Below are 57,671 nucleotides of genomic sequence, written 5' to 3'. Positions count from 1 at the left end.
CATTACTTGATCAATTGCAACGCACCAACTACACCACGATTATTTTTGATCCAACTGGTGAGTATTCAAAACTACCTAATTCAGTAACCTATAAATTAGGTGAAAATGCTTATCTTGAGGCTGGACAGTTAAGTGCTCATCAATTACGGGAAGCTCTTCAAATATCGGGATCACCGTTGTTGAATGCTAAACTATCGCAGGCTGTCAATGCATTACGGATCCAACAGAACCTTGTTCAAAGCAATCAGCCATATGTTAAAATTGGGGTTCCGATTGCAGATTATCAAAAACAATTGGCAAGGCTCAGTAACTGGTCTCGTTCATTTGCACCCCAGCAGTTAGCTGAACAATTAATTGAGGAGTTCGTAATCCCGTATCCTGATGAACGAGCTGATTATTCATTGCTGGGGCAACAGTATGATCGGCCGACAATTAATCGAGAATGGAATGCAATTGCGACAATTCGTCAACGCCTTGTCAGCGATGCCTTTCGGGTACTATTTGATCCGGAGCCACATCCAGGAGTTTTTAAGACAGAATTAAATTTTGTCATTAAAATGTTTTTGGAACACCGGAGCAGTCACCGAACATTAGTAATTGATCTTTCAAAATTGAAGCAATATGAGGAAAGTCAACGAGTAGTGATCTCATTGCTGCTAAAGAATCTTTTAGCTGCTCGCCTGCAAGCGCCTAATAATTTTCCGATTAATATTGTTCTTGATGAAGCTCACCGATACTTGCCACAGGATGAACAGCAGCTTGCGGATAACGGCATTTTCCAGGTCCTACGTGAAGGACGCAAGGTCGGTTTGTCAATGACATTGACCACTCAATCACCATTAGATTTGCCGGCCCGCTTGCGATCACAATTTGCTAACCTCTTACTTCATCATTTGACAAGTCCGGAAGAACTTTCTAGTTTAGCGATTACTGACGGGATTGATTTACGTGAGATTAGTCGGTTATCAACTGGAGAGGCAATTTTGTTGCTAGCAAATACACCACAACGAAAAATTAAGGTTAACCTGCCAAAATGGTGGGAGAATAATCATGATGGGAATGAAGAGAATGGAGACTGAAGGACAAACAACCGCTGTGCCATTTGTAAAATGGGTTGGGGGTAAACGACAATTACTAACCGAATTGGCATCCTATTACCCGAAAAAATTTAATCGTTATTTTGAACCATTTATCGGGGGCGGGGCTAATTTACTTAACCTTCTCCCGAAGAAGGCAACGATTAATGACTTTAATGAGGAATTAATTAATGCTTGGCAAGTGGTTAGAGAACAGCCTGAGAAGCTAATTAGCCTGGTTAGCGAACATGCAGATAATGATAGTAAAGAATATTATTTGGATATTCGGTTAGCTGATCGTGACGGTCGTTTGTCAAAAATGTCCGCAGTTGAACGGGCAGCGCGCTTTATTTATTTGAATAAGGCCGGCTTCAATGGCCTTTGGCGCGTTAATTCGAAGGGACAGAATAACGTTCCCTATGGTGCTCACAAGAAGGTTAATGTTCCGGTCAATGCGATTCGAAATGATCATCATTATCTAGCTACTCATGATATTGAAATCCTTCAGGGTGACTACCGGAACGCAGTAGCAAGTGCCGGACAAGATGATTTTGTTTATTTTGATCCGCCGTATATTCCCGTAAATCAAACAGCTGCATTTACCAGTTATACCAAGGACGGCTTTGGTTTAGTCCAGCAAGAGGAACTGCGTGATTTAGCGATCCAGTTGGCCGATCGTGGGGTTAAGGTAATGTTGTCTAATTCCGATGTACCGCTAATTGAGCAACTCTATGCTGATCAGCACTTCCGTATCCATCACGTACAAGCGCGCCGAAGTGTTAATTCAAAGGGAAATAAGCGGGGCAAAGTTGGCGAAGTAATCATTACGACTTATGGAGATTAAATATGATTGAGAATGGTACAGGTGGCGCAAATACTAATTTAAATGGCCTTGCTTTTGAACGACAAACAGATTTAGCCCATCACTTAGCAAATGATTTTAACGGAAGATATGAGTTAACAGAATATCTGATCAAAAAAGAAAATTTGGTAAAAAGCGGGGCTAAAGATCGGCATTATCTAGTCCATGATCGGATTAATAATGAAGATATTGGTGTCGTGACCAAGCAGTTTCAGTTTTACAATGTCTTGAAACAAGTTTATGGAATTAAGAATATTCATCATAAATTCTGGAAACCTGATGAAGCCTTTTTTAACTTTAAACGCCGGACAGTTTTTATTGTTGAAAAGAAGTATCAAAATGGTTCTGGATCTGTTGATGAAAAGTTATTCGGCTTTAATGCTAAGCGAGTTCTCTATCAGGAATTGTTTAATCGCCAGATGAAAGAGCCGGTTGTTCCAGTAGAATTCATTGCGATGTTTAATCGTTCATGGTGGCTAGATGGTCAAACATTAGATAAAACCACGGGCAAACTAAAGAAAACCCAATCGGTTGATTATCACGATTATTTTGACAGTCTCCGAAATAATGGAGTCCGAATTATGTTTGATCATTATGAAGACTGGTATCTTGGACTAGCCGACTAGAGTGATTAATTCGTAATTGAAAAGATAACGGGACAAAATTTATATTTTATGGTATAACTAGTTATGGATTATTTTATACAATTAATTACTTTGAATCACAAAAAGGGCGACGGTATTATACCGTTGCCTTTTTTGTCGGAAATTGTTAATGTGATCAGAAGTTAATGTTAAGATAGAAAGCATACTAGGTGAATTAGGCGGTGGTCGTTAATGATCGAGATTTTTAACCATAAATATTCCTTTCCCAAGATACTAACTTGGGGCTTTTTAGCGATCATTTTTCTCGGGACGATTTTATTATCATTGCCGATTGCAACGCGTTCTGGGCATAGTGATGATATTATGACCGCTTTTTTTACTTCCACTAGTGCGACCTGTGTTACTGGACTAACGTTGGTACCGACAGCAACTTACTGGTCTTTCTTTGGCCAAGTGGTGATTGCAATCCTAATGGAAGTTGGTGGATTAGGTTTTATGACCTTTGCGGTAATGATGTCCTTACTAATTCACCAACGAATGCGGATGTCGACACGATTATTAACCCAAGAGGCCCTTAACCTTGATCACCTTTCTCAGTTAAATGTGGTTAACTTGATTATTCGCCTGTCGATTATTATCCAACTTGCGGGAATGGGATTGCTTTTTATTGACTTTTATCCTCGTTATGGGTTGAAAAAGGGCCTGTGGTTTAGCGCTTTTCATTCGATCTCAGCATTTTGCAATGCCGGATTTGATTTGACCGGGAACAGCCTTGAAGATTACGCAAAGGATCCTTATATGTTAACGGTAATGGCGGTGTTAATCATTACCGGTTCCTTTGGCTTTCTGGTTTGGCAGGACCTGCTCCAATTTCCTAAACGTCACCACTTGTCGCTCCATACGCATTTAGTCCTCCGTACTGGAGCAGTCATCTTTGTTATTTCAGCGCTGGTTTACTTTTTGACTGAACATAATTTAAGTCAGTTTAGTAGGGAGCTAACCTACCCGCAGCGACTGTTTAACACGATTTTCATGGCCATTACTCCCCGGACAGCAGGACTCGTTACTGTTCCGTATACAAAATTGAGTGCTGCCGGAATCAGTACAACAATTATTCTAATGTTTATTGGTGGTGCACCGGGATCGACCGCTGGGGGGATTAAAACCACAACAATTGGGTTATTAACGCTCCAAAGTATTGCAACCTTACGTGGACGACGGGATACGGTTTTTGCCCATCGCCGGTTTACGGATGAGAATGTCTTTCGGGCATTGACACTGCTGTTTGTTGCGTTTGCGATTCTGATGATTTCAATTTTGATATTAGTCGAAACTCAAGCACTCCCGCGACATGATTCTCTAACATACGTTACTTTTGAGGCTACAGCAGCCTTTGGAACAACGGGAATTTCTCTTGGAATTACACCAAGTCTAAACTTTATTGGTAAATTAATTATTATGTTTTTGATGTTTATTGGCCGGGTTGGGATCTATACGGTCATGTATTCAATTCTCAATGCTCAGCCAAAACAACGGGAATACCGGTATCCAAAGGAAGGTGTCTTAATTGGTTAAACGAGAAAGCTATGCTGTCATTGGTTTAGGACAATTTGGTTCATCTATTTGTGATGCGCTTGTTCAAGCGGGGCAAGAGGTCCTTGCGATTGACAGTAATGAAGAGGTAATTAATGAATACGCCGACTCTGTTATGCGAGCGGTAATTGCTGATGCTCAGGATGAGGACGCCCTCTGTGATCTTGATATTGGAAGCTTCGATCATGTTTATGTTTCTATCGGAAAAAATGTTGAGGCTAGCATTATGGTGACGTTAATTGCTAAAGAGTTAGGGGCAAAAGATGTCATCTGTCGGGCGGAGAACGCTAACCATGCTCGAGTTCTTGAGAAAATCGGGGCCGATCAGGTTGTGCGGCCAGAACATGATTTAGCAAAGCGGCTTGTCTTTCAACAGTTGAATCCAGGGGTAATTGATTACGTCCAACTCAGTAAGAAAGTAACGTTAGCTGAGGTTAATATTAATAACCCAAAGTTCTTTGGCAAGACTTTAGACGAGCTTGATTTTCGGAATCGGTTTAACGTTAACGTCATTATTATCGTAAATGCTGATGATGAGGTTAACCAGATGCCGCAAGCTAGTGATGTGATTAAGCCACATGATAAAATTACAGTAGTGGGCGACTTAAAAGACATTAAGAAGCTTAATAGTATTGTTGCTTGACCGAAAAGAGGGTAAATCATGAAGGTATTATTAGTGATTATTATTATCTTAATCTTGTTAGTGGTAGGAATTTATTGCAATACACTATTTCGGGGACGAAATTTAATTTGGGGACAAATTCTTCGGGAACTAAAGATGCCTGAGAATGCTCAGGTTGCAATTTTAGGGCTAAACTATGCTGGACTATTTATCGACGTAGCAAAGCGATTAAAGGCTCCAGGAAAGGTAACCGGAGTCAACATTGGTAATGAAAATGTGACAAAGCAGGAAAGTGAGCGAATTAAGGAAAATCGGGTTGCTGATCGGGCAAAACTGGTTGATGGTAGCTTACTGAACCTTCCGTTAGAGAGTCGGCACTATGACTATGTCCTTTCAACATTTACTTTCCATAGTGTTTCTCCCGCGATTAACCGGGGACGGGCAATTCAGGAAGCCGTTCGGGTAATGAAGCCTAATGGCACCCTAATCATTGTTGATTTTGGTAACCTTCAACAATACCGCCCACTTCTTAACAACCTTGGTTTTCAAGACGTAAGAGTAGTTCCAACCGGTATCAATGGTTGGTGGGGCGGTCCATGGTTAAAGACCAGTGTCCTAATGGCAAGAAGATAAAGAGAAAGCCTTTAGTATTCGGCTAATACCGAGTGCTAAAGGCTTTATAAGTTTAAAGTAATCTTTTAGAAGAAGAGCCGACTCATAATGATCATAAAGATCAGTAAGCAGGTTGAACTGATGACAGCAGCGCCAAAGACAGCACCGCCGCGTTTGAAGATAACGCGGAAATTAACTGAGATTCCAAGAGCTGCCATTGCCATTCCTAAAAAGATGTAAGCTGCTTGAACAAGACCATCAAGGAGTCCAGCAGGAAGTGGCAGAAATGTGCCAAGAATACTGGTAAGGATGAAACCACCCAGGAACCACGGAATCGGTAATTTCTTTGGAGCTTGTTCGTGTTCTTCAATGCTTTCACGGATGAGCCGTCGTTGGTACCAGTAACCGACAATTAAAGCTACTGGTGCAAGGAGAAGAACCCGAGAAAGCTTCATGATTAACGCATTATCTAGGCTGGCTTCACCAAAGGCCCCTCCAGCAGCGACTGCGTGAGCAATTTCATGAAGCGATCCGCCGGCAACAATTCCGAATTGTGGATCGGTTAAGCCAAGGATCGGTTTAAGACCAATTTCAATCAGGGTGAAGACGGTTCCCATAACACAAACAACCGCTACCGCAAGGACCTCATTTTCTCGTTTTCGTTCTTCATCGGTAGTTTCGATTTGTGGTGAAACCCCCATAACGGCAGCGGCACCACAAATTCCGCAACCACAAGCTGATAAGATTGCTAACTCATCTTCAGCACCGAATTTACGACTGAGCCAGTAAGTTAAACAAATCGTTCCGGTAACTCCGACCATCGCAACTAAGATCGTTTTTACTCCAGCTTGAGCCAGTGATTCGAGATTTAACCGAAAACCAAGAAGGATAATCCCGAGGCGTAAAAACTTGTTCGAAATGAAGCCCATTCCAGATTTTGCATCAGTCTGCAATTTACTTGGTGTCAGCTGCATTGCAATCCCAAGAAGCAACGCAATTACTAAGGCTCCAATTAGGTTAACGTACGGTAGTTTTGCTAGAAGAACTCCCGCAACTGCGCAGATGAAGGTCATTACAGCTGCTAGCCAGAAGCTTTTTGTTTTAATAATTGACATTATTTAATAATTCCCCTCTCTTTAATCCTGTATAACTTTAGCAGATCCATGGGCATAAACAAGGGGATTTGTTAAGAAAATTAAATGTAAACGGTTGCCTCAGTCATTCTGCTTGAAGTCGTCTTCAAAAAGCATGAAAATAAAGGTGTCAGAAAATGGAGGGATATTAATGGATATTCAAAATGTTTCACTATTTCAGTCTTTTTCTTCGTTAGATATTTATCATAGTAATAGTGATAAGCCGCTACCAGGAATCGTAATTATCCCCGGAGGCAGTTACAATGAGATTATGGAGCGTGATTCTGAACGAGTGGCAATTACCTTTGCTAGTCATGCTTTTCAGGCATTTGTGGTTCGTTATCCGGTAGTTGAACACAAGGATTACCAAGCAGCCAAATCAGCAGTTGCTCAGGCATTTGACCATATTGTTGCCCATGCTGACGAATTAAACGTTGATCCCAACCGCTTAGGAATTATCGGCTTTTCTGCTGGCGGGCAATTAGCGGCCGCGTACAGTAATATTGCCCACACGAAGGCAAAGTTCGTTGGTCTTGGCTATCCGGTAATTAAACCGACAATTGATGATCGAATGGGTGTAGTAACTGAGGATGTTACTCAACTTGTTAACGATCATACTCCAGCAACATTCATTTGGGGCTCGTTTAATGACCAAGTAACACCATTCAATGATCATATTTTGCCATACGTTCAAACATTAAGAGCCCATGATGTTTCCGTCGAACTTCATGAATTTAGCACTGGTAACCACGGACTAGCACTTGCTAATAAGTATACGGGAATCGTTAATAATGACCGGACAGATGAACACATGAGCGAATGGTTTAACCTCTTTCTTAACTGGCTGAAAACATTGAATTAGGACAGTTTACTTATCCCTATTCAATTGAATAATCTTTGAACTTACCTGCTCAATAAAGTGGTGATCGTGTTCCACAAAGAGTAGTGGCGGTTGATATGCTTGGATTAAGTCAATTAGCTGTTCCTGGTTATACGTGTCAAGGTAATTTAACGGTTCATCCCAGATATAGAGGTGGGCGGGAGTAGCTAGTGATCGTGCAAGTTCAACCTTCTTTTGCTGCCCCATGCTCATCGTTTCGATTCGGTTATCGAAGACTGAACGGGGGACCCCTAATTTCCGAAGAATATTGAGGAACGTTTCTGGTTCTAGTCGGTTTGCTTTTGCAAATTCGGTTAGACTTCCTGAATTATCTGAATAGTCTTGCCGAACCGTACTAACTGTAATATTGCTGGCAAGCTCAATTGTGCCGTTAATATTCCCGGGAAATTGCTGACAGATTGCCTGGATTAAGCTGGACTTTCCAGTACCGTTCCTGCCGCTGAGAGCAACCTGTTCATTTCGCTTAACGGTAAAATTCAGCGGGGCAAAGAGCTGCCGGCCAGGGAATGAGAGCGTCACATCCTTAACCGTTAATAAAGTTTGGTGATGATCTTGCTGAAGATTAAGCGAGAGTGGTGTGATGGAATCGATGTTATTAAGTAATCCTTGCTTATCATTGATTGCTTGCTCAATTCGGTTATTAATGGTCACCGATTTCTTCATCATTTTTGCGGCCTTAGCGCCAAGGAATCCCTTATCAGCGTGGGAATTATTCTTTTTCTCACCTTCAGCTCGCTTGGCCCATTGCTGGCGTTGCTGTTGGCTCCGTTTACGCTTTTTAATGTCAGCCTTTAGCTGCTGGTTAGTCGTGACTGCTTCTTGGTCACGACGCTTTTTTTGTTTAAAGTAGGTTGAATAATTTCCGCGCTCTAAAACTAGTTGGGATTTTTCGATTACTAAGGTATGGTCAATAATTTGATCAAGAAATTCTCGATCGTGACTGGTAATGATGAAACCAGTATTTTTTTGGCGGAGATAGTTAGCAACTTGTTTACGACCAACCTGGTCAAGATGGTTTGTTGGTTCATCGAGAAGAAGATAATCGTAATCACTGGCAAAGAGGGCTGCTAACTGGAGCTTTGTCCGTTCGCCACCGCTTAACGTTGAGTAAGGCTGCCACAAAATTTCAGGATTAGTTGCCATCAAATTTAGTTCTCGCTCTAATTGCCAAGGCTCAAGAAACGAGTTTGGAACTGCCTCAATCACCGCGTCTCCAGCAAGAGAAGCCGGATCCTTAATAGTTAGCGGGAAATATTGGGGCTTTAGATTAGTAATGATTGAACCCTGATAGTTGACAAGACCACGGAGAATCTTCATTAAGGTGGTTTTCCCGCGACCGTTTCGACCAAGCAAACCTAATTTCCAATCACCATCAAGGTCTAAATTACAGTGATCGAAAAGGAGAGCTTGTCCTGGATAAGCAAATGAGAGGTTTCTGATTGTTAAGTTTTCCATTAAACTTGTCACGTCCTTTCGGGGACGCAAAAAAGGCCTACCACACGGGCAGACCTTTAAAATGGTATTCTCCTACCATTTAAATTTTATGATCTTCACATTGAAATAATAATTCTACCCGTGAGCAACTCTTCTGCGTCATAGATCCAGATTAGTTGCAATAAATTGTGTAGAATTAAAACTTCAATGGATGATCCCTCCTTAAAATTGTTAATCAGAGCATATCAATTTTAGGAGGGGTTGTCAACTGATGATTTTGCTGCGATGGAGTGGAAATGTGTTCGCCCTAACCTTCCTCGAGCTAACGACCTCCACCTCCGACGACAAGACGTCGTTCGGTGGAGAAATCGTTAGCCACCGGAAGGTTTTAACGGGCTCACACTCTAATTAAAATCTGTCCGCCGTGACCGCAACTTCCGCCTAGCTATCCCGTCCTTGATTGCAAGCCAATCATCGTCCGGGATTTTCTAGTGCTCAGTTGCTAATTCGTCACGGCACACACTCTAATTTAATTCCCCATCCGCGATTTTGTCTAATAGGGGACGGGAAGGGATAAAGAAGAGCTGACCGGAGAGAATATCGGAGAATGAAAGGAGATAATCATTCTTCTTGAGCATGTTTTCAAGCATTGTCTTAGTAACTTTCCAGTAACGGGAATAACCAATGAAGTAAGTTCCTGTATTTCCGGCAACAGGATCGGAATATGGAACGTTCATCCGGACGATTTTTTGTTCTACACCGTTAATTGTCGCTTGTGAGGCAACGTTATGGGCATTGGCAAACTTTTCGTGATCTTCAAGTTCAAGGTCGCTAAACTTCTTTCGACCAACAGCCTTTTCTTGATCTTCAGTAGTTAATTGATTCCAGATGTCCATGTGGTGACGCCATTTTTGAGCAAAAGCATATGAGCCGTTTTCAAAGAATGGGTCTTCGTCGCCAATGATTGCGTAATGGGCAGCGTCTTCAACTTGTGGGGCCTCAGTACCATCAATAAAGCCGATAATTGCCCGTCCCTCAAAGTAGCGGAACCCCTTTGTTTCGTCGACAACGGTAGTAAAGTCCTTCAAGAAAAGACGACACTGACGAAGAAGCTCGTATACAACAGCCTCATCATTTGCCCGAATATGAAGGAAGAGATCCCCCTTAGTGGCTGGCATTGTGTATTTTTCACCGGAAAGGGTTTGGTATGGTTCAAGTTCCTTTGGCTTTGGAGCATTTGGAAAGAGGTAATCCCAAGCATCACTGCTAAAGCCTAATGAGGTTTTTAGATTACCGCCATTATCGCGGATTCGTAGTGATCTGATAATTGCCTGATAACGATCCACAAATTCTTGAATTGCCTCTTGTTCCTTTGCTTGATCTTTGCGGTTGAGTTCAAGAACCGTAAACTGAACGTGCTCTCCTGCGTCTTTCCAGACATCTTGAGCTTTACTTGGATTCATGACCATTTAAATTACTCCCTTCACAAAAGACCGATTAAATACTATTAATTTCACTTTTATTGTATCATTTAATCTTCGCGGGAACCTGGTAGAGGTATAATAAAGTTAAATAATAATAAATTTATTATATGGGGATAAGTATATGATAATAATTGCATTTACGTTAAAATAGATATGCGATTTATTTTGAGAGTTTAAATAAGAAATTTGAAAATTTGTTTATCAAGCGAATGTTATTTCAACCTTATTAGCATAACTTTTCACAAAATGATCTTGCTAGCAGGGGAGAGTAACGACTGAGAATAGAAGATGAATTATACTGTTACGATCAATAATCGGGGAATAATTTTATAATTAGTGGTTGTAACAGGCTGGTCAATAAGGCAAAGTGACGGTGAGACAATGAATATTAATGAGCAAAATCAACCAATAGATCCAAGTCAACTGACTGCTGCTAATGAATACTTTGATGAAGGTGAGCAGGGACACTATGGATCCGTTGTTTTACATAGTTTAGATCGAGCATTAAAGCAAGAAAAATTACGGTCAATCCCATACACCCAGAACGAGGATGGCTCATTTAAGAAGATTCATATCCCCGTCGAAGGTGGCTATGCTTCGGTATTGAACGATGGTAACGTTGTAACAACGTTTGATCCGGCAACTTTAGATGATCCTACTAAGGATACGGATATCTATTACATTGTTTACTACAGTTTAGTTGGACAAAAAACGGCTAACCTTTCTAACCAGCCACAAAGTATTGAGCTGGATAACTTCTATAGTGTTAGTACGTCAGGGGATGAAATGTGGCCCGCTACATTTGGTCCCATTACGCTAACTAATAATTTAAACCAGATTTTTGGTAAGAATACCTCTATTTGGGTTGAGGGAAACTACATTGATACTGGGCGAAATTCTATTAAGATGGCTGCTCAAAAGATGGACGAAAATGGTGATCCAGTTCCAGATACCAATATTGGGACGTACACGTTAACCTCTAAGGGTGCTCACCGGGGGGCTGAGGTTAGTTTTGAATTAACCGACAGTACTTATAATGGTCCAGTTGCTCCGGCTTACGTAATCTTATCAGACAGTAATTTTGAATATATTGGTTTTGTTCGGTTCCAACCACAAATTATTCGTGGTGAGGTTTCTAACCCATCAACTGTTGGGTGGCAAGGTAAGGAACAACATGCCAAAATTTCAATTAAAAATAATCTGCCAGTGATTACCCAAAACGATAATCCATCAACTGATCTGTTCTATCAACGGACTAATCCTGAAAAGAAGATTGAAGAGAAAAAACCATCAAATATTGATGTAAGGGACATTAAGTTCTGGATTAATGGAAGTGCAACCGGCGCCCAATCACTTGATGCAATCTTGAACGATGAAAAGATTGGTGTTTACCGAATTGATCGGGGAAAGAATGAAATTATTTACCAGCCAAGCGGCACGTTTGTTGGTCGTCCGCAACCAATAGAATTTATTGCTTATGGTTCAGATGGACATAGTTATCTTGGTAATTTCAGTCAGACTGTTTTAGGAATTCAGTTGCAAAATACTCATGATATCCAAGGGGTTACCCAGACTTCACAGATTACAATCATTTCTAGTCCTAATGTACCAGGGAAGCCGCTTGATCCTAATTGGCCAATTGACTTTATTAGTAATGGTCAAGCAAGTAAGCAGCTGAGCGCAACCAAGAATGGTCAGACTGTCGGTCTCTACCAAATTGACCCTAATACAGGAACGGTATCATTTGCGCCAGATAAAAACTTTATTGGTCAACCAGATAAAGTAACTATTCGGGTAACTTCTGCTAGTGGTGAGCGGACCAATCTCCAGTACCAACCAACAGTTGATGCTGTTCGGCCGAGTGCGCGGATTGCGCCAACAATTGGTGAACAAGGTCAGAGTCAAACTTCTAAGGTTCGGATTACTAGTGGTAGTGATCAAGTGATGGCACGGATTGATGCTAACCACCCGGCACGATTTATCATTAATGGTCAGGTAAGTAATGCTGAAAAGATTTCCATCTCGGGAATTGGTAGTTATATTTTGGAACCAAGTACCGGATTAGTGACCTTCTCGCCTGATTTTGAATACTTTGGTAAACCAAAGGGCATTAATATTCAAGTGACCGATGACAACAATACACCGGCAATTGCTACTTATAATGTTACTGTTTTACGTCATCAGGCTGCACAACAACCTTCACCAGTTGCTAATAGTAGCGACCAAGGGGTAATTGAAGAATCGCCTGCTGGGGAAGCAGTTATTCAACAACCGGCTAGTCAACAGCAATCACCGGTTCAACAACCGCAATCGCAGCCACAACAGACTGCACCTCAACAAAAAGTTGTTGTTCATCAGCAAACACAGCCAACTACTCCACAGTCACAGGAAGTAGTAGTTCAGTTAGCACCGCAGGGACAATCAACGGCACCACAGCAACAACCACAATCAGTTGTTCAACAGCCGCAGCCTACTGATAATCCACAGGAAGTTGTGGTTCAAGAGCCAGCTTCACAAGTTACTGTTCAACCGCAACAGCCGGTTCAGCAACAATCACAACCAGTTCAACAACAAACTCAGCCGCAGTCAGCTCCACAGCCAGCGCCGGCACCACAACAACCAGTTCAGAATGTTGCTGAGCAAGTTCCTAGTGATGATGCTACCGAGTTGCCAATGCTAGATGATACCAATGCTTGGTACATGATGGCAATCGCTCTTCTTGGCGCATTGTCTGAAGAACAGGAACAATAAATAAAAAAAGATGAAGCTGGGAATTAACTTTCTCGGAGGGACGGTTGACTAACCTAGAACGATGAATGATGATGAAATCATCAGAGTCGTTCGTAGCCGAATAGGCTTGCTTCGCTGCGTTAGGCTCGAGTCCCTCAGTTAATTTCCGCGATTAGACTCTCTAAGTTCTGAGATCACTAAGTATATAAGAGGGTGGAAAAAACTTAACGTTTTTTCCACCCTCATCTTTTTGCTATTTCATCGCTATTGAATTATTTTTTGAGGAAATCAGGATCTTCAAACTCCGGGTTAGGGTAGTGATAGAATCCTTGACCTGATTCTTGCCCAACGTGTCCGGCATCAATCATTGCCTTTAACTTTTTCGCAATCGTTTGGTGAATTTCATCCTTGGTAGTTTGATAGGCATTAAGTTCCATTTGATAAGGAGTTCGTAAACCAACCATATCCAAGATCATAAATGGTCCCATTGGTGAATTAGTAGAAATCATCCAATCCTTATCAATTGTTTGCGGGTCAGAAACGTCATTTGCCCATAATTGCATTGCGGAGGCAAGGAGAGGCATTAAGACAGCGTTAAGAACATAGCCATGTTGTTCCTTATGAACTTCGATTGGTACCATTTTAATTTCACGAGCAAAGTCAACCACTTCTTGGTAAACTGCTGGATCAGTTTGTTCAGTTCCCATAATTTCCGCAACGTTAAATCGCCAAATTTTATTAGCAAAGTGCATGTGCAGGAACTTTGCTGGTCGATCAACAAACTTCACCAGTTGACTGGGAATAAATGATGAAGAATTACTTGCAAAGATTGTTTTAGCAGGAGCGGCCTGTGAAAGTTCAGCGTAAAACTTTTCCTTAAGTTTTAATGACTCAGGGAGAGCTTCGATGACGTAATCAGCATCCTTAACGGCTTCTTTGAGATCGGTCGTAATTGTGGTGATATTATCTAACCCAGCTTGGAATTCTTGATCAGTTAAATTGAGATCGCGCTGGTAATCTGCTTTTAACGCGTTAATTCGACTTTCAGCGGTATCAATGTGATGGTTATAAACGGTAACATTAAAACCATTAAGTGCAATTTGGTAGGCAATCTGACTTCCTAAAACGCCAGCCCCCGCAACAGTAATGTTTTTAAATGGCATAATTACGTGCTCCCTTCTACTTCTTAAGAAAATCTGGGTCCGCAAATTCTGGGTTAGGGTAGTGGTAGAAACCTTGACCTGATTCTAGTCCTTCGTGACCAGCATCAATCATTTCTTTAAGCCGATCGGCAATTACCTTGAAAACTTCTTGCTGACGAGATTCATAGAGGTTAGTGACAATATTCCAAACTGTCCGTAAACCAACATCATCGAGCATCATAAATGGACCAACAGGTGAACCGGTAGAGATCATCCAGTCCTTATCAACCGTTTGGGGATCGGCAACTCCCTTTACCCAAAGAGCCATTGCACTAATCACAAATGGGATCAAGAGTGAATTAAGGACGTATCCTGGTTGTTCTTTATGAAGTGGAATTGGCACCATCTTAATTGCGTGAGCAAAGTCAACCACTTCTTGAAAAACGGCTGGATCAGTTTGCTCAGTTCCCATAATTTCGGCAACATTGCACTTCCAAATCTTATTGGCAAAGTGCATGTGTAGGTATTTGGTCGGTCGATCGACAAACTTTACCAGTTGACTTGGAACCATGGTTGAGGAGTTACTTGCAAAAATAGTCTTTGCCGGAGCAAGTTTTGATAATTGCTTGTAGAACTCTTCCTTAATGTCCAGATTTTCTGGTAAGGCTTCAATTACATAATCAGCGTCTTTAACTGCTTCTGCAAGGTCAGCGGTAAAGTTAATTCGATTAAGACCAGCATTAAATTCTGCGTCACTTAGTCCCAAATCGTTTTGGTAACTTGCCTTTAATCCAGTAACCCGTTTCTTGGCAGTGTCTGGATTACGATCATATGCCGTAACGTTGAAGCCATTTAATGCCGTTTGATATGCAATTTGACTTCCGAGTACACCCGTTCCAGCAATTGTTACATTTTGAAATGCCATTATAATCAGCCTCCTGTAACAAACCTAGTTAAATCATACAACTCTAAGATAATCGTACCATAAAAACGCTTACAATAAATGTGATTACAAAAAATAGGTCACTAATATCCAAAAATCCTGGAATATTAGTGACCTAATTAAGTTTAAAATATTGGTAATTCTAGTTATTTAACCGGACTTATTAATTGGAAAGGGTTTATGATCAGTCGGTTAATTTAATGAATTACTTTTGTTCCATAACCTTTTCACCGTTAGCAGTGATTGTAAAGGTCTTGTTAGCAGCATCGGCATTGAGGACAGCAACGTTCTTACCATCCTTGTCCTTCCGAGTAATCTTAATTGTAGTCTCGCTTGGGGTTTCGACTTCAATTGAACCGTCAAGGTCAAAGACAGCAAACTTGTTCCGCCATGAGAGTAACTTCAGGAGATTTGCAACTACTGGACGTTGAACTTCCTTAGCAACTTCATCCTTAGTGTAGTAGTGACGGTTAATGTTCCGACCTTCCTTAGTCTTTTCAAGTAATTCAAGGTCATTTGAGCCAGCAAGTAAACCAACATAGTAAACCATTGGAATACCAGGAGCAAAGACTTGGATAGAAGGTAGGCGTCATCGTTGTCACCTAGTGCTGAGTAGTAAGTGGAGTTGATTTGGTAAATATCAAGGTTGTGGTATTCAGCACTTGAGTATTTCCGCTTAACGTTTGCACCAACCTTGTATAATTCGTTTGATGCGTATTCGATTTCGTCATCAGTTAAGATGTCCTTAGCATCAACAACACCGATTCCATCGTGAGTATCAAGGGTAGTGAATTGCTTCATTGGTGACATCTTAAGCCACTTAGCAAGGCGGTTAGTCTTACCAGAGTAGAGAGTGTAAAGGGTGGTCATTGGTAATGCAAAGTCGTAAACAAAGTAACCGTGGTCAGAAATCTTTTCTGGAATAGTGTAGTGTTCGTGAATTTCTGGCAAGATATCAGCCTTGTAAGGGGCAAGAATATCGCGAACTTCATTTAAGAGGTCCCAAATTTCTGGTTCAACAAAGAAGTCGTTAGTGTCAACCTTCTTAACAGCGTAAGCAAAGGCATCAAGACGGATTAAGTCTGCACCGTGATTAACCATGTCAGTTAATGTTTGCTTGAAGAATTCTTGGGCGACCTTGCTCTTAACGTTGATGTCAATTTGTTCTTCACCAAAGGTATTCCAGAGGTGTTCCTTAGAACCATCAGCAAAGTCGATTTCTTGTTCAGGAGCCTTATCCTTCCGCTTGTAAATAAGGTCAATATCTTTTTGAGTAGGACGGCCCTTACCAGCTGCTTCCCAGAATTTCTCCCAACGAATGAAGAAATCATTGTACTTGGAATCGTCATGCTTTTCCTTGAAGTCTTGGTACATTACTGACTTCTTGGAGATGTGGTTGATCATGAAGTCAAACATTAAGTAGTAGTCTTCACCTAATGCTTCAACATCATCCCAGTCACCAAATGCAGAATCAACAACATCGTAACGGTATGGTGCAAAACCACGGTCACCAGTTGAAGGGAAGAATGGTAGTAAGTGAACACCACCAATAGCGTCACCAATGTAGTTCTTCAATACTTCATGGGTTTCCTTAATGTTCTTTCCCATTGAGTCAGAGTAGGTAATTAACATTGCTTTATTTTGAATAGGCATAATTAAAATCCTCCTAAATAATTCTGATTAAGCTTTGTGCGCGTGGCGACTTGCAAAGAAAATAATGATTCCGATTAGAATCAGGACAATACCGTAAACCGGGAATGGTGCTGCAAGACCGAGGCCGCTTAATGGTTGGCCAAGCAAGTTGTTTGTCCATTGACCGATAGTTGGTGAGAAAAATGAACCAAAGTTAAATCCAATTAAGCAAAGGGATGTTACTAATGGTTGTCGCTTAGCAGGAGCCAAGTCTGGAAGTAAGTTGAAAATTAATGGTGAAACTAATTGAAGAGGGAAACCGATTAATAATAAACCGATAACCATGACAACAAAGTTATGACCGGCAAACCCGAACAAGAAGTTTGAAAGGGCCATTAAGCCAAGACCAAGGTAAACAGTTCCAAAGCCAAGTCGTTTATTAATTGGACCATAGCAGATTCCACCAAGGGTTGCCCCAATCAACATTAAGGAAAGGAACATTGATGAACCGGTGTATTGTTCACCGTTGATGGCAACAGAGAGGCCAGGGAACCGATTTTCCATTCCAACGTAGTCCACAACTAGAAGAAATGCAAACAAGACAAGAAGATAAACAACGGGGCTAATCTTGGTAATATCTTGCGGCTTTTCGTTAGTTAGTTCCTCAGCGAGATCATCTTCAGCAACGCTATCGTCTTGAGCTTTACTGTCATCGGGAACTCGCATTGCAAAGAAGAAGAGGACAACGAATGCAAAGGCATAAACAAGGAATGAAGCATGCCAGCCAGCATAGTTGAGTAAGAGACCAGCAACTGCAAGGGTACATGCTTGACCAATTTGTTCGGCAGCTGCACGCCAACCAAGCATTTGCGCTCGGGTTTCGCCTTGATACCAAACAGAAATCAGGGAAATAGCTTGGGAGTTATATAACCCATAACCGGCACCCAGAATTAGTCGGGAAATCAAGATAATAGTGTAGTTACTAATAAACATTGGAACCAACCCGGCAAGTCCAACGATGGTAACACCAGCCATAATAATCTTCTTGTCAGAAATGTTGAACCATTCTTGAAGTAATGGTGAAAGGACAACGAAGATCATTACCGCAAATGAAGGAGTAGTAACCAGATACTCCGATTGTGGCTGACTGATTCCTAATGCAGCCTTTAATTGTGGTAGTGAACCTTGAATGGCATATGCACTAGTAACCATGAAGGAAACGGATAAGAAAGCGAGTTTGGTAACCATTGAATTCTTGTTATTCATAGTTCAAATTACTCTCCAAATATTAATTTGATAAACGCTTATCATTTGCTTGTGTGAATAATATGCAATGACTATTTTTAAATGTCAAACGTCTATCAATTAAAATTGCAATCATTTTCATTGCTATTAAATTAGTATCTTATGAAAATAAAAATGAAAGCTTGTAGGAATGCGAAATGGAACGAATTAACAATGAAAGTGAAAAGGTGAATAAGCAGAAAAATATTTTTTGGATCAATCTTGTGTTATCTTGAGACCAAGAGAAATGGAGGGTAAGAAATGAAAAAATATGATTATATTTTAATTGGCTCTGGTCCAGCTGCCTACAAGCTATCTAATTTATTAGCTAAAACATCCCGGAAAGTTTTAGTGGTTGATGGGGATGAATTTGGCAGGACCTGCCCAAATTATGGCTGTGAGCCGAAAATTTTCCTTGAAGGAGCAACTAGAGTAGTTTTACAGAGTCAGCAACTCCAAGGAAGAGGAATTAAACAAACAGCAACAATCGATTGGCAGAAGTTAATGGCTACTAAGTTAGACCGGTTTAATCCATGGCCAGAAGAGACTAAGGCGATCATTGCTAAAAGCCATGATGTTGAATCAGGGTACGCCCATTTTGTGGATGAGAATACAATTGAAGTTAATGGCCACCAATACCAAGGTAAGCGAATTGTAATTGCTACAGGGCAACGTTCTCATCGGTTAGCAATTCCTGGTGACCAATATACGCATACTAGTAGGGATGTCCTATCACTTCCACACTTACCACAGCATGTTACCTTTATTGGCGGCGGTTATGTTGCTATGGAATTAGCAACTGTGCTTGGTGCTGCAGGAGCTGCAGTTACGATCATTGACCATTCCTCCCGTCCATTAAAAGCTTTTCCTGCATCAAAGGTTCAAGTGGTAACGGAAGCAATGGAAAAGCGTGGCGTCGAATTCTTGATGGATACCAGCGTTCAAGGGGTCCGTCAACAAGATGAAGGATTCATTGTCCAGACCGATCAAGGGGAAATCCCGACTGATTATGTGGTCGACGCAAGTGGTCGCCAACCCAATATTGATTGGTTAGCATTAGAAGCGGCTAACATTGATAGTGATCGGGGCGGCATTATTGTGAATAAACACCTGCAAACGAGTAATCCTAATGTGTACGCAATTGGCGATGTTATCAGTCGACCGCAGCCTAAGCTGACACCGGTTGCTGAATTTGAAGGAGAATACCTCTTTAACTACCTAGAAGAGAAAACAACGGCAGCAATTAAATACCCAACGATTGGAACCGCTGCGTTTACGTTTCCGGAGATTGCCGAAGCTGGTGTGAAGGAAGAAGCAGCAAGGGAAAATAGTCAATATCAGACAAAGACCCTTAATCTCAAATATTCTAGTCTTGCAGCTGGGCAAAATGATCAAACTGGAAGGTTAACGCTAATATTTGAGGGGGATACCTTAGCTGGTGTCAGTGCCGTTGGTGATTATGCAGCTGATGATGTTAATAACTTCCTCCCAATAATTGGTTTAAAGGTTACTGGCGAAAAATACCGCCAAGCAATTATCGCAATTTACCCTGCATTAGCGGATAAGGTTGCTGGAGATTTAATTTGATTAATAAAGGGGCTTGAGAAAAAACATTTTTTCTCAAGCCCTTACTATTACCAGTAATTTCTGGAATTACCGAGTCTAATTGCGGGAATCAAGCAGATCCCTAGTGTCTAGTCACGAACGGAGAACGGTTCTGATCAAACCAACCTCCGTTTTCGACTAGCCATACGGACTCTTAAAAAGCTTGATTCCCAGCTTCTGCTAATATTGATGATTGTATTCGTAAGTCAATTCGGGTTCCCGACCGGTTCGAGCGTATTGATTAAGACCATCAATTGTCTTCATTTCTTCAGGAGATAGGCTAAAATCGTAAATATCCGCATTTTGCTGAATTCGCTCAGGATGAACGGACTTCGGAATAAATGAAACCCCGTTTTGCAAATGCCAACGTAAAATGATTTGAGCAGTTGACTTGCCGTGCTTTTCAGCAATTGTTTCTAATTCAGGAATGTTAAGGACTGCTCCACGGCCAAGCGGGCTCCATGCTTGGGTAACAATGTGGTGTTCTTCGTTATATTTAAGCAGTGGCTTTTGGGTTAAACGTGGATGAAGCTCAACTTGATTAACAACAGGCATTTCATTAGCTTTAGTTGCTAAATATTGAAGGTGAATAATTTGGAAGTTGCTAACACCAATTGATTTAGCAAGTCCCTCCTTTTTTAATTCCTCAAAAGCACGCCAAGTATCAAAAAAGGCTCGCTGAATAGGCCAATGAACAAGTAAGAGGTCGACATAGTCCATCTGAAGCTTCTTTAAGGATTCTTTTACGGAATCGATTGCACTTTGGTATCCCTGGTTAGCCTCAGAGACCTTGGTGGTTACAAAAATATTTTCCCGGGAAATATTTAAATCTTTAAATGCCTGACCGACTTCTGCTTCATTACCGTAAAGCTGAGCGGTATCGAAAAGACGGTAACCATCTTCATAGGCTGCGCGAACTGCGTTATTCATCGTTTCTTGATCGTCAACTTTGTAAAGGCCAAATCCTTCTTGTGGCATTTGGTTACCATCAGCAAGGGTTAACATGTTTGATTGAATTTCCATTTTGTTCACTCCCACTTAAAAAATCAGAGAATACTGACTTAAATTTTCTGAAATTAGTTTATTACTAATCAAAAGTTTAGCTTTATTATAGATCCATCTTGACCGGAATTGTTATTCAACGGGGTGTCTATCCACTAGTAATTAATTTTTTTGCATTCTAGTAGTAAAAGGATTAATACAGGTTATGGAGGTGGGTAATATATGAACCAAAATATGCAACCACAAATTGAATTGAATAATGGCGTAAAGATTCCTCAATTAGGACTGGGAGTTTGGAAGTCCACAATTGAGGATGCGGCGAATGCTGTTCATGCGGCCTTGCGGAATGGTTATGTTCTAATTGATACAGCTAAACAGTACGGAAATGAAGCAGGTGTTGGTAAAGGAATTCAAGCTGCCATTAAGGAAGATGGGATTAAGCGTGATGATGTTTTCCTAACTACTAAGATCTTTAATGGCGATCAGGGAGATTATGATCATGTTCGGCAAGCCTTTGAAGAGCAGTTAAAGGCTTTGCAGACTGATCACGTGGATCTTTTATTAGAGCACTGGCCAGTAGATGGAAAATATAACGAAACCTGGCGAGCAATGGAGGCAATTTTAAAGGATGGTCAAGCACGGGCAATTGGTGTCTCTAATTTTAATAATGAAAGGCTGACTGATTTAATGGATCATGGGACAATAATTCCGGCGGTAAATCAGATTGAGTTCAATCCCCATATCCATCAACAGGCAATTGTGGACTTTGACCGTTCACACGGAATAAAGCTGGAGGCATGGTCACCGCTAGGAAGCGGAACATTATTAAGGAACCCAGTTGTTAATAAAATTGCTGAAGCACACAATAAGAGTGCGGCTCAAGTTGAACTTCGGTGGGGATTGCAACATGGAATGATCGAACTAGCAAAGACGATCCATGAGCAACGGATGAAAGAGAATATGGAGATCTTTGATTTCACTCTTTCTGCTGCTGAAATGAAAGAAATTGATGAACTAGATCAAGAAAAGCATTCACTCTGGTATCACGATTTCCAGTGGAATGGTAATCCTGATGGAATCGGTGATTATGTTGCAACGCCAGATAAGTGGTGAATTTTTAGACTGAAAAAACAAGAAGCTAGGAATTAACTTTCTCGGAGGGACGGTTGACTAACCTAGAACGATGAATGATGATGAAATCATCAGAGTCGTTCGTAGCCAAATAGGCTTGCTTCGCTGCGTTAGGCTCGAGTCCCTCAGTTACGATACGAAGTGAGCCTATTTGGATTCCCGCGATTAGACTCTCTAAGTTCGGAGATCACTAAGTATATATAGAGGGGTGGAAAAAACGCTAAGTTTTTTCCACCCCTCTATTTTTTCATTATTTAATTTAAAATCGGCTTTGTAACGCGGGCAAGCTGGTTGAGAACCTCTTCTCCGGTCTGCATCGACTGGTTCTTATCACTGTACATGGCGATGGTATAGGAAGTACCGTTACTGTTCTTAACATAGCCAATGCTGTTAATGATCCATTTTTCGTTACCATTTTCGAGCCAGCCGTTCTTTAAGGCAAAATTATCGCTTGAAGCTGAGACACCCCAGATTTGATCACTTTCAACATTACTCATTAGACTGCTAATGTATTGTTGAGAATCTGCGGATAAAAGGTTCGATTTGTAGAAGATGTTATTAAGAAGTTTAATCTGGTCTTTAGCCGTTGTGGTACTCAATCCCCAAGATGAATCCGCCGTTGAATCCTTCATCCCAAATTGATTAAACGTGAATTGAAGGCCTTCCTGTCCGCCAAGATTATCGAATAATTCACTTGTTGAGTTATTGTCACTTGCTTCAATCATTTGTTTAGCTAATGAACGCTGGTGTGAGGATAAGGCACCATCTTGCTTAACCATCAGGCCAGCAAGAATGCTGACCTTGACCGTACTTGCCATATGAAATTTATGGTTTGGGACGTTAGATGATGAGTATGTTCGGTGAGTTTTCGGTGAATAAACGGCAATAGCAACGTTATTGTTTGAGGTGAAAATAATCTTATTCCAGGCTGACTTTAAGCGGGGACTGGTTGCGGTAAAATGGTGTATTCCCCAGAAAGCAGCAAGAATGATAAGAATAAACAAGACAACTTTACGACGGTTTAGCCGACGATGAGATGCACCCATAGTGAAAACTCTCCTTTAATTTGATAACATTAGATAATCATACCAGTAATTGAGGGAAAAAGGAGGAATTTTCATCTAATTATTAGGAGAATTTTAATAACTAGGAAAATGTTTCATAAAAGTTATTAAAAAGTCATCCTCTTAACACCTGAATGCGATATTATTGAGTTTGATATTTTTGAGAGAGGGAAAACGATAGTGTGATGAAAAAATTAAAAAGGACGTTAATTGCGTTTCTAATTGCCATTTTAACTGTAAATGTAGTTAGTTTAGGGGTCATTAATACAGTTTCAGCGGATACAACAACGTTAAATTTAAATGCGCGGGCAGCTTACGCGATTGATGTGGAAACAGGGCAAGTTCTATACCAAAAGAATGCCAATAAAACTTACCCGGTTGCATCCTTGACTAAGGTATTAACGCTAGCCGTAATCGAGCAGGATGTAAAGAACCACCATTTGAGTTGGAACCAGAAAGTTAAGATTACACCAGCCGTTGCTAAGGTTGCAAATGATTGGCACTTCTCTAATGTGCCACTGAATGCGGGTGAGAGCTACACTATTCGTCAGTTAACCGAGTCAATGATGATCGTATCGGCTGATGGCAGCGCAGAAGCTCTGGCATTGGCAGACGCAGGGAGTACGGCAGCCTTTAATCAAAAAATGCAGGCAGTCGCGAAAAAAGCAGGTGTTACCGATGCTAAAATTTATAATATGATTGGTTTAGCAAATGGTGATTTAGGAAAGAACAGTCTAAAAGGGGTAAAAAAGACGGCAGAAAATCAATTTTCAGCTAAGGATATGGCACTGATTTCAAAGTACCTGATTGAAACTTATCCTGATTCGCTTAAGATTACCAAAACAAAAATGGCTAACTTCCGGGTTAGTGCAAACCAGGAATATCAGATGGTAAATATTAATTCGTTGTTACCAGAAAATGGTTTTGCACCTAAAAACGGGACGATTGATGGACTAAAGACTGGTAACACTGATACTGCCGGAAAATGCATTATTTCAACAGGGATGTTTGCTGGTCGGCGAGTGATCGTTGTTGCCCTCCATACTAAGGGCGATTGGAATGCTCAGTCAAAGGATGCTCAGAAATTCTATGAGAAATTGACTGAGCTTTATCAGCCAGTTCAGCTAACTTCTTTACGTCAGCTATCAAAGAGTGTTCAGGATGCCCATGTTGTTCATGCTAAAGACAAACATAGTACCGGACTTGAGATAACCAAGTCAACAACGATCTGGCTTCCTAAAGACGCAACGCTTAATCAGGTTGGAGCAAAATTGAAAATTTATCAGGCAGATCGGTCAATGACTCACCAGCTAAAAGCTCCGGTTAAGAAGGGGCAACATGTTGGTTACGTTACCCTTAAACCAACGGGGATGACTCCAATTCAACTTCCTGTTAAGGCCACTGATAATGTCAAAAAGAATGGCTGGTTTTAAAGGAAAAAGCTGGGGATCAAGTTCCTTGCAATTAGACTATGTGTACTTAGTAAATCATTGAGAATGAGAAGAGAGCATGATAGAAATCATTGATGACTTCTATCATGCTCTCTTCTCGTTCTTTAGGGATCTATAAAATCTAGTATTCTACGTGCCACTTAATTGTATATTCCTTTTCTTCACCTGGATGGAGAGTAATGTCGCCGAATCCGGGATGATGGACTGCATCTGAAAGAGTTTGTGCTTCCATTGCAAGTCCTAAGTGTGGGTGAACTTCACCGTGGTTATAAACCGCTGGATCATCAGAATTCATGGTGTACATGATTAAGGCATTCCGATCTGAGTAAAGGGTCATCTTACGACCGCTTTCGGGATCTTCAAGGGTAGCCACCGGTTCAGTAAGACTTGGTTCAACTTCCCAAATATCATCAAACCCGTTTTCTTTAGTTGATGCCATTTCTTCGAGGGCATCACCAAGACGAGTTGGGGTACTAAAGTCAAATGGTGTTCCTTCGTTTGCCAGTTTTTCTCCAGTTGGGATCTTGCCATCGTCAACGGCTAAGTGGTTCTTGGAATTGACATAGAGTTTTAATTGGTCAACCGTCTTGGCACTTGCCTTAGCCATGTTCCAATAAGTGTGGTTAGTTGGGTTAAACAAAGTGTCTGCATCAGAGGTAGCGCCAAACTTCAAGGTCAGGTTATCGTCATTATCTAGTGTGTAGGTTGCGGTAACATGAATCTTTCCAGGGAAAGTATCCATTTCTTCGGTAAGGGTGAGACTTAAAGTAATGGATGCTTCATTATCAGTGACGTTAGTAGAATCAACATTCCAAATGTAGTTGTAGAAACCATTTGTCCCACCATGAAGCGTGTTCTTTCCTTCATTTTGTTCAAGTTGGTATTCTTTGCCATCAATTTCAAAGTGACCATCAGCAATTCTTCCGGCAACCCGGCCAATTAAACGGTTAGTGCAAAAACCATTGTTAGTAAATTCATCAAGGTTTTCACTAGTTAAGATCATATCAGCCTTACCGCCATCTTTTGTTGGCACCTTAAATGACTGTAACAGTCCAGCAAAGTCCAAGATTCCCGCTTGGACACCGTAATCATTTGTCAAAATATACTTTGTAACTGGTTTGTCTTGGTAAGTTCCAAACGGTACTTTAGTAATATTCATAATTTTATTTGCCTCCTTGAAGTAAGCGCTTCAATATTTACAAATTCCATTTTACCAAATATTTATAAGGAGGTGGTGCAAACGTTTGCACCACCTCCTTATAAACCATTATTTTGTTATTAGTACGTTATTATCCTGCAAGCTATTCCGAAAATCATCATAATCGATGGCTACTTGTTTGGCATAGGCGTTTGTCCATTCGACGAGACCGTCGTCTAATACCTTCTGCCCTCTTAGGTAACCACGGATCATTGGGGCAGTTGGACTTTGAAAATGGGCCATTGCTAACAGCGAGCTACAGATCTGACAGTAGAGGTTAAAACTTTCATAATCAAGCTTGCTGACGTTAATTGATTCTTTCATGTCACGGAACTGACGAACATAGTAACTCCGCCCGCCAAATGATGTGCTACCAAGAAATGGGTCAGAAGAAGCTTGGAGGGTTCGCTGCGCGGTCACGATTCTGCGGCCTGCCAGTACACCGTTTTTGATTGCTTCTGCAGTCGGTAAACGGAGTAGGTTATAACGAAGGGGCATTGCTTCTTTAATCTGAAGAACTAGGTGGCTACCTTCATTCCCGGTGAGGAGGAGCAAGTAGCAACGAGTTCCAAAACTACCAACACCAACGCTGTAGCGAATAATATCGGTAATACTGAAATTACCAAGGAAGACGCGAATATCTTGACGAACATTATCTCGATAGCGGTTAAATCCCTGAAGAATTTCGGCATATTTTTCTGCATTAATGTGTTTGGCACGGGGAGCATTTTCATTAAATCGTAACTGGCCGTTTTCGTTAACTCTCGTCATTTTTTTAACAATTTGCTCAGAGTTGCTTCGACTGCTTTTTTTGACAATCTTATTGAGGATTTCGTTCATTTGACTTGTGCTGCTATGTAAAGTGTCAATTGCAGTGATCATATCGTGGATTTCGTATGAAGAGTATAACCGTTGAAAGAGGCTTAACTTATTATTGTGCTTAATACTATGACGGTAGGTCTTAGTGATTAGGTGGAGGACGTCATTTAGATGGTGGTTACTAAAACCGTTCTCTTCACCGGCTAAGCGAGCACTAACCAGAAGACGTTTAAGATCACTTTCCCAATTGCCAATTCGCGATTCATCAAAATCATTCAGGCCGAAAATTAATTGGCGCTCTGGCGAGGCATAGAAACCATAATTATTGACGTGAGCATCCCCGCAAATAATTAACGGAATATGGCTTTGGTACTGATCTTTAAGATCTTGTTCCATTAGTTCTGCTGTTCCCCGGAAAAAAGCAAACTTGCTAGCCAGCATTCGTTCATGACGAAGGGGCAGCAGTTCCTGAACCATTTTAGATTCTGTTTTCTTAATCGCAGCAATAGGATCTCGGTGGACGGGAATAAATTCGGCTAACTTTTCGCAGCTTACCTTAGCCCGCTTTTCTTTTCCTGCCTCTTCTAACTCTTTTGCCGTTCGATTAATTTTGATTTTTTTGAGATCAAAAATATCTAATTTACCAGAATTAATCATTTTGGTTACTCCTTTTAATATTTCACGTTTTCTTAATTATTGTAGTAGTTTTGTCTTGATTGTCTAGAATATTTGTTTTCATTTAGCCATTCTGTCACAATGGAGATAAAGGAAACGGAAGAGATTAAAGAGGGGTTCCTAGATTTTCTGGAGAGACGCTAAAGAATTAAAGTAACCCCGTTTAGAAGAAGGAGTGATGATGGTGTTAATTGCTGTTGAAAATAATGTTGCTCAGCATCTCCACGCAAATACAAGGTTAGCTGATGAACAACGGTTAATGCGCACCGATGCCTGATCGATTAGGGTAACCGGCGACTTTATGATTGTAATGAATAATCTTCTATCGTTACCGGTAATTGTCCGTCACCCTCAGCAATTTAGCGATCCGCGAGCATTTATGTCAACATTTAAACGTGAACTAATTCGGTTATTAGAAGTTCTTCCAGTACCGCGAGTTAAAATTCGCATGATTCGTGATGCCCAATTGAAACAGGTTGAGTTTGTTCGACCAGTTGTTCCTGCACTTCAACAGCGATTACAGATTTTTCAAAACCTGTTAACGCGGCCTGATATTGTGCAGTGGGATGATGATCCCAGCAATCCAGCAATTTCCCTTGCGTTGATGAAAAACTTAAAGTTGCAGGATGTAAAAACAAACGAGGTTCAAACAGCAACGGAACTTTTTGAGAATTACGTAATTAATAAATTTGCTATTCCTGCACATCCTAAGCTTAATGAGCATAATCGACGATATCTTTACCATTCTGAATCACTCAATGATGTCATGAACGAGTCAGAAGTTAGCGAAGAGATTATTCAGGATTATCGTTCATCGCTGGAACAAATGGGGAAGAGTGATCAAATTATCGATCGGGATACTGATTACGCAACGGACTACTTATCTTACCTTGCAGAAAGCGGGAAGACAATTCTGGATGATGTTTCGATAATTTACTATTACGTTTATGATTACGGCAAACGCAATAGTGAACGATTAACTACTTCAAAGTATCGGGGGATGGGAGCAGCCTTTCGGGAATTCGGTCGGTTCCTTAAGCGGCAAGATTTATTTGCTGATGTTGACTTTGATCAGTCTAGTCAGGCATTGAATCAAGCAATTGATAACGCTACACCCGCTAAGGAAGGCTACCGGCTAGAAAGGATGCTGCATAGCGTGGAATCCGAGCTTGCCCGGCGTCGTTCTTCGTTAAAACACGCTCACCATTACCGAAAAACAGAATATCAAATAAAGGTTGAATTAACTGATTACCAACCGACAATGTGGCGCCGACTTCAGTTTAGTGGCGAAACCCGGTTTGATGATCTTTGCTACTTCATTATGGCTAGTTTTGGTGCAACCGGATCACACCTGTATAACCTTCAACTAAACAAGAAGAATTATCAATTACCGTACCTTGATGGCGGAGAGAATATCACGCTCCACTGGTTAGGGGAGGCTCATCAGGGCGATCAGTTAACACTTGAATACGACTTTGGTGATTCTTGGCAATTCAATATTCTAATTGAGAAAACGACACCGATCAGACGCTATCGACTAAGTCCAACTGAACCCAAAGTCTTAGATGGCAGCGGTAAGGGGATTGTAGATGATATTGGCGGAACTGCTGGTTTAGAATTAGCTGCTCAGGACGATCAAACAATCAATAGCGGCTTTAATGCTAATCGGTTACAAAAACAATGGATTGCCTTAACAGCAGAAATTGCTAAACAGTATCAATAATTTTATTGTTTGCTAATTCACAAATGTTCAAAAAGGACTACAATAGTTTACAGAAAGCTAATCAAAAGAGGTCTTGAAGATGAGTAATCAAGTTGAGATTCCAAAAACAATGCGGGCTTGGGAAGTAACGACTCCCGGTCCAATTGATGGTGAAAACGCTCCACTAAAGCTTGTTACTAAGCCAGTTCCACAGCCACAACGCGGGGAGGTCTTGGTAAAAGTCCTTACTTGTGGTGTTTGTCATACCGATTTGCATGTGGCAGAAGGTGATTTGCCAGTTCATCATGAGCACGTTACTCCAGGACATGAAATTGTCGGTAAAGTGGTTGCCTTTGGACCAGAAACACAACGGTTTGAACTAGGGGAGCGGATTGGGATTCCATGGTTCCGTCATGCGTGCGGTGTTTGCAAATTCTGTCGTTCTGGTCATGAAAACCTCTGCCCGCATTCAGTTTATACCGGCTGGGATCATGATGGGGGCTACGCTGAGTATGTTACTGTACCAGAAGGATTTGCTTACCGAATCCCCGAAAAATTCAACGACTTGGAAGCAGCGCCATTGTTATGTGCCGGAATAATTGGTTACCGAGCTTATGAGCGGGCAAATGTACCTGCAGGTGGTCGCCTTGGGTTATACGGCTTTGGTGGTTCTGCACACATAACAGCACAGATTGCATTGGCTCAAGGAGTAGAAGTACATGTCTTTACTCGAGGAGCTGATGCCCGAAAGTTTGCCCTTCAACTTGGCTGTGTTTCTGCTAAGGGAGCATATGATCTTTCAGATGTTCCGTTAGATTCGTCAATTATATTTGCTCCAGTAGGTGATATCGTTTTACCAGCTTTAGAGAGCCTGATTCCAGGAGGAACATTAGCGATGGCAGGAATCCACATGTCAGACGTTCCATCCCTAAACTACCAGAAGCACCTTTTCCATGAAAAAACATTAACAAGTGTTGAAAGTAATACGCGTCGTGATGGAGAAGAGTTTTTAACGTTGGCTGATCGTCTTAATATTCATCCTGAGGTTACCGAATACCCGCTTGAAAAGGCGCTTGATGCATTGAAGTATGTTAAACGTGGTGACATTAAGGGTGCTTGTGTGCTAAGAATAAGTCATGAATAAAAATTAAGGAGGAAGCAAGATGCAATATCCGCAACTAAATCTTGAGGCCGTAAAGGGGCCACAAGCGACAATCAAAACGAATCTTGGTGAAATTAAGGTTCAGTTATTTAAAGAGCAGGCACCAAAAACGGTTGATAATTTTGTTCAACTAGCGGAAAAGGGTTACTACAATGGAGTGATCTTCCATCGGGTTATTCCTGATTTTATGATCCAGGGTGGCGACCCAACTGGAACTGGTCGTGGCGGTAAGAGTATTTATGGAAAAGCTTTTGAGGATGAATTCTCCGATGAATTGTTTAACTTTAACGGAGCGGTTTCAATGGCTAATGCTGGTCCCAACACGAATGGCAGCCAGTTTTTCATTGTTTCTAATGAACACGTTCCAGCTAATATGATTGAACAAATGAAAGCAGTTGGTTATCCGCAAGAAATTATCGATCATTACGCAGAGGTGGGCGGTACTCCGTGGTTGGATCATCGTCATACCGTATTTGGCCAGGTAATTACCGGAATGGATGTAGTAAAAAAGATTAGTCAGGCTAAGCGTGATAGTATGGATAAGCCGAAGAAAGACGTTATCATGGAAAAGGTAACGATTGATAATGAAAACTAATGCTAAAATTAGGCTATTCTGTCTAATAACTTTGTGATTTTAATCTTAATAGCAATAAAAATCTAGTTACTTCTTTGAGAAATTAACAAGATTTTTTTGTGTGGTTTGCTTGTGAAATTTATTCAACGATTAATGCTGAACTCAATAATTATCAGTGATCAGGAAGATGCCATAAGTGAATTTTATAACATGTTGAAAGTTTGACTATGGATATTATACCGCGTTAGGATAGTAGTGTAATTGATGTGTATTTTTTCACAAACAGACGATTTATTTAGACAATGGAGGCTTTTACAATGACAAAATACCGTACTGAAGAAGATACTCTTGGCCCAGTTCAAATTCCTGCAGATGCATTATGGGGACCACAAACAGAACGGAGTCGCAATAACTTCCCAACTGGTCAGTATATGCCATTAGCCATTATTCGTGCTTTGTTGAACATTAAGAAGGCAGCTGCCCAAGCAAACATGGAAACAAAGGCTATTTCTGAAGAAAAGGGTAACTTGATTGTTCAATCAATTGATGAACTCTTAGCTTTGAGCGATGAAGAATTACGTAAAGACTTCCCATTGAAGGTTTACCAAACTGGTTCTGGTACACAAACTAACATGAACACCAATGAAGTTGTTGCTCATAAGGCCCACCAACTTAACCCTGACATCGAAATCTTACCAAACGATGATGTTAACAAGGGTCAAAGTTCTAACGATACCTTCCCAACAGCAATGAATGTTGTTGCTTTGGAAGCTCTTGATAAGTTGAAGCCAGCTGTTCAACACTTGATTGATGAATTGAAGGCCAAGCAAGAAAAGTACATGCACACCGTTAAGGTTGGTCGGACTCACTTACAAGATGCCGTTCCGTTGACTTTCGGTCAAGAATTATCCGGTTACGTGGCTTCTCTTGAACATGATCTTGACTACATTAAGACCCTTGAACCAACCTTAAATGAATTGGCAATTGGTGGAACTGCAGTTGGTACTGGATTAAACGCTGCTGAAGGGATGCCAGAAAAGATTGCTGAAAAGCTTAGCGAAGTATATGGCTTAAACTTAACAGCTGACTCAAACAAGTTCTACGGCTTAGCTAACCACTCCGGCTTAGACGTTGTTCACGGCGCATTGAAGAGTTTAGCTGCCGATATGTTCAAGATCGCTCAAGATATTCGTTTCTTGGGTTCTGGCCCACGTGCTGGTTACGGTGAATTAAACATCCCAGCTAACGAACCTGGTTCATCAATTATGCCTGGTAAGGTTAACCCAACTCAAGCTGAAGCCGTAACAATGGCCGCTTTGCGGGTATTCGGTAATGATACTGTTGTAACAATGGCATCATCACAAGGTAACTTTGAAATGAACGTCTACAAGCCAGTGTTAATTGATGCGTTCCTTGAATCAGCCGACTTGATGACTGGAACAATCATGGGCTTTGCTGACAAGATGATCCATGGCATGACTGTTAATGAAGACCGGATGGCAGAATTAGTTGATAACTCACTGATGACTGTTACGGCATTATCACCACACATTGGTTACCACGACAGCGCTAAGATTGCTCAAGCTGCTGATAAGGCAGGAAGTACCTTGAAGGAAGCTGCTTTGAAGTCTGGTAAGGTAACTGAAGAACAATACGATGAGTGGATGGACATGTTAAAGATGACCAACGTTGATCGTAAGGACTAGATTTAAAGCTAACAAATATTGAAAGGAAGAACTACGTAATGGCAAAATTTCAACCAACATCTGTTGGCAAGTTAGAAAATGACTATGACGTTGTAATTATTGGTTCTGGTGGGACTGGCCTTTCAGCCGCTATTCAAGCAAATGAATTAGGGATGAAGGTTGCGGTACTAGAAAAGGAAGAGGAACTTGGTGGGAATACTAACCGGGCCTCTTCTGGAATGAACGCTGCTGAAACCAATGTTCAACTTCACCATGGTGTGATCGATAACGTTGCTGACTTTTACCATGAAACATATAAGGATGGTGGTCGGCTCAACGATAAAGATATGTTAGGCTACTTTGTTTACCATACTGCCCCAGCAATTGATTGGTTAGCTGATCATGACATTAAACTGGATGATATTACCATTACCGGGGGAATGTCTAAAAAGCGGACCCACCGTCCAGCAAGTATGGCGCCAATCGGTGGTTTCTTGGTCAAGAGTTTATTGGAAGTTGTTGCCCAAGAAGATATTCCTGTGTTTAACAAGACTAAGGTTACTAAATTGCGGCGGGCTGACGATGGTCGAGTTAATGGTGTTGAGGTTGACGCTGATGGAATCACTAAGGTTATTAATGCGAAAGCTGTTATCCTTGCTACTGGTGGTTTCGGTGCTTCAAAAGAATACATTAAGCGGTTCCGCCCAGATCTTGAAAGCTACAAAACAACTAACCAACCGGGAGCTACTGGTGATGGGTTGAAATTGGCTGAAAACGTTGGGGCTGAATTGATGCAAATGAATTTAGTTCAGGTTCACCCAACCGTTCAACAAGACAACCCTCACGTTTACCTGATCGGTGAAGCAGTTCGTGGTGAAGGAGCCATTATGGTTAATGGTGAAGGAAAACGGTTCGTTAATGAGCTAAATACGCGGAAGATTTGTGCAAATGCAATTACTGCGTTACCTGAGCACAGTGCTTATTTAATCTTTGATCAAGGAATTCGCGATCACGTTAAGGCAATTGAATTCTATGACAAGGTTGGTTTAGTTGTTCATGGTGAAACGATTGAAGATCTTGCTAAGCAGATTAATGTGGATCCAGACAACTTGAAGCAAACGGTTACTACTTGGAATCAAGCAGTTGAAAACCATGACGATGCTGAATTCGGTCGGACAACGGGGATGGATCGTGGTATTACTAAGCCAGGATTCTTCGCTATCCACATTGCACCTGCTATTCACTACACAATGGGAGGAATCCACATCACACCAAAGACCCAAGTACTTGATGGCAATGGTGACATCATTAAGGGACTCTTCGCTGCCGGTGAAGTAGCTGGTGGGCTTCATGGTAACAACCGTGTTGGTGGTAACTCCATTGCTGAAACGATCGTCTTTGGTCGTCAAGCAGGTCAACAAGTTGCTCTTTACGCACGGAGTTTGTAAAAAATAGCAAAAGTTGGTGGTGAAATACCACCGAAAGCAATTATTACTATTTATTAAGGGACGGAAAGATGAAAAAATTAGAAAGTGTAAATTATAAGGGGTTCATTTGGCCTGTTATTGTTGGTCTAATCTTATGGTTTATGACCCCAATTAAGCCAGCTGCAGTTCCAGTTGCCGGTTGGCATATGTTTGCCTTATTCGTTGCAACGATTATTGCATGTATCACTCGACCATTACCAATTGGTGGAGTATCAATTGTTGCGTTTGCCTTAACGGTATTGACAAAGACTGTACCAATGGAAAAGGCAATTGTTGGGTTTGGGAATGCCTCCATCTGGATGATTGCAATGGCATTCTTCATTGCTCGTGGATTTATCAAGACCGGACTCGGCCGGCGGATTGCATTGAACTTTGTTAAGGCCTTTGGTAAGCGAACCCTTGGTTTAGCTTATTCATTAATTGGGGTTGACCTCATCTTGGCACCGGCTACTCCAAGTAACACTGCTCGTGCTGGTGGTGTCCTATACCCAATTATTGAATCATTATCACAATCATTTGGTTCAGACCCCAAAAAGGGAACATCCCGAAAGATTGGTTCATTCTTAATCTTTGCTGAATACCATGGTGATATGATTACCGCTGCAATGTTCATGACGGCAATGGCTGCTAACCCGCTAGTTCAAACCCTTGCTAAGGGAAATGGCGTTAATGTTACCTGGGTTGGCTGGTTCTTAGCTGCATTGGTACCTGGTGTTATTTCGTTAATTGTTGTCCCATGGTTGATTTACAAGATATATCCGCCTGAAATTAAGGAAACACCTAATGCTAAGCAATGGGCTGAAGATCAACTTACTGAAATGGGACCAATGACCCTTCCAGAAAAGTTGATGGCTGTAATCTTTGTTTTAGCCTTGGTACTTTGGATTGTTGGTAGCTTTATTGGGATTGATGCAACTTTGGCTGCCTTCATTGCATTAGGATTACTCCTCTTAACTGGGGTTCTCAGTTGGCAAGACGTTTTGCATGAAACTGGTGCTTGGAACACATTAACATGGTTCTCTGTTCTGGTTATGATGGCTGGTTCATTGACAAGCTTAGGATTTATTCCATGGTTAAGTAAGGCTGTTGGTAGCTCACTTCACGGAATGAATTGGGTATTAGTATTAATCATCCTGATTGTGGTTTACTTCTACTCCCACTACCTCTTTGCTAGTTCGACTGCCCACGTTACTGCAATGTACAGTGCCTTCTTGGCAGTGGCAATTTCTGCTAACGTTCCACCAATGTTAGCCGCTTTGATGCTTGGGTTCTTTGGTAACTTAATGGCATCGACTACGCACTACGCTTCAGGTCCTGCACCAGTCCTCTTTGGTTCTGGTTACGTTCCTCAATCCAAGTGGTGGTCACTCAACTTCATTCTGGGGATCTTCTACATCGTTGTTTGGATCGGTATCGGAAGTCTCTGGATGAAAGTATTGGGTATGTGGTAATTAGAGAGTGCGAAGCCGTAAAAAGCTCCCGGATGATAACGATTTCTCTCGACGAAGGCGACTAGCGCCTAGGAGAGAGGTCGTTATCTTGAGGGAGCTTAGGCTGAGCATGTTTAAAAAAGAGTGCCTTCGCTCCAAAGAGTTTCCGGAAAGCTAGCAATTTCTCCTGACGAAGGCGACTTGCGCCTAAGCGGTGAACCAGAAAACTTGTTTTCGTCTGTGAACCCTTGCAAGGATGACTAGAACTTTATGGGTATAAAGTTCAGTCAGCTACTGCGGAAGGAGGTTGCTAGCTCTAGGAAACTTGAGCAAAGCACGTTTAAACTAGGGCGAGCGCGTTTTGACTCAGTTACTCAACCACTTAAATTGTTAAAATAGAAAATTAACTAACAGACTGACGAAAATTAATTATTTTCGTCAGTCTGTTTTTTTGTATTCGGAGATAATTAATTACGCTTGTCATTATTATCTGCTTGCCGTTCTGTTTAGTTATGGCGTAAGATATGATTATGTATCGAAAAAAGGAAGGAACAAAAATGAATACCCGCGATTTACAGTATTTTGTTGCGTTAGTTAAATATAAAAATTACACACGGGTTGCTAAAGAATTTAAGGTCTCCCAGCCGAGCATTACTCAAGCAATTCAACGATTAGAAAGGGAATTTAATACCCAATTAGTTCGTAAGGATCGCTTCCATCGTGATGAAATGATTACGCGAAGTGGGTTACTTCTTTATGAAAATGCCGTTCTGATTAATGACAAGATTGATTTAACCCGGAAGGAAATTAGCCGTGCTAACCAAAAGCAGATTCGATTTGGCTTACCACCAATTATTGGGAAACTATATATTTCTAAAATTGTTGAGGAATTTTCTGGTGACTTACTTTCGCGTCTCCGAATAACCTCGGTCGGATCCCACGATTTGCTTAACCAGTTACGGAAGGGGAAAATTGATATTGCTATTTTGGGTTCGACTGCACCAATTAATGAAGATGGTATTTTTACTGAACTAGTAGCAACACGGCCATTTGGAATCATTATTAGCGAACAAAATTCACTTGCTCAAAAGGATGCTGTTTATTTTAATGAATTAGCGACGCAGAAATTTATTAATTATGATCAGCAATATGTTCATCAATCTGCATTTCAGGCATATTGTACATATGCTCAGATTAAGCCTCAAATCGTTGTTTATCGGTTGCCAAATATCTCTTGGATTAAGGAGCTTGTTCGACAGGATAAGGGAATTAGCTTGATGGTTAAGGATGCTGCAACAAATGAGCCGGGAATTAAGGCGTTAGATATTCTTGATCCAATTCCAGAAAAGTTTTACATTTCAATCGTAATCCGGGAAGGATACGTTCTTAGTGATGACGAGCGGGACTTTATTCAGCGAGTAAAACGAATTCAACTTGATAATTAGCAGTTGACAAGGTCGGTATAATTATTTATGTGAATTTAAACTGAACGGAATTGATGGAGGAAGAGCAGTCATGAAAAAAAGTGACGCAGAAGACACAGAAGGGATAATGGGATTCGAACCCGCAGAACACATTTCGACACACCACCATATGGCAATCCCGTGGCAAGATTTCTTTACTAATGATAATTTTACGCCAGCAGGTGATGCGAACTTAGTAGAGCGAGCTGCGATTGCTGGCCGAATTGGTTTAATGATGCTGTCATACGGAACGGGAGCTTGGCGAGTTCGTGACTCAATGAATATTGTTGCCCGTGAATTAAAGATGACCTGTTCGGCTGATATTGGACTGGTTTCACTAGAGTATACTTGTATGGATGCTCACCATAGCTATACCCAAGCACTGTCGTTACCAAGTACCGGGATTAATACGAGTAAATTATCCCAGATGGAACGGTTCATCGATGAATTCCATGAACATGGCAGTGAGATGACAATTGGTGAAATTCATAATCGACTTGAGAAAATTGCTCATAGTCGAGGAAATTATACGCCGATTCAGGTTGGGTTAGCGGCCGCTTTAGCTTGTAGCTGTTTCGTTTTCCTTCTTGGCGGTGGACCTGTTGAAATGGCCTGTTGTTTTCTTGGCGCGGGCTTAGGAAACTATGTTCGGCGGAAGTTAATCGATCGTCATATTACATTATTAGCCTGTGTTTCCGTTGGGGTTGCAGTTGCTTGTCTTTTTTATCTTTTTGCTTTTGTTGGGATGCAATGGTTATTTCACATTAGTCCACGTCACGAAACGGGATATATTGGGGCAATGCTGTTCATTATTCCCGGCTTCCCATTCATTACTAGTGGCCTAGATATTTCTAAGTTGGATATGCGATCAGGACTTGAACGACTTGCCTACGCAGTGACCATTATTGTGGTAGCAACGTTAGTGGGGTGGATTGTGGCAATGGCAGTCCGCCTACGCCCAGGAACGTTAGCGGCCCTACCGCTACCACCATTAATGTTAATGCTGTTACGGGTTGTGACGAGTTTTGGTGGTGTTTTTGGCTTCTCAATTATGTTTAATAGTACGCCGAAGATGGCAACAGTTGCGGGACTAATTGGGGCAGTTGCTAACACGACTCGCCTGGAATTGGTAGATTATAGTAATATTCCTGCTGGCGCCTGTGCGTTTATTGGAGCATTGATCGCTGGGTTATTAGCTTCAATTGTTAAACGGAAAATTCACTATCCACAAATTTCAATTACCGTTCCTTCGATCGTAATTATGGTTCCTGGATTATATATGTACCAAGCAATGTATAACATGGGACTAACCTCAATTAGTGTTGGTGCACTCTGGATTACTAAGGCCCTCCTAATTGTTGTTTTCTTACCGCTTGGTTTAATTACTGCCCGAATCATTACAGATCCAAAGTGGCGGCATAACGGTTAATATGGGAGTGATGAAATGATCATTCAATATCCACAAAATCTTTTAGCTGAGGTTCGCCAACGAGTTGCTGGACGAAATCTTGCGGGTTTTACTCCTGGTCAAGGGAAACGAAAGCCTGATTTGATGTTAGTTGGTGAAGCGCCTGGTCGCCATGAGGAAGTTCATAATATTCCTTTTTCGGGGGCCTCTGGTAAGGAACTAATGAAAATGTTAGCAACGATTGGTTATGACCGTAATAGTGTCTATATCACCAGTGTTGTTCGCCAACGACCATACTCAATAAAAGAGGTTGTTGATAAGAAAACTGGTACTAAGATAGTAAAAAAACCAAACCGGACGCCAACAAAAAAGGAAGTTCTAGCGTTTGCTAATCTTTTTGATTGGGAACTTGCTCAGGTTCAACCTAAAATAATCGTGCCACTAGGCAACACTGCGTTGCAACGGTTACTGGGTCCAAAAGCTAATATTGGTAAACTTCACGGCCAATTGTTGAATCAACCAATTCAGCACGCTAAAAAAGATGGCAGCGGTTATGAGTTAGCAACAACCAATTCCTTGTTGGTACCGATGTATCATCCGGCTGCAGTTTTGTATAGTCGAAAACTAGAGCCAACTATTTTGCGTGATTGGCAAAGGCTAGGGAAGTTCATTAAAGAGACTAACTAAATACTGATTTAAAATTGAAAAGAGGTTGAGTTCATTTTCAACTCTTTGTATAATACATGACTAGTTATCAACTAGAAAATATTCGATTGAGAGCGGGTGAAGCGGAATGCTGCGGAACCCGCTATCTTTATTCTGGGGAGGGGACGAGAATTTGGAATTAAAACAACGACGAACAATCGTTACGGGAGCCTTATTACTATCTAATATTATGGCGGGAATGGACGGGACGATTGTTAATACGGCATTACCGGCAATTACTAGTGACTTGCACGCTCTTCAGTATATGGGATGGATAGTAGCGATTTTCTTATTTGGGATGGCCGTTGCAACTCCATTGTGGAGTAAGTTTGGTGAACATAAGGGGAATAAGATTGCTTACATTAGCGCAACCTCTCTTTTTGCGATTGGGGCGATTTTTCAGGGACTTGCTCCAAATATCACCTGGTTTATTATTGCCCGGGCAATAATGGGAATTGGTGCTGGTGGAATGAACACCATTCCATTTATTGTCTTTGCCGAAATCTATACCAACCTAAAGAAACGGGCCACGGTGCTTGGCCTATCAAGTGCTTGCTTTGGGACCGCCTCAATTATTGGTCCTCTTCTTGGTGGGTGGATCGTTGATGCACTTAGCTGGCACTGGGTATTCTATGTTAATGTGCCGATTGCGTTGATTGCGATTACGATTATTGCGCTCTTTTATAAGAACGTTAATAAACAGGCAGCTGGTAAACCGATTGATTACTTGGGAGCAACGCTGCTAGTTAGTAGTCTAATGTTGATTTTAATTGCCGTCCAATTAATCGGGGTTGCCTCGCTTCCTGTAATTCTTGGTCTAATGATTATTGGTGAAGCATTATTATGGTGGATGGTAAAAGTTGATCAGCAAGCCACTGACCCAATTGTGCCGAACCGGTTATTTACTAATCATGAATTAGTAATCGACTTCATGCTCTTCGTGATTATCTGGGGCTCCTTTATCGCTTTTGTTATTTATATTCCGATGTGGGCTCAGGGACTTCTTGGGTTATCGGCATTACTTGGTGGGATGACCCAAATTCCTGGAGCAGTGACTGATTTTCTTGGCTCTGAACTAGTCCCGTTTATTCAGGATCGATGGTCGAAGTATGAGATTGTTGGCTTAGGTGCTTTGACAATTTTTATTTCATTCCTTGGTCTTTTGCTTGGCGGTCAGAAATCACCATTCTGGTTAATCATGATTCTTGGGGCGTTTGAAGGATTCGGTGTTGGTTTGGTTTTCAACATTCTTCAGATTAATGTTCAGACTGACGCTGAGTTACGAGATGTTCCAATTGCAACATCAATGGGGTACTTGATGCGGATCCTTAGTCAAACTTTCATGTCGGCAATTTATGGGGTAATCCTTAATAATGCCCTGTTACAAGGGATTAAACACCATCACGGGATCACAATGGCAATGCTAAATAAATTATCTAACGCTAAGACAGCAAGTAGTTTACCAGCATCGTTGTTACCTGAGATGCGTCACATTCTATACAATGGGTATAGAAACATTGTAATTACTGCATTGACCCTTATTACTATTTCATTAGTAATGGTTGTTGTGATGTGGAGACGAAATCAAAAGCAATCTGTAAAAAGTGAAGAGCGTGGAGACTAAGCCAGGTGTGGCTAAGCTTTCACGCTCTTGTATTAGTTATTGATTATTATTTTTTCGATGCCATTCTTTGATTTGCTCCATCCGGGCTTTAAACCGTCCTTCGCGTCCCTGACTTGTTGGCTCATAAAACTGTTGACTCGTCAATTCTGGTGGCATTGTTTTCATTGAAGTTAGCTTATCCTTAGTATCATGGGCATATTGATAGTGATCACCATAATGAAGCTCCTTCATTAATTTTGTTGGTGCATTCCGAATTTGGAGGGGAAACGGTAAATTACCGGTCTTTTTAATCACTTTCTTCGCAGTTATTCGTGCTTGATAGACCGCATTTGACTTGGGTGCCAGTGATAGGTAGATAACACACTCTGTTAGGTGAACGTCACATTCCGGGACACCAAGAAATTTGCAAGCTTGGAAAGTGTTAATAGCAACGGTTAATGCATTAGTATCGGCAAGACCAATATCTTCACTGGCGAACCGGACTAATCGCCTAGCAATGTAAAGCGGGTCTTCACCACCGTCAATCATTCGTGAACACCAGTAGATCGCTGCGTCAACATCGCTATTGCGCATTGATTTGTGGAGTGCGGAGATAACGTTATAGTGTTCTTCACCGTGCTGATCGTAGCGTAACGATTTAGTATTGATTAGCTGCTTGAGGCTATCAATTGTTAAATTCACTTGATGATCGTGGTGATCAGCATTTAGCACGGCCATTTCAAGAGTGTTGAGAGCAACTCGTGCATCACCATTGGCAAATTCTGCAATCATTGTTAAAACGTCATCATTGTAGTCAACCTTAATTCCCGGGAAACCAGCTGGGTGGTTGATTGCTCTTTTAAGGATCGCAATAATATCATTTACCGTTAATGATTTAAGGACGAAAACTTTACACCGACTAAGTAAGGCAGAGTTAATTTCAAAAGAAGGGTTTTCTGTTGTTGCCCCAATTAGAATAATACTTCCCCGTTCAACAAAGGGAAGAAAGGCATCTTGTTGAGCCTTATTAAAGCGGTGAATTTCGTCGATGAAGCAAATTGTTCGTTCGCCAAATTCACGATTTTTCTCCGCTTCTTCCATAATTTTTCGGATATCACGAATACTACTTGTAACAGCACTAAAGGTAATGAAATGGGACTTTGTTTGTTGAGCAATTATTTCCGCTAACGTGGTTTTGCCGACACCAGGTGGTCCCCATAAAATAAGTGAGGATACCTGATCGTGTTCAATTAGGTCACGAAGAACCTTGCCGTTCCCAATTAATTGTTGTTGCCCCATAAATTCCTCAAGGGTTTGGGGACGGATACGGTTAGCTAGCGGAGTGTTATTATTTGATTGGGCAAAAAGAGATTCTTGATGCATTGAGATTACTTCCTTTTTAGTTAATTTTAAGACAAAACTTAATAAAATTGAATGGAGCTGGGTGCTGAAATCGTGTTACGATGGGAGTAACTATTTATAGTAAGGCCGGGGAAACTCGACTAGTTTATTAAGAGGAGCCCAACAGCTCATGAGAAAATTACCAAAATTTCAACACCAGGTTGCTTCTGAGCTTGCTAGCAATTTTGGTCAAAGTATTCGTGAATTAATATGCTGTGGTCAACACCGTTCACAACGAGCAACATTTGTTGAATTACAAATCCAGGTGAGTGGCTTTAAGCAACGGATGACTGATGAGCAAAAATTTCACCAGATGCTTACGGAAGCACGACAAGAAAGTGAAGAAGACTTTGTGATGCCGGCGGTCCCGTTTAGTGTTAGCTTGCGTAAATTACCCAACACGTTAGCGAGAACCTATGTTTTAAATGAACAGCCAGGCCCACAAAAGGCAATTATTTATTTGCCGGGTGGAGCGTATATTGAGTCGCCCGTAAAGGAGCAGTGGTTATTTGCTGACCGGTTAGCCCAAGAAACGGGGGCCCGTGTTTATGTTGTCCTATATTCTCACCTTCCACAGCACCAGTTTAAAACGGCATATCGGGAAATTACCCAGTTATATCAACGGGTTTATGATTAAGTTCCGGTAAGTAACATTACACTCCTGGGTGACTCTGCCAGTGGTGGTTTGGCTGCAGGTTTTTGTGAATATTGTGCAGCAGCCGACTTGCCACAACCAGGACACTTAATTTTAATATCTCCCTGGTTAGATCTCGACTTAGATAACCCGACAATCACCAAGTATGAAGATCATGACGTGACCTTATCGGTTAAGGGATTACGGCGAGTAGCTAAACTGTGGGCTGCAAGTGAAAAGCATGATGATTACAGGTTGAGTCCAATTAATGGCGATGTTAGCCAGTTGCGGGATGTCTTTATTTGTGTGGGTACTCGAGAGATTATGTATCCAGATAGCGCCTTATTTGTCCAGAAGCTTCGTGATGCTGGAGTGGCCGTTAAGTTTGTTGTTGGACGCGATTTACCACATATTTTTCCAGTATACCGGATGCCAGAGGCCGATCAGGTAATGACAGAAATAACAAAAATAGTTAATGATTAGAATGAAGAATTAAAGAAGGAGATCTTAAGCTATGCCAGAAGTTGCAGTTGTATTTGCACCAGGTTGCGAAGAAATTGAAGGACTAACGGTGATTGATGTATTGCGTCGTCTTGGTATTGATACTAAAATGGTTGGCCTTGAAGATCAGGAAGTCCTTGGCGCCCATAATATTAAATTAACTTGTGATGAGCTGGTGAGTGATCAGCTGTTGGAGTATGATCTTGTTGCTTTCCCAGGCGGTATGGGTGCCTCGAAACGACTTCGTGATAACGAACAATTAAAGCAATTAATGATTCAGCGTAACCAGGAAGGTAAGTGGGATGCTGCAATGTGTGCTGCGCCAATAGCACTTGCTCGTTATGGCTTGTTAGACAATCACGATTACACTTGCTATCCTGGAATAAATGAAGAAATTCAAAAGGAAGTACCGACCGCCCGTTTCCACAAAGAAATTACTGTAGTTGATGAGAAGGCTAAGATCCTTACTAGTCGTGGTCCAGCAACCGCTCTTGCTTACGCCTTTAAGATTGCAGAAGTCTTAGGGGTTGATACAAAGCAAATTAAGAAGGACATGTTGTACGATTACCTTGCCCAAAATATCTAAATTTTATCTAAAATTCCTCTTTACAGATGAATGCGAATATTATAAGATACCATTTGTTGTTTTGTTCGTAATTACTGTTTGGAGGATTTTCTCTTGAACACAATTAGCAATTATTTTAAGCTTAATGAATTAAATACGAACATTCGCACGGAAATTTTAGCTGGGTTCACCACTTTTATTTCGATGTCATACATTTTGTTCGTTAACCCGAATGTTTTGGGAGCAGCGGGGATGAACCAAGGGGCGGTATTCACGGCAACTGCTCTTTCCGCAGCGTTCGGGACGTTAATGATGGGACTTTATGCAAAGTATCCGATTGCTACTGCTCCAGCCCTAGGAATTAACGCCTTCTTCTCGTATTCCGTTGTTATTGGAATGGGAGTTAACTGGCAGACTGCCCTAGCTGCTGTTTTTGTTGCTTCGCTGATTTTTATCCTCATTACAATTTTTAAGTTACGTGAAGTGATTATTGACGCAATTCCAAGTGATTTGAAGTTTGCAATTTCTAGTGGAATTGGGTTATTCATTGCTTTTTTAGGACTTCATCAAGGTGGTTTGATCGTCGCTAACAAGTCGACCGTTGTTGGTCTTGGTTCATTTACCACACCAACAACGTGGCTAACGATTATCGGCCTGATTGTTACCTCAATTTTGATGGTTAAAAGGGTTCCGGGGGCAATCTTTATTGGAATGGCGGTGACCGCAATTGCGGGATTAATTACCGGACTGATTCCAATGCCACACCACGTTATTTCAGGTGCTCCAAGCTTAAAGCCAACATTTGGCGTTGGTGTTGAATATTTTTCCCATATTAACACTATTCAACTTTGGGTTGTTGTTTTGACTTTCTTATTAGTAACCTTTTTCGATACTGCGGGAACATTAGTCGGTCTTGCTCAACAGGCAGGTTTTATGAAGGATAATAAAATGCCGCGGGTTGGGAAAGCCTTAATGTCTGACTCAAGTGCAATGTTGGTTGGTTCGATCCTGGGAACTTCGCCAGTTGGTGCCTATGTCGAATCATCAGCAGGGATCGCGGTTGGTGGTCGTTCCGGTTTGACTTCAGTGGTAACGGCGATTTGTTTTATTTTAGGAATGTTTTTCTCACCATTACTACCCGTAGTTACTAACCAGGTAACTGCCCCAGCGTTAATCATTGTTGGAGTATTAATGGCTCAGTCAATGAAACGTGTTCATTGGGAAAAACTTGAAATTGCGATTCCGGCATTTCTAATTGTTATTGGTATGCCGTTGACTTACAGTATTTCAGATGGGATGGCTCTTGGATTAATTATGTATCCACTTACCATGATTGCTGCTAAGCGGGGTAAGGAAGTACACCCAATTATGTATGCCCTCTTCTTTATTTTTATTGTATTTATTGCTATTTTGAACGTGAAGTAATAATTATTTAATTAAAAAAGCGGGGACCACTTGCGGATCGGAAATGATCGCAGGCGGTTCTCGCTTTGTTTAGTTAGGATTTTATTGATCCTATTTATTAACAATGTATTTAGCAGTTTCACCATTTAAAACATTAACGGCATTAGTGGCAACAATTTTAGCCATTGCGTCTCGAGCTTCAAATGAGGCGTTACCAATGTGTGGTGTCAAAATAACGTTATCGAGGTTCTTAAAGCCGTCAGCAACGTTTGGTTCAGCTTCATAAACATCAAGTGCGGCACCGGCAAGTTTATGCTCTTGAAGGGCCTTCAGTAAGGCTGCTTCGTTAATTACGGGACCGCGGGCACAATTAATCAGGAATGCTGAATCCTTCATCATTGCGAATTGAGGGGCATCAATTAAATGGTGTGTTTCTGGAGTTAGTGGACAGTGAAGAGTAACCACGTCAGAACGTTTTAATAACTCGTCAAGTGTAACGTATTCAGCAGAATATTGAGCTTCAGTTGCTGGATCAGCTTGGCGGCGTTGGGTGTAGATGATCTTCATGTTAAATGCGTGAAGACGTTGTGCAACTCCACGCCCGATACTTCCTAATCCAACAATTCCTAAAGTCTTGCCAGCTAATTCATGGCCAAGGAAGAAGAGTGGTGCCCAGCCATCAAAACCAACAGAACGCATTACGCGATCTCCTTCAACAATTCTTCGCATTAAGGCGATAACTAATCCACTAGCAACCTCGGCAGTAGCAGTTGAAGAAACAAATGGTGTATTAGTAACGTCGATTCCCTTGCTCCGGGCGTATTTTACATCAATGTTGTTAAAATCAGCACCAAAGTTGGCAATTAATTTAAGCTTTGGTGCAGCATCAATTACTTCTTGATCAACTTGGGTAGATAGCGGAGTAATTAGTACTTTGCAGTCTTTGACATGCTTAATTAACTCGTCTTTCGAAATCAAGCCTTTCCCATCAAAAACCTCATAGGAGATTGCAGCCTTATTTAATATTTCAGTAGCCACTTTTGGTAATTTTGCTGATAGATAAACGGTAGCCATAATATTCGCCTTCCTAATAAAAATGATCGTGTAAACGATTACACGATCATTATAGTTCAATCTGAAACTAGCGGCAAATTAACGGTCGATCCAAGAAAAGAAAGGTCGTTTTTCTTGCTTATCAGCACGTTGGTTAATAACGCTAACGAGAGAGAGCATTGAGTTAATAATTGAACTCCATTTCCGGAATGCGGTATACCGAGATTCCCAAACATTAGCATACTTATTTTTATACCGTCGGAGTCCCTGAAAACCGTATAAGTGATAACCATATTCGTAGATAAAGTGAGCAACCTTTTCACCAAGAAAACTAAATTGTGATTCACCCACATTTGATAGCGGGGCCATTCCTAGGTCAAAGTATTCGTAGCCATGTTCTTGACCATATAAGAACATACTAATGAAAATTTTATCCATAATTCCCGAAGGAGCATTGTGGGTATGCCGCATTAAATCAATGGTAAGATACTTTTTTCCTCCGGTTGGCATGAAGGTAGCAAAGGCAACGATTTTGCCAGTTTGATCCGTAACTGTTGCGACCGGTGCTTGCTGAATGTAGTTTGGCGAGAAGAATCCCAAGGAAAAGCCTTTTTCTACTTGTTTTCCAAGCCAATCATCGGAAACAGCCTTTAATTTTTGCATGAATTCATCGTCAAATGGAGGCTTTACAACATTAAATTGGTAGCCTTCACGATCAAATTTATGCATTAACGCCCGTTGTGACCGTTGTCTCTTTCCTGCTAGGGTAAAGTCTGCTAAGCGAACTAGGCCAGTTTCGCCAGTTTTTATGAAATCAAAGCCAAATTCATGAAGCAACATCGTAAATTCACCGGAGACTTCATAAAAGACTAACTGGTAATTATAAAGGTCGGCTTCCGTTAAAAACTGGCGAAGGGCAGGCCGGATCTCAGCGGCGTTCCCAACAGGATCACCCATAATGATTAAACGGTCATAGTTGCGACGGTACATAAAGTATAGTTGATCCTGGTCAGCCTTTTGGTAGAAGTACAGATTCTTATCTTTTAAGAAGGCAAGATGACTAGTTCGGCTACCTCCAAACTGTTCAATTACCTTATGGACCCGCTCCGCAGCAAACTTTTGCTGCTTAGCAAACGGATCAGCGCCAGAGCAGAAGTAACGTAAAATTAAAACTAGCAGAATTAATCCAAGCAACAGGCCGATTAAGCCAGAGAACCAAACTTTTTCGCCTGGAAAAAGGAAAAAGTTTGGAATCTTATGCGACCGGGTATATTGAGGAGCGTTAAGAACTCCTACAATAACGTAAAGAATACAACTTCCGGCAAAAATCAAAAGATCGGTGGCAAATTTACTAATTGAGTACTGAAGTTTTGCGCGGTAGAGTCCTCGTTTTGAAAGGAGAATAAGAACTAAAACAATGGCAAGATAAATGGTTAGGCTCATTGTTCTTAAATTCCACCAGGTGCTGATAATCCCGATCAACAGTAAAGCGAGTGTCGGCCAGTAAGCTTTTTGAACCTTCGAAGCTAATCCACGGGCACAAGCTAACATAGCAATAGCGAATAGCACTGTGGATAATTGATGGATAAAAAAGAAAGTAAACGGATAAAGTCGGGCAAAAAGCTTGTTATCAGCTGTAATGTCGGGAACCGCAGCGGCAAGTAGCATTAAGATTCCAGAAATATACATGAATGCTGTGATAAGAAAGTGAGCAGTATTTTGAATAATAACTAATGGCAAGCCATCAAAAAAGTCATTAACCTGCCGAGCTAAGTCGTGAAGGAAGAGAATTCCGGCAATAATTAGCGGCACGATATAGTAGAAAATTCTGAAGAGGAGGAGCCAAATAATAATTGTTGGTTTAGAAACTCCCATTAATGATAATTCAAACATCATCATGACATCGAAGGAACCAAGGGCACCAGGAATCATAGAAATAACCCCAAGCAGTTGAGCAACTACATATAAGGGTAAAACTGATGCTAGATTATGGCGAACACCTAAACACCACCCAACTAGCAAGAAGAAAAGAGCAACAAAGAGCCATTCACAAGTTGAGCTGCCGACGAGAAGACCCTCAATTTTCGGTGTAACATCTTTAAATAAGCGATTATTATTAATTAGGGTAAAGTAAAAAACAACAGGGAAGTAGAGGCCACCGGCAACAAGCCAGAGTGCGTATTGATTGAAATGGCCTCCCTGATGGAAAATAAACATAAAAGCTAAGGCAACCCAGCAAAGTACCGAAAGTCCTGACAAAAGGAAAACAGCGATTTTGGAAATTGCTAATAAAATATCTTTTTTGTTAGCGTGCTTTCGATAAAAATAAGCTCGCATTGTCGCACCAAGGACACCACCGAAACCAGCAATGTTTGTAAGGGTGTTAGTGATCCAGCCGCAGCGAATAATATATGATCGCTTGAATTTCCCGGGAAGAAATTTAACAATTGCAAAATCGTATCCTAGCATTGGAACAACTGCGATACAACCAAAAATAAGTAGGATTAAAATGTTTGACCATGTTAAATTGCTTAACCCGGTACCAACCCGGTGCCAATCAACGGTTTTGAAAAAGCTTGTTAGGGCATGTACGACAAAGATAATAACCGAGATTACAAAGATAATCTTTATTGGTCGCGCGTATTTAGCCCACCATGAAGACAATCGTTTATATAGGGATTCCATAGTATCCTCCTCAATAGAATGCTAATAATATTATAAGGTATTTATGACTTATGAAGAAGTAAAAGGAAATTTAAAAAGTTGTTGACACCTGAGAGGAAGTTTCGTATACTTTTATTTGTTGTCAAATGGTCCGTTGGTCTAGTTGGTTTAGGACGCATCCCTGTCACGGATGAGATCACGAGTTCGAGTCTCGTACGGACCGTCATAATAAATAAAGAAAGACTGGGGAACTTCCCCAGTCTTTCTTTATTTAAGAATAATTTGGAGGTAAAAATGGAAAATACTTGGCAATATCAAGGTGCCGAACCAATTAAAATTAAGAAGTTTCTTCAATCATTGGGAATGGGACACCGACTTTTCAATGATTTAAAGAAGGGGCAGGGTGAATTCTTGGTTGATCACCGAAAAGTTCGACCAACGACGAAAATATTGCCTAATCAGCCATTAACTATAATTGCCCAACCAGAGATGCGTGACTTATCAGCAAAATTGAGTAATGCCCCTCTTGATATCGTTTATGAGGACGATAATTGGCTAGTAATTGATAAGCCTGCGGGGGTAACGTCAATTCCTGGACCTACTGTTGACAATGGAACTGTTCTTAATCGTGCAGTTCACTACCTGGTTGAAGAAAAGTCCGCTGATCAACGGCCACATTTAATTACTCGGCTTGATCGGTATACCGGCGGGTTACTTTTGATTGCTAAGCATCACGTAGCATCTAGCATGATTAGTCAACAGGTTCAGCAACACCAAATGTTAAAGGAATATACGGCATTTGTATCAGGAACCTTTGATGAGAAACACGGCATGATTAATAAGCCGATTGCTCGTCGTGAAGGCCAGATTCAACGAGTTGTTGCTGAAAATGGTCAACGTGCGATAACCGAGTATTGGGTAGAGACGGAAGGTGCGGACTGGACTAAACTGCGAGTTCAGTTGCATACGGGACGTACTCACCAGATACGAGTTCATCTAGCTTCAATTAATCACCCATTGATCGGTGATCACCTTTATGGTGGTGATACTTCTAAGTATCAGCATCAAGCACTCTGGGCAACTAAACTATCATTTAAAGATCCTTTTACTTTAAAACAATTAACATTTTCCCGGGAAATAAATGAAATTCCTGATAAGTAAATAGAATAAGGTTATCAATACCGGATGGCTAACCTAAAAGAGACCGCTAAAAAAGCGTTTTGCTTTTTAGCGGTCTCTTTACGTCATAATATTGAACTTAATTTTTTCTAATCAATTGAGCTAGGAATTCTTGCTCAGCCTGTTGTGATATTTGGTGGATTTGATGAGCACTCAAGTTAGGTTGTTTTAACATTGCAGCTTGAACTTTTGCGCTTACAAAGCTTTTCGCTTGAGCCTGAATTTGTGAGTTGTTAACACCAGTCATTCTTTTTTGAAGTTGCTGAGCTTGAGATGCAGTAAGCTTAATGAAGGCGTGTGGGTATTCAATTATGTTAGTCCGCTTGATTAACGTTCCATTCATTCCCGACCACAAAAAGAGTCCCCTGTAAAAGCTGTTCTTAAATTGCCACCGCGTTTCGGTTGTCTTCAATTCTGGTGTAATTCGGTTAGTAAATTTCATTTTACTTACCGTATATTCATTTGCTTGAGTATGAGTAGCTTTCTTTTGCTTCTGGTTGGTCTTGTAAATTAGGACATTTTCTTGCCCACTAGTTCCAACTGGTTGGTAAACGGCAATTGGAAGAGGATTAGCTGCTGAATAAATAGTTTGGTGGGTTGTCGTTGTTACTTTTTCCATTCCAAAGTGCTGACTGTAATTTAACGTCATTAAAGCAGTTGAGCTGACAAAGAGAATACCAAAAATAAGGGTACCAATAATTCTTGTCAGGCGTTGATTGATAAACATTACGCAGGCAAATAGCGCAAGTGCGGAACCAAACATTAAGACAATAATCATTTTGAATCCCCCTTTCTTTGAATATCATTTGCGTCAATTTTTACATGGATTCCCGTGCCGCTTGTTACAAAGATAGTTAAGCAAAGGCCAATCAGAGCAAAGGCGATTGCAAACCAAAATGCTGAATGATACCCCATTAAAGTCGCATCAAACATTTGTGACTTATATTGTAGCGGTGCAGTTTTAAGTAATGAATGAGCAGGCTTATTGTTGTTAGTAACATTGGTTAAAACTGAGATCATAATTGCCGTTCCAACTGAAGTGGCAACCTGACGAAGAGTATTGTTTACGGCTGTCCCGTGTGAGATTATGGGGGCTAAGGCTTCAAATGAGGTTATGGGGACGATAAACCACGTTTTGAAAGAAAATTCCTACCACGGTGCAGAAGAACTTGCGGAAATTAGCGAACGTCTTTGCAAGACCGCGTATGAGGAAGTCCTTAGTGAATTAACCGACGTAAAGTTTAATCAAGAAGGACAACCCATTGTTCCATTAGAAAAACTTTGGCAAAAAGAAGAAGAACAATTACCAAAGGAAGACTAGGAAAGAATAGTGTGAGCCCGTTAAATCTTCCGGTGGCTAACGATTTCTCCACCGAACGACGTTTCATCATCGGAGGTGGAGGTCGTTAGATCGAGCAAGCCCATGGTGAGCGCGTTTCAGCTATGATGCAGAATGGCAGCTTCTCAATTAATTGAAATTTACTAAAAATGATAATTAAAGTGATCTCCTTATTAATTTAGGGAGGTCACTTTATTGTTATTTCGAGGAATTTTTTGATTCTTGGATAATAGCAGAAAAAAATAATTTATGTTAAAATGTTATTAGTTTTAAGTACGGATATAAAATATAAAACTGAATCATCAATTGTTAAAACCGTTCCCTTCTCTGAGAAGCGGGTCTTTTGGTTTACAATTTTCCGTTATTGTTTAAATAAGTAAAAATTAAGAAAACAGAAAGGTATAAGAAAGGTATTATGTCAAAATTAGATATCAAGAATAATGAAGTTGCCTTTTATGCAATGGGTGGCTTAGGCGAAATTGGTAAGAACATGTATTGTGTTCAATTCCAAGATGAAATAATTATTATTGACTGTGGTGTGCTTTTCCCTGAAGATGAACTCCTTGGGGTCGACTACGTAATTCAAAATTATGATTACTTAATTGAAAACAAGGATAAGATTAAGGGAATTTTTATCACTCACGGTCATGAAGATCACATTGGTGGTTTGCCATTTTTCTTGCAAAAAGTAAATGCCCCAATATATGCAGGACCTTTTGCAATGTCTTTAATTAAGGGAAAACTTGAAGAAAAGCACCTTTTACGTGATGCAGAGCTTCATGAAATCAATGAATTCGATGAAGTCCACTTTAAAAAATTGTGGGTTAGCTTTTTCCGGACTACTCACTCAATCCCTGATACTTTGGGAGTAGCAGTTCATACACCTCAAGGAACAATTGTTCAAACCGGTGACTTTAAATTTGATTTAACTCCAGTTGGTCACTTGCCAGGACCAAATCTTCAACAGATGGCCAAGCTTGGCGATGATGGCGTCCTTCTTCTGACATCTGACAGTACTAATGCTGAGCGCCCACAATTTACTAAATCAGAACGGTGGGTCGATATTCACATTCGACGGATCTTTGAACGAATTAAGGGGCGAATCATTTTTGCATCATTTGCTTCAAATGTTTACCGACTACGTGAGGCTTCAGATGCAGCGATCGCTCAAGGACGAAAGATCGCTGTCTTTGGTCGAAGCATGGAAAATGCCATTACGGCAGGACAAGAACTAGGCTACCTTAATATTCCTAAGGATTCGTTAATTGATCAGAACGAAATTAATAATTATCCACCGGAAAAGGTTTTAATTATGTGTACCGGTTCTCAGGGTGAGCCAATGGCAGCGCTGAGTCGGATCGCTAATGGTACTCACCGGCAAATTACTATTCAGCCCGGTGATACCGTTGTCTTCTCAAGTAATCCAATTCCTGGTAATACTACTAGCGTTAATGCGTTGATTAACAAGCTAGAAGAAGATGGTGCCAACGTTATTCATGGATACGTTAATAATATCCACACCTCTGGACACGGTGGCCAAATTGATGAAGAGTTCATGTTGCGGTTAATGAAGCCGAAGTTTTTTGCGCCAGTTCATGGTGAATACCGGATGCAGAAAATTCACACTAAGTTAGCAGAAATGACCGGTGTACCACAAGAAAATAGTTTCATCTTAGCTAATGGTGATGTCTTAGCATTAACTAAGGATTCTGCACGGATTGCGGATCACATTGAGAGCGCCGCTGACGTGTACATTGATGGGCGTGATGCTGGTGACACTGTTGGTAATCCTGAAATCCATGAACGTCGTCTTCTTTCTGAAGAAGGGGTCGTTACTGCTGTGGCGGTTGTTGATTTAAAAGATTACCAAATTGTTGCTGGACCTGATATTGTCTCTCGAGGATTTGTATACATGCATGAGTCCCAAGAACTAATTAAGGCGGCAAACCACGAAGTCTTTTGGGCAATCTTGAATACCTTTAAGAACCATAAGCACGTGGATCGGCGAGCACTTAACCGGACAATTATTAGTCGCTTACAGAAGCTTCTCTATGCGCGAACAGGTCGGCGTCCAGTGATTATTCCAATGGTGACGATTTTAAATGGCGATCGTCATTATGAAAACCATCATTATCGTCAACCAAGCAACAAAAAGAAAGCTAATCACGAAAAGAATAACAATAATAACCGGAAAAGCCACCATCAACAACGAAAAAATAATGGCCATAAGAAGCAGACCGTTAAAAAAGAACCAGTTGGTGCTGGCAAAAACGAATAGTTAAGAGCTGAGAACAAGTCAAAATGAACTCATTTATGACTTCATTTTGACTTGTCCCCTTTTATTTTAAATAAATGCTTAAACTAGTTTGCTTAATTTGGTATGATCGAACAGTATAAGCAATTATTTATTTGGAGGAATCTCGATGACTGGAAGAGACTATTTAAAAATCTGGTATCGAGTTCAAATTGGTGCGACTTTAATTATTTTAATGATGATGATGATTCGTAACTTTGAACTTGGCCGTAATATTTGGCTGCAATTGTTATGGATGGTAATTATTCTCGGAATAGGGCTTTCTGAAGAACTGTGGGAGAACGTTCCCCCAATTATCAGTAGGATTAACTGCTGGCTTCAGGGATTAGCTCAGCCAATAATTCTAACTTTTGCGTGGGGCGTTATTACCCGGGAAATTATTACGGTACTCCACATGCCATCGCGAGGGGTAGTATCAATCATGATTTTGTATTATTTCGTGATGTATGCTCCCTTTGCTAGTGTTATTGGTGGACAAATGGAATTGAGTATTGAACGGTTTATCTTTGTACTTTGGATGTTTCAGATTGTAATTGTTCCCTTTACATCCTTACCGTTTGATTTAATTGATAATCAGAAATTATCAACTTTACTTGCAACCGGAGCAGTTGGTGCAGTTGCCTACTTTATTTTTGCCACAACGGTGATGCGTGCTTGGCACTTGTCATGGCCGGGATTAAAGCCAAATTGGAGCGGAGACTTTAATTGGTGGATCCTCTTATTGATGATCGCAATTTTTGTTGTTCCGCTTGGCAGTAACATGATGGCAATCAACCAGTTGCCCAAAGGCGGGTTCTTTAAACTAACATGTCAAGCATTTGAAGCGGGATTAGCAGAAGGAAGCCTATTTCGCTTTGCAATGCTGGGAGTCCTCTTTTACGCATGGCGGAATGTTAAGCAACGACTGCCGTTAGCGATCTTTACAAGTTCGGTCTTATTTGGGTTCGCCCATCTGATTAACTTGGGTGGTCAAAGAGTTGATTTAACGTTCTATCAAGTTGGTGTAGCTTGCCTTTTGGAACTATTTTTAGCAGTTGTCTATGTTTATACGGGACAATTATGGTTAACAATGCTAATGCACTTTAGTCTTGATTGGTTTAGCTTCTTGGCAACGGGAACCACTAAACTTACTGGTGATTTAGTTCCTGGTGACTGGTGGGCACTGTTAATACTCTTCGTGATTTTTGGTGGTTTCAGCGTTTGGATGATGTTTGGTACTCGGAGAAAAGTAATGGAGCGGCATGTTAAGCGCCTAACTGGTGAACACCAGCATTTTGGCTACTCGATTCAATATTAAGGTAAATAAAAAATGATCTAACTCTTAATTAAGAGCTGGATCATTTTTTTATAGCTATACCGTTACTCTCTTCCTATGCTAAATGTTTATCAAGGTAACGAGCAAGAAGGGACAGCGAGTAACAAACAATGAAGTATAGAACGGCCAAAGCAACAAACATTGGAATAATGTAGTTGGTATTTTGACCATAAATAATTTGAGCATGATACATTAATTCTGGCAAGACGATAATTGTCGCTAGTGAAGTATCCTTAACCAGTGAGATGAACTGGCTAACAAGAGCGGGAAGCATGTTTTTAATTGCTTGTGGAAGAACGATTAGCCGAAGAGCCTGCCACTTAGTAAGGCCATTGGCAAGCGCTCCTTCAGTTTGACCATAGTCAATCGAATTAATTCCCGAACGAACAATTTCAGCAACCATTGATGATTCGAAAACGGTTAGCGCCATAATAGCAGCCGGAATAATTTCGGGTTTAACTCCAATATTTGGTAGACCAAAGTACGTAAAGAAGATGATTAGCAATAATGGAAGGTTCCGAATTAAATCAATAATGAAACCGATAATTGCTGAAAGATACTTAATCTTGGCGTACCGGATGATTCCTAGCAAGGTTCCGATGATAAAGCTACAGATAATTGAGGCAACGGAGATTTCAATGGTAATTCCTAATCCTTGAAGTAAGAACCGAATATTAATCCATGAATAGGCATCAATAAAGTTTTGCATATTATCCACCTCCCTATGCTAGTTTCTTTTCCAGGTGACGCATATAGTAGCTGAGAGGTAAGGTAATGATCAGATAAAGGACACCGACAATGAAATATGTTGGCATTGTTTGTAAGGTGTCATTTGCGATCAGATTTCCTTCATACATTAAGTCAAAGCCGGCTACAAAGGCAAGAACAGAAGAGTTCTTAACCAAGTTAATAAATTGGTTACCCAGTGGCGGAATAACAACCCTAAATGCCTGGGGAAGGATGATATAACGCATTGCCTGGGCGTGCGTTAGTCCGTTGGCAAGGGCCCCTTCCAGTTGGCCACCTTCAACTGAATTGATTCCCGCCCGAACAGTTTCAGCAATGAAGGCGGAAGTATAGAGGGTTAAGCCGATTGTTCCGGCAGCAAAACCGCTTATTTTAGTGATGTACATGGGAACAATAAGGAAAAAGCCCATTGCAATTACCAATAAAGGAATATTCCGAAAAACTTCAACATAGATACTCCCAATTAAGCGAACGATACGATATTTAGAAATTTCTAATAGGGCAAAGAATGTGCCGATTATTAAACTACCAACAAGTGCGATTAAACTACAGAGAATGGTGTTCCACAAACCGTTGAGTAGGGGATGCCACTGTGTTGTAATAATATCTAACATTTAACGCTTCATCTCCTGATAATTAAACCCTTTAATGTTACCAAACCATTTTAGAAGAAGGCGGTTATAAGTTCCGTTTTTTTCAAGTCGTTCCAAGGCCCAATTTAACCTGTTCCTGAATGGTGCTTGATTCTTATTTACCGCGATTCCGTAAGGCTCCTTAGTAAAATTACCACCGACAACTTCATAACCAGGATTTTCACTTGCCATCCCGTAAAGAATCCCGTTATCCGTGGTTAACGCATCCCCCTGTTTAGATTTTAGGGCAGTCATTGCTTGGGCGTAGTCTGAAAGCTGGAGAACCCGTGCTTTAGGTGCATACTTTGCCACGTTTTTAACTGAATTAGAGCCAGAAACCCCTAAGATAACTTTGCCAGGCTTATCTAAATCTTGGATGTTTTTGATCGGACTGCCCTTTTTTACTAAAAGAGATTGACCAGCATCAAAATATGACTTAGTGAAATCAACTTGCTTTTCCCGTTCTGGCGTAATTGTCATTGTTGCCATAATGGCATCAATATTACCGTTCTTTAGTAGTGGAACTCGGGTGCTGCTAGTAACGGGAACGAAAACAGCCTTTCCGTTAGGCCCAAGGATTTCCTTAGTCATTGCCTTAGCAAGATCAATTTCAAACCCCTCAAGCTTTCCCGTTCGAATATTTTCTAAACCGAAAAGACGAGTATCAGCCTTAACGCCCCAAGTAATTTGCTTATTTTTTTGATCAACCTTGAGAACATCTTGATTAGCCACGGAACTACAGCCAGAAAGAGCAGTGATACTAATAAGGGCGACTGCAGCAATCGTTAATAAGTGCCAAATCTTTTTCATTGTTTTGGCCTCCTCTTAATGTCTGCTAATTTTACTCATAAAGTCGCGGGCCCGTTGAGTAGTTGGCTGGTCACCAAAGAACTTTTCAGTAGAGTCATCTTCAATGATCCGGCCATCAGCCATAAAAATAACCCGGTCGGCAACATCCCGAGCAAATCCCATTTCGTGGGTAACCACTAGCATGGTCATGTTGGAATTCTCCGCAATATCTTTCATTACGTTAAGAACATCGTCAATCATTTCTGGATCCAGTGCACTTGTGGGTTCGTCAAATAAGAGACACTTTGGTTTCATTGCTAGGCTACGGGCAATTGCAATCCGTTGCTTTTGACCACCCGATAGTTGTGCCGGTATATTATCAGCTTTATCAGCCAGACCGACCTTTTCAAGCAGTTGCATTGCTAATTCACGGTTTTCCTTTTCTGGTCGTTTAAGAACAATCCGTGGCGCAAGCATTATGTTTTCTAAAACATTCTTGTTATTATAAAGATTAAAATGTTGGAAGACCATTCCAACGTCTTTACGAATCAAGTTAACGTTGGTTTTCTTATCAGCGAGGTCAAAACCATTAACGATTAATTGACCGTCACGAATTGGATCCAAGCCGTTAATTGTTCGGATTAGACTACTTTTTCCTGAACCGGACGGACCGATTAAAACAACCGTTTCACCGGCATCAATTGTTAAGTTAATGTCCTTTAATGCGTGGAATTTAGGGTATCTGTCAACTGGTATTGATGGATATCGATACCACTCACAGAAATGTGGGTGGTATTTTTTTATACAAAAAGACAATCAATTCTTAAAAAGAAAAATTTTTGATTGGCAAAACCATAACAGGTTCGTTTGAGTGCTTTAATTTTTCGATTGATTCCTTCTAAGGGGCCATTTGAGAA

The 57,671-nt window shown here is 41.0% G+C and carries 46 protein-coding genes, 1 tRNA gene and 3 pseudogenes (1 of these 50 running past the window's edge); 29 read left to right on the top strand and 21 right to left on the bottom strand.

Features of this window, described 5'->3' with window-relative positions:
• From HUK45_RS06555 to HUK45_RS06530, 6 genes are all read left to right on the top strand, one after another.
• Positions 1–1,079, top strand: partial view of an ATP-binding protein gene (locus HUK45_RS06555; RefSeq protein ID WP_191911646.1) — the 3' portion only. Its footprint begins 124 nt before the window's first position; only the last 1,079 of its 1,203 coding nucleotides appear in the window; its start codon lies off the left edge, out of view; the stop codon is at positions 1,077–1,079.
• A complete protein-coding gene (locus HUK45_RS06550; RefSeq protein WP_191911645.1) occupies positions 1,051–1,920 on the top strand; it encodes a DNA adenine methylase in 870 nt (289 codons plus the stop codon). Before HUK45_RS06555 ends, HUK45_RS06550 begins: the two co-directional genes overlap by 29 nt.
• Before the next feature lie 2 nt (positions 1,921–1,922).
• Complete coding sequence (locus tag HUK45_RS06545) at positions 1,923–2,564, top strand: hypothetical protein (RefSeq protein WP_191911644.1); 642 nt, start codon at positions 1,923–1,925, stop codon at positions 2,562–2,564.
• A 210-nt stretch (positions 2,565–2,774) separates the two neighbouring features.
• Complete coding sequence (locus HUK45_RS06540) at positions 2,775–4,118, top strand: TrkH family potassium uptake protein (RefSeq protein WP_191911643.1); 1,344 nt, start codon at positions 2,775–2,777, stop codon at positions 4,116–4,118.
• Complete coding sequence (locus tag HUK45_RS06535; protein ID WP_191911642.1) at positions 4,111–4,779, top strand: potassium channel family protein; 669 nt, start codon at positions 4,111–4,113, stop codon at positions 4,777–4,779. The genes HUK45_RS06540 and HUK45_RS06535 overlap by 8 nt, the downstream gene beginning before the upstream one ends.
• Positions 4,780–4,797: 18 nt before the next feature.
• Positions 4,798–5,391, top strand: a complete 594-nt coding sequence (locus tag HUK45_RS06530; RefSeq protein WP_191911641.1) for a class I SAM-dependent methyltransferase — start codon at positions 4,798–4,800, stop codon at positions 5,389–5,391.
• A gap of 65 nt (positions 5,392–5,456) precedes the next feature.
• Here the strand turns inward: HUK45_RS06530 and HUK45_RS06525 are convergent, their stop codons facing one another.
• Positions 5,457–6,485 (bottom strand): YeiH family protein, encoded by a 1,029-nt coding sequence (locus HUK45_RS06525; RefSeq protein ID WP_191911640.1) that lies wholly within the window; start codon positions 6,483–6,485, stop codon positions 5,457–5,459.
• Between the two features lie 169 nt (positions 6,486–6,654).
• Between HUK45_RS06525 and HUK45_RS06520 the strand changes: the two genes are divergently transcribed.
• The gene (locus HUK45_RS06520; protein ID WP_191911639.1) at positions 6,655–7,365 is read left to right on the top strand and encodes an alpha/beta hydrolase; all 711 of its coding nucleotides are present in this window, start codon (positions 6,655–6,657) and stop codon (positions 7,363–7,365) included.
• A gap of 6 nt (positions 7,366–7,371) precedes the next feature.
• Here the strand turns inward: HUK45_RS06520 and abc-f are convergent, their stop codons facing one another.
• Positions 7,372–8,859, bottom strand: a complete 1,488-nt coding sequence (gene abc-f / locus HUK45_RS06515) for a ribosomal protection-like ABC-F family protein (RefSeq protein WP_191911638.1) — start codon at positions 8,857–8,859, stop codon at positions 7,372–7,374.
• 503 nt (positions 8,860–9,362) lie between these two features.
• Complete coding sequence (locus tag HUK45_RS06510) at positions 9,363–10,307, bottom strand: Dyp-type peroxidase (protein WP_102168202.1); 945 nt, start codon at positions 10,305–10,307, stop codon at positions 9,363–9,365.
• 396 nt (positions 10,308–10,703) lie between these two features.
• Here HUK45_RS06510 and HUK45_RS06505 point away from each other — a divergent pair, with 396 nt between their 5' ends.
• Positions 10,704–13,073 carry a hypothetical protein gene (locus HUK45_RS06505; protein ID WP_191911637.1) on the top strand — a complete coding sequence of 790 codons (2,370 nt, stop codon included), beginning with the start codon at positions 10,704–10,706 and terminating at the stop codon, positions 13,071–13,073.
• A gap of 251 nt (positions 13,074–13,324) precedes the next feature.
• Here the strand turns inward: HUK45_RS06505 and HUK45_RS06500 are convergent, their stop codons facing one another.
• From HUK45_RS06500 to HUK45_RS06485, 4 genes and pseudogenes are all read right to left on the bottom strand, one after another.
• The gene (locus HUK45_RS06500; protein WP_191911636.1) at positions 13,325–14,215 is read right to left on the bottom strand and encodes a 3-hydroxyacyl-CoA dehydrogenase; all 891 of its coding nucleotides are present in this window, start codon (positions 14,213–14,215) and stop codon (positions 13,325–13,327) included.
• A 16-nt stretch (positions 14,216–14,231) separates the two neighbouring features.
• On the bottom strand, positions 14,232–15,119 hold the full coding sequence (locus tag HUK45_RS06495; protein ID WP_191911635.1) for a 3-hydroxyacyl-CoA dehydrogenase: 888 nt from the start codon (positions 15,117–15,119) through the stop codon (positions 14,232–14,234).
• A gap of 223 nt (positions 15,120–15,342) precedes the next feature.
• Positions 15,343–16,790: pseudogene (gtfA, locus tag HUK45_RS06490) on the bottom strand (sucrose phosphorylase).
• Between the two features lie 27 nt (positions 16,791–16,817).
• Entirely contained in the window at positions 16,818–18,035 is a 1,218-nt protein-coding gene (locus HUK45_RS06485; RefSeq protein ID WP_191911634.1) for an MFS transporter, read from the bottom strand.
• A gap of 279 nt (positions 18,036–18,314) precedes the next feature.
• Between HUK45_RS06485 and HUK45_RS06480 the strand changes: the two genes are divergently transcribed.
• Complete coding sequence (locus HUK45_RS06480; protein ID WP_191911633.1) at positions 18,315–19,640, top strand: dihydrolipoyl dehydrogenase family protein; 1,326 nt, start codon at positions 18,315–18,317, stop codon at positions 19,638–19,640.
• A gap of 198 nt (positions 19,641–19,838) precedes the next feature.
• Here HUK45_RS06480 and HUK45_RS06475 read toward each other — a convergent pair whose 3' ends face one another.
• Positions 19,839–20,681: an aldo/keto reductase gene (locus tag HUK45_RS06475; RefSeq protein WP_191911632.1), complete on the bottom strand. Its 843-nt coding sequence runs from the start codon at positions 20,679–20,681 to the stop codon at positions 19,839–19,841.
• Between the two features lie 201 nt (positions 20,682–20,882).
• On the opposite strand from HUK45_RS06475, the gene HUK45_RS06470 reads away from it, so the two are divergent.
• Complete coding sequence (locus tag HUK45_RS06470) at positions 20,883–21,773, top strand: aldo/keto reductase (RefSeq protein WP_191911631.1); 891 nt, start codon at positions 20,883–20,885, stop codon at positions 21,771–21,773.
• A 272-nt stretch (positions 21,774–22,045) separates the two neighbouring features.
• On the opposite strand, the gene HUK45_RS06465 is transcribed toward HUK45_RS06470, so the two are convergent.
• Positions 22,046–22,837: a serine hydrolase gene (locus HUK45_RS06465; protein WP_191911630.1), complete on the bottom strand. Its 792-nt coding sequence runs from the start codon at positions 22,835–22,837 to the stop codon at positions 22,046–22,048.
• Positions 22,838–23,040: 203 nt separating this feature from the next.
• Here HUK45_RS06465 and HUK45_RS06460 point away from each other — a divergent pair, with 203 nt between their 5' ends.
• Positions 23,041–24,288: a D-alanyl-D-alanine carboxypeptidase family protein gene (locus HUK45_RS06460; protein WP_191911664.1), complete on the top strand. Its 1,248-nt coding sequence runs from the start codon at positions 23,041–23,043 to the stop codon at positions 24,286–24,288.
• A gap of 139 nt (positions 24,289–24,427) precedes the next feature.
• Here the strand turns inward: HUK45_RS06460 and HUK45_RS06455 are convergent, their stop codons facing one another.
• A complete protein-coding gene (locus tag HUK45_RS06455; protein ID WP_191911629.1) occupies positions 24,428–25,465 on the bottom strand; it encodes an aldose epimerase family protein in 1,038 nt (345 codons plus the stop codon).
• A gap of 108 nt (positions 25,466–25,573) precedes the next feature.
• Positions 25,574–26,980, bottom strand: coding sequence for a DUF2252 domain-containing protein (locus tag HUK45_RS06450; RefSeq protein WP_191911628.1), 1,407 nt, complete (start codon positions 26,978–26,980; stop codon positions 25,574–25,576).
• A gap of 319 nt (positions 26,981–27,299) precedes the next feature.
• Between HUK45_RS06450 and HUK45_RS06445 the strand changes: the two genes are divergently transcribed.
• The 10 genes from HUK45_RS06445 to HUK45_RS06400 all read left to right on the top strand — a co-directional run bounded on the left by HUK45_RS06445 (position 27,300) and on the right by HUK45_RS06400 (position 40,238).
• Positions 27,300–28,721 (top strand): plasmid pRiA4b ORF-3 family protein, encoded by a 1,422-nt coding sequence (locus tag HUK45_RS06445; RefSeq protein ID WP_191911627.1) that lies wholly within the window; start codon positions 27,300–27,302, stop codon positions 28,719–28,721.
• 79 nt (positions 28,722–28,800) lie between these two features.
• A complete protein-coding gene (locus HUK45_RS06440) occupies positions 28,801–29,844 on the top strand; it encodes a zinc-dependent alcohol dehydrogenase family protein (RefSeq protein WP_191911626.1) in 1,044 nt (347 codons plus the stop codon).
• 19 nt (positions 29,845–29,863) lie between these two features.
• On the top strand, positions 29,864–30,457 hold the full coding sequence (locus HUK45_RS06435) for a peptidylprolyl isomerase (protein ID WP_191911625.1): 594 nt from the start codon (positions 29,864–29,866) through the stop codon (positions 30,455–30,457).
• 296 nt (positions 30,458–30,753) lie between these two features.
• Positions 30,754–32,142: a class II fumarate hydratase gene (locus tag HUK45_RS06430; RefSeq protein WP_191911624.1), complete on the top strand. Its 1,389-nt coding sequence runs from the start codon at positions 30,754–30,756 to the stop codon at positions 32,140–32,142.
• Between the two features lie 38 nt (positions 32,143–32,180).
• Complete coding sequence (locus HUK45_RS06425; RefSeq protein WP_191911623.1) at positions 32,181–33,569, top strand: flavocytochrome c; 1,389 nt, start codon at positions 32,181–32,183, stop codon at positions 33,567–33,569.
• Between the two features lie 68 nt (positions 33,570–33,637).
• Positions 33,638–35,059, top strand: coding sequence for an anion permease (locus HUK45_RS06420; protein ID WP_191911622.1), 1,422 nt, complete (start codon positions 33,638–33,640; stop codon positions 35,057–35,059).
• 536 nt (positions 35,060–35,595) lie between these two features.
• Positions 35,596–36,483, top strand: coding sequence for a LysR family transcriptional regulator (locus HUK45_RS06415; protein ID WP_191911621.1), 888 nt, complete (start codon positions 35,596–35,598; stop codon positions 36,481–36,483).
• 106 nt (positions 36,484–36,589) lie between these two features.
• On the top strand, positions 36,590–37,930 hold the full coding sequence (locus tag HUK45_RS06410) for a threonine/serine exporter family protein (RefSeq protein ID WP_191911663.1): 1,341 nt from the start codon (positions 36,590–36,592) through the stop codon (positions 37,928–37,930).
• A gap of 15 nt (positions 37,931–37,945) precedes the next feature.
• Positions 37,946–38,596 (top strand): uracil-DNA glycosylase, encoded by a 651-nt coding sequence (locus HUK45_RS06405; protein WP_191911620.1) that lies wholly within the window; start codon positions 37,946–37,948, stop codon positions 38,594–38,596.
• A gap of 106 nt (positions 38,597–38,702) precedes the next feature.
• The gene (locus tag HUK45_RS06400; RefSeq protein WP_191911619.1) at positions 38,703–40,238 is read left to right on the top strand and encodes an MFS transporter; all 1,536 of its coding nucleotides are present in this window, start codon (positions 38,703–38,705) and stop codon (positions 40,236–40,238) included.
• Between the two features lie 36 nt (positions 40,239–40,274).
• Here HUK45_RS06400 and HUK45_RS06395 read toward each other — a convergent pair whose 3' ends face one another.
• Positions 40,275–41,600: a replication-associated recombination protein A gene (locus HUK45_RS06395; RefSeq protein ID WP_191911618.1), complete on the bottom strand. Its 1,326-nt coding sequence runs from the start codon at positions 41,598–41,600 to the stop codon at positions 40,275–40,277.
• A gap of 148 nt (positions 41,601–41,748) precedes the next feature.
• On the opposite strand from HUK45_RS06395, the pseudogene HUK45_RS06390 reads away from it, so the two are divergent.
• The 3 genes and pseudogenes from HUK45_RS06390 (at position 41,749) to HUK45_RS06380 (ending at position 44,743) form a co-directional block, all read left to right on the top strand.
• Positions 41,749–42,735 (top strand): annotated as a pseudogene (locus tag HUK45_RS06390) (alpha/beta hydrolase fold domain-containing protein).
• A 31-nt stretch (positions 42,736–42,766) separates the two neighbouring features.
• Positions 42,767–43,339, top strand: a complete 573-nt coding sequence (locus HUK45_RS06385; protein WP_191911617.1) for a DJ-1 family glyoxalase III — start codon at positions 42,767–42,769, stop codon at positions 43,337–43,339.
• Between the two features lie 93 nt (positions 43,340–43,432).
• Positions 43,433–44,743 carry an NCS2 family permease gene (locus HUK45_RS06380; protein ID WP_206683792.1) on the top strand — a complete coding sequence of 437 codons (1,311 nt, stop codon included), beginning with the start codon at positions 43,433–43,435 and terminating at the stop codon, positions 44,741–44,743.
• A gap of 90 nt (positions 44,744–44,833) precedes the next feature.
• Here the strand turns inward: HUK45_RS06380 and HUK45_RS06375 are convergent, their stop codons facing one another.
• The gene (locus HUK45_RS06375; RefSeq protein ID WP_191911616.1) at positions 44,834–45,796 is read right to left on the bottom strand and encodes a 2-hydroxyacid dehydrogenase family protein; all 963 of its coding nucleotides are present in this window, start codon (positions 45,794–45,796) and stop codon (positions 44,834–44,836) included.
• A gap of 78 nt (positions 45,797–45,874) precedes the next feature.
• Positions 45,875–48,460: a bifunctional lysylphosphatidylglycerol flippase/synthetase MprF gene (mprF, locus tag HUK45_RS06370; RefSeq protein WP_191911615.1), complete on the bottom strand. Its 2,586-nt coding sequence runs from the start codon at positions 48,458–48,460 to the stop codon at positions 45,875–45,877.
• Positions 48,461–48,587: 127 nt separating this feature from the next.
• Between mprF and HUK45_RS06365 the strand changes: the two genes are divergently transcribed.
• A tRNA-Asp gene (locus HUK45_RS06365) sits at positions 48,588–48,662 on the top strand.
• A 71-nt stretch (positions 48,663–48,733) separates the two neighbouring features.
• Positions 48,734–49,600, top strand: a complete 867-nt coding sequence (locus HUK45_RS06360) for an RluA family pseudouridine synthase (protein ID WP_191911614.1) — start codon at positions 48,734–48,736, stop codon at positions 49,598–49,600.
• Between the two features lie 97 nt (positions 49,601–49,697).
• Here the strand turns inward: HUK45_RS06360 and HUK45_RS06355 are convergent, their stop codons facing one another.
• Both HUK45_RS06355 and HUK45_RS06350 read right to left on the bottom strand, forming a co-directional pair.
• Positions 49,698–50,396, bottom strand: coding sequence for a DUF4811 domain-containing protein (locus HUK45_RS06355; RefSeq protein WP_191911613.1), 699 nt, complete (start codon positions 50,394–50,396; stop codon positions 49,698–49,700).
• A pseudogene (locus HUK45_RS06350) lies at positions 50,393–50,707 on the bottom strand (MFS transporter); the annotation flags it as partial. The pseudogene HUK45_RS06350 and the gene HUK45_RS06355, both read right to left, overlap by 4 nt.
• On the opposite strand from HUK45_RS06350, the gene HUK45_RS06345 reads away from it, so the two are divergent.
• The 3 genes from HUK45_RS06345 (at position 50,679) to HUK45_RS06335 (ending at position 54,568) form a co-directional block, all read left to right on the top strand.
• Positions 50,679–50,939 carry a hypothetical protein gene (locus tag HUK45_RS06345; protein WP_191911612.1) on the top strand — a complete coding sequence of 87 codons (261 nt, stop codon included), beginning with the start codon at positions 50,679–50,681 and terminating at the stop codon, positions 50,937–50,939. The pseudogene HUK45_RS06350 and the gene HUK45_RS06345 overlap by 29 nt on opposite strands.
• Positions 50,940–51,372: 433 nt before the next feature.
• Positions 51,373–53,235: a ribonuclease J1 gene (gene rnjA / locus HUK45_RS06340; protein ID WP_191911611.1), complete on the top strand. Its 1,863-nt coding sequence runs from the start codon at positions 51,373–51,375 to the stop codon at positions 53,233–53,235.
• 145 nt (positions 53,236–53,380) lie between these two features.
• Positions 53,381–54,568 carry a CPBP family intramembrane glutamic endopeptidase gene (locus tag HUK45_RS06335; RefSeq protein WP_191911610.1) on the top strand — a complete coding sequence of 396 codons (1,188 nt, stop codon included), beginning with the start codon at positions 53,381–53,383 and terminating at the stop codon, positions 54,566–54,568.
• 73 nt (positions 54,569–54,641) lie between these two features.
• On the opposite strand, the gene HUK45_RS06330 is transcribed toward HUK45_RS06335, so the two are convergent.
• The 5 genes from HUK45_RS06330 to HUK45_RS06310 all read right to left on the bottom strand — a co-directional run.
• The gene (locus tag HUK45_RS06330; protein ID WP_191911609.1) at positions 54,642–55,295 is read right to left on the bottom strand and encodes an amino acid ABC transporter permease; all 654 of its coding nucleotides are present in this window, start codon (positions 55,293–55,295) and stop codon (positions 54,642–54,644) included.
• Between the two features lie 13 nt (positions 55,296–55,308).
• On the bottom strand, positions 55,309–55,947 hold the full coding sequence (locus HUK45_RS06325) for an amino acid ABC transporter permease (protein ID WP_102168171.1): 639 nt from the start codon (positions 55,945–55,947) through the stop codon (positions 55,309–55,311).
• Positions 55,948–56,775, bottom strand: a complete 828-nt coding sequence (locus HUK45_RS06320; RefSeq protein WP_191911608.1) for a transporter substrate-binding domain-containing protein — start codon at positions 56,773–56,775, stop codon at positions 55,948–55,950.
• A gap of 15 nt (positions 56,776–56,790) precedes the next feature.
• Positions 56,791–57,510 (bottom strand): amino acid ABC transporter ATP-binding protein, encoded by a 720-nt coding sequence (locus HUK45_RS06315; RefSeq protein ID WP_191911661.1) that lies wholly within the window; start codon positions 57,508–57,510, stop codon positions 56,791–56,793.
• Between the two features lie 44 nt (positions 57,511–57,554).
• A partial coding sequence (locus tag HUK45_RS06310) for a transposase (RefSeq protein ID WP_191910853.1) occupies positions 57,555–57,671 on the bottom strand: 117 nt, incomplete at its 5' end.

This window comes from Limosilactobacillus urinaemulieris, assembly GCF_014838745.1.
GTDB classification, from domain to species: Bacteria; Bacillota; Bacilli; order Lactobacillales; family Lactobacillaceae; genus Limosilactobacillus; species Limosilactobacillus urinaemulieris.
This window is presented reverse-complemented; position numbering and strand designations above follow the sequence as displayed.

Excerpts from the sequence above, each read along its gene's own strand:
- HUK45_RS06550 (WP_191911645.1), top strand. The coding sequence starts at position 1,051 with ATGATGGGAATGAAGAGAATGGAGACTGAAGGACAAACAACCGCTGTG.
- HUK45_RS06545 (WP_191911644.1), top strand. The coding sequence starts at position 1,923 with ATGATTGAGAATGGTACAGGTGGCGCAAATACTAATTTAAATGGCCTT.
- HUK45_RS06540 (WP_191911643.1), top strand. The coding sequence starts at position 2,775 with ATGATCGAGATTTTTAACCATAAATATTCCTTTCCCAAGATACTAACT.
- HUK45_RS06530 (WP_191911641.1), top strand. The coding sequence starts at position 4,798 with ATGAAGGTATTATTAGTGATTATTATTATCTTAATCTTGTTAGTGGTA.
- HUK45_RS06525 (WP_191911640.1), bottom strand. The coding sequence starts at position 6,485 with ATGTCAATTATTAAAACAAAAAGCTTCTGGCTAGCAGCTGTAATGACC.
- HUK45_RS06520 (WP_191911639.1), top strand. The coding sequence starts at position 6,655 with ATGGATATTCAAAATGTTTCACTATTTCAGTCTTTTTCTTCGTTAGAT.
- abc-f (WP_191911638.1), bottom strand. The coding sequence starts at position 8,859 with ATGGAAAACTTAACAATCAGAAACCTCTCATTTGCTTATCCAGGACAA.
- HUK45_RS06510 (WP_102168202.1), bottom strand. The coding sequence starts at position 10,307 with ATGGTCATGAATCCAAGTAAAGCTCAAGATGTCTGGAAAGACGCAGGA.
- HUK45_RS06505 (WP_191911637.1), top strand. The coding sequence starts at position 10,704 with ATGAATATTAATGAGCAAAATCAACCAATAGATCCAAGTCAACTGACT.
- HUK45_RS06500 (WP_191911636.1), bottom strand. The coding sequence starts at position 14,215 with ATGCCATTTAAAAACATTACTGTTGCGGGGGCTGGCGTTTTAGGAAGT.
- HUK45_RS06495 (WP_191911635.1), bottom strand. The coding sequence starts at position 15,119 with ATGGCATTTCAAAATGTAACAATTGCTGGAACGGGTGTACTCGGAAGT.
- HUK45_RS06485 (WP_191911634.1), bottom strand. The coding sequence starts at position 18,035 with ATGAATAACAAGAATTCAATGGTTACCAAACTCGCTTTCTTATCCGTT.
- HUK45_RS06480 (WP_191911633.1), top strand. The coding sequence starts at position 18,315 with ATGAAAAAATATGATTATATTTTAATTGGCTCTGGTCCAGCTGCCTAC.
- HUK45_RS06475 (WP_191911632.1), bottom strand. The coding sequence starts at position 20,681 with ATGGAAATTCAATCAAACATGTTAACCCTTGCTGATGGTAACCAAATG.
- HUK45_RS06470 (WP_191911631.1), top strand. The coding sequence starts at position 20,883 with ATGAACCAAAATATGCAACCACAAATTGAATTGAATAATGGCGTAAAG.
- HUK45_RS06465 (WP_191911630.1), bottom strand. The coding sequence starts at position 22,837 with ATGGGTGCATCTCATCGTCGGCTAAACCGTCGTAAAGTTGTCTTGTTT.
- HUK45_RS06460 (WP_191911664.1), top strand. The coding sequence starts at position 23,041 with ATGAAAAAATTAAAAAGGACGTTAATTGCGTTTCTAATTGCCATTTTA.
- HUK45_RS06455 (WP_191911629.1), bottom strand. The coding sequence starts at position 25,465 with ATGAATATTACTAAAGTACCGTTTGGAACTTACCAAGACAAACCAGTT.
- HUK45_RS06450 (WP_191911628.1), bottom strand. The coding sequence starts at position 26,980 with ATGATTAATTCTGGTAAATTAGATATTTTTGATCTCAAAAAAATCAAA.
- HUK45_RS06445 (WP_191911627.1), top strand. The coding sequence starts at position 27,300 with ATGATTGTAATGAATAATCTTCTATCGTTACCGGTAATTGTCCGTCAC.
- HUK45_RS06440 (WP_191911626.1), top strand. The coding sequence starts at position 28,801 with ATGAGTAATCAAGTTGAGATTCCAAAAACAATGCGGGCTTGGGAAGTA.
- HUK45_RS06435 (WP_191911625.1), top strand. The coding sequence starts at position 29,864 with ATGCAATATCCGCAACTAAATCTTGAGGCCGTAAAGGGGCCACAAGCG.
- HUK45_RS06430 (WP_191911624.1), top strand. The coding sequence starts at position 30,754 with ATGACAAAATACCGTACTGAAGAAGATACTCTTGGCCCAGTTCAAATT.
- HUK45_RS06425 (WP_191911623.1), top strand. The coding sequence starts at position 32,181 with ATGGCAAAATTTCAACCAACATCTGTTGGCAAGTTAGAAAATGACTAT.
- HUK45_RS06420 (WP_191911622.1), top strand. The coding sequence starts at position 33,638 with ATGAAAAAATTAGAAAGTGTAAATTATAAGGGGTTCATTTGGCCTGTT.
- HUK45_RS06415 (WP_191911621.1), top strand. The coding sequence starts at position 35,596 with ATGAATACCCGCGATTTACAGTATTTTGTTGCGTTAGTTAAATATAAA.
- HUK45_RS06410 (WP_191911663.1), top strand. The coding sequence starts at position 36,590 with ATGGGATTCGAACCCGCAGAACACATTTCGACACACCACCATATGGCA.
- HUK45_RS06405 (WP_191911620.1), top strand. The coding sequence starts at position 37,946 with ATGATCATTCAATATCCACAAAATCTTTTAGCTGAGGTTCGCCAACGA.
- HUK45_RS06400 (WP_191911619.1), top strand. The coding sequence starts at position 38,703 with ATGCTGCGGAACCCGCTATCTTTATTCTGGGGAGGGGACGAGAATTTG.
- HUK45_RS06395 (WP_191911618.1), bottom strand. The coding sequence starts at position 41,600 with ATGCATCAAGAATCTCTTTTTGCCCAATCAAATAATAACACTCCGCTA.
- HUK45_RS06385 (WP_191911617.1), top strand. The coding sequence starts at position 42,767 with ATGCCAGAAGTTGCAGTTGTATTTGCACCAGGTTGCGAAGAAATTGAA.
- HUK45_RS06375 (WP_191911616.1), bottom strand. The coding sequence starts at position 45,796 with ATGGCTACCGTTTATCTATCAGCAAAATTACCAAAAGTGGCTACTGAA.
- mprF (WP_191911615.1), bottom strand. The coding sequence starts at position 48,460 with ATGGAATCCCTATATAAACGATTGTCTTCATGGTGGGCTAAATACGCG.
- HUK45_RS06360 (WP_191911614.1), top strand. The coding sequence starts at position 48,734 with ATGGAAAATACTTGGCAATATCAAGGTGCCGAACCAATTAAAATTAAG.
- HUK45_RS06355 (WP_191911613.1), bottom strand. The coding sequence starts at position 50,396 with ATGATTATTGTCTTAATGTTTGGTTCCGCACTTGCGCTATTTGCCTGC.
- rnjA (WP_191911611.1), top strand. The coding sequence starts at position 51,373 with ATGTCAAAATTAGATATCAAGAATAATGAAGTTGCCTTTTATGCAATG.
- HUK45_RS06335 (WP_191911610.1), top strand. The coding sequence starts at position 53,381 with ATGACTGGAAGAGACTATTTAAAAATCTGGTATCGAGTTCAAATTGGT.
- HUK45_RS06330 (WP_191911609.1), bottom strand. The coding sequence starts at position 55,295 with ATGCAAAACTTTATTGATGCCTATTCATGGATTAATATTCGGTTCTTA.
- HUK45_RS06325 (WP_102168171.1), bottom strand. The coding sequence starts at position 55,947 with ATGTTAGATATTATTACAACACAGTGGCATCCCCTACTCAACGGTTTG.
- HUK45_RS06320 (WP_191911608.1), bottom strand. The coding sequence starts at position 56,775 with ATGAAAAAGATTTGGCACTTATTAACGATTGCTGCAGTCGCCCTTATT.